46 protein-coding genes (2 of these 46 only partly in view) are annotated in these 56,438 nt (G+C 71.2%); 21 read left to right on the top strand and 25 right to left on the bottom strand.

Going from position 1 to position 56,438, the window contains the following annotated elements; translation table 11 throughout:
* Positions 1-650, bottom strand: partial view of an AraC family transcriptional regulator gene (locus WMF46_RS47385; RefSeq protein ID WP_437983279.1) — the 5' portion only. 214 nt of this gene lie to the left of the window's left edge; 650 of the gene's 864 nt are visible here — the first part of the coding sequence; it begins with the start codon at positions 648-650; its stop codon lies beyond the left edge, outside the window.
* 119 nt (positions 651-769) lie between these two features.
* Between WMF46_RS47385 and WMF46_RS47390 the strand changes: the two genes are divergently transcribed.
* The 3 genes from WMF46_RS47390 to WMF46_RS47400 all read left to right on the top strand — a co-directional run bounded on the left by WMF46_RS47390 (position 770) and on the right by WMF46_RS47400 (position 3,416).
* The gene (locus tag WMF46_RS47390) at positions 770-1,420 is read left to right on the top strand and encodes a glutathione S-transferase family protein (RefSeq protein WP_437988012.1); all 651 of its coding nucleotides are present in this window, start codon (positions 770-772) and stop codon (positions 1,418-1,420) included.
* 124 nt (positions 1,421-1,544) lie between these two features.
* Entirely contained in the window at positions 1,545-2,561 is a 1,017-nt protein-coding gene (locus WMF46_RS47395; protein WP_437983280.1) for an aldo/keto reductase, read from the top strand.
* A 63-nt stretch (positions 2,562-2,624) separates the two neighbouring features.
* A complete protein-coding gene (locus tag WMF46_RS47400; RefSeq protein WP_437988013.1) occupies positions 2,625-3,416 on the top strand; it encodes a helix-turn-helix domain-containing protein in 792 nt (263 codons plus the stop codon).
* Here WMF46_RS47400 and WMF46_RS47405 read toward each other — a convergent pair.
* Positions 3,413-4,366: a zinc-binding dehydrogenase gene (locus tag WMF46_RS47405; RefSeq protein WP_437983281.1), complete on the bottom strand. Its 954-nt coding sequence runs from the start codon at positions 4,364-4,366 to the stop codon at positions 3,413-3,415. The two genes, WMF46_RS47400 and WMF46_RS47405, sit on opposite strands and share 4 nt — an antisense overlap.
* A 186-nt stretch (positions 4,367-4,552) precedes the next feature.
* Between WMF46_RS47405 and WMF46_RS47410 the strand changes: the two genes are divergently transcribed.
* Positions 4,553-5,464, top strand: coding sequence for a LysR family transcriptional regulator (locus WMF46_RS47410; protein WP_437983282.1), 912 nt, complete (start codon positions 4,553-4,555; stop codon positions 5,462-5,464).
* A 91-nt stretch (positions 5,465-5,555) separates the two neighbouring features.
* On the opposite strand, the gene WMF46_RS47415 is transcribed toward WMF46_RS47410, so the two are convergent.
* The 4 genes from WMF46_RS47415 to hisC all read right to left on the bottom strand — a co-directional run bounded on the left by WMF46_RS47415 (position 5,556) and on the right by hisC (position 10,353).
* The gene (locus tag WMF46_RS47415; RefSeq protein WP_437983283.1) at positions 5,556-6,368 is read right to left on the bottom strand and encodes an alpha/beta hydrolase; all 813 of its coding nucleotides are present in this window, start codon (positions 6,366-6,368) and stop codon (positions 5,556-5,558) included.
* Positions 6,369-6,777: 409 nt separating this feature from the next.
* Positions 6,778-7,311, bottom strand: coding sequence for a hypothetical protein (locus WMF46_RS47420; protein WP_437983284.1), 534 nt, complete (start codon positions 7,309-7,311; stop codon positions 6,778-6,780).
* 112 nt (positions 7,312-7,423) lie between these two features.
* Complete coding sequence (locus WMF46_RS47425; RefSeq protein ID WP_437983285.1) at positions 7,424-9,034, bottom strand: DUF4832 domain-containing protein; 1,611 nt, start codon at positions 9,032-9,034, stop codon at positions 7,424-7,426.
* Positions 9,035-9,255: 221 nt separating this feature from the next.
* Positions 9,256-10,353: a histidinol-phosphate transaminase gene (gene hisC, locus WMF46_RS47430; protein WP_437983286.1), complete on the bottom strand. Its 1,098-nt coding sequence runs from the start codon at positions 10,351-10,353 to the stop codon at positions 9,256-9,258.
* A 211-nt stretch (positions 10,354-10,564) separates the two neighbouring features.
* Between hisC and WMF46_RS47435 the strand changes: the two genes are divergently transcribed.
* Both WMF46_RS47435 and WMF46_RS47440 read left to right on the top strand, forming a co-directional pair.
* Entirely contained in the window at positions 10,565-11,122 is a 558-nt protein-coding gene (locus WMF46_RS47435) for a glycine cleavage system protein R (protein WP_231864591.1), read from the top strand.
* A 34-nt stretch (positions 11,123-11,156) separates the two neighbouring features.
* Positions 11,157-12,098, top strand: coding sequence for a hypothetical protein (locus WMF46_RS47440; protein WP_437983287.1), 942 nt, complete (start codon positions 11,157-11,159; stop codon positions 12,096-12,098).
* A gap of 13 nt (positions 12,099-12,111) precedes the next feature.
* Here the strand turns inward: WMF46_RS47440 and WMF46_RS47445 are convergent, their stop codons facing one another.
* Positions 12,112-12,897, bottom strand: a complete 786-nt coding sequence (locus WMF46_RS47445) for an HAD family hydrolase (RefSeq protein WP_437983288.1) — start codon at positions 12,895-12,897, stop codon at positions 12,112-12,114.
* A 215-nt stretch (positions 12,898-13,112) separates the two neighbouring features.
* Between WMF46_RS47445 and WMF46_RS47450 the strand changes: the two genes are divergently transcribed.
* Entirely contained in the window at positions 13,113-13,901 is a 789-nt protein-coding gene (locus tag WMF46_RS47450; RefSeq protein ID WP_437983289.1) for a Uma2 family endonuclease, read from the top strand.
* 54 nt (positions 13,902-13,955) lie between these two features.
* On the opposite strand, the gene WMF46_RS47455 is transcribed toward WMF46_RS47450, so the two are convergent.
* The gene (locus WMF46_RS47455) at positions 13,956-14,645 is read right to left on the bottom strand and encodes an SDR family oxidoreductase (RefSeq protein ID WP_437988014.1); all 690 of its coding nucleotides are present in this window, start codon (positions 14,643-14,645) and stop codon (positions 13,956-13,958) included.
* On the opposite strand from WMF46_RS47455, the gene WMF46_RS47460 reads away from it, so the two are divergent.
* Positions 14,563-15,294: a helix-turn-helix transcriptional regulator gene (locus WMF46_RS47460; protein ID WP_437988015.1), complete on the top strand. Its 732-nt coding sequence runs from the start codon at positions 14,563-14,565 to the stop codon at positions 15,292-15,294. The two genes, WMF46_RS47455 and WMF46_RS47460, sit on opposite strands and share 83 nt — an antisense overlap.
* Positions 15,295-15,392: 98 nt before the next feature.
* Here WMF46_RS47460 and WMF46_RS47465 read toward each other — a convergent pair whose 3' ends face one another.
* The 3 genes from WMF46_RS47465 to WMF46_RS47475 form a co-directional block, all read right to left on the bottom strand.
* The gene (locus tag WMF46_RS47465) at positions 15,393-19,352 is read right to left on the bottom strand and encodes a beta strand repeat-containing protein (RefSeq protein ID WP_437983290.1); all 3,960 of its coding nucleotides are present in this window, start codon (positions 19,350-19,352) and stop codon (positions 15,393-15,395) included.
* Positions 19,349-19,744: a hypothetical protein gene (locus WMF46_RS47470; RefSeq protein ID WP_437983291.1), complete on the bottom strand. Its 396-nt coding sequence runs from the start codon at positions 19,742-19,744 to the stop codon at positions 19,349-19,351. Before WMF46_RS47470 ends, WMF46_RS47465 begins: the two co-directional genes overlap by 4 nt.
* A gap of 247 nt (positions 19,745-19,991) precedes the next feature.
* The gene (locus WMF46_RS47475) at positions 19,992-21,617 is read right to left on the bottom strand and encodes a hypothetical protein (protein WP_437983292.1); all 1,626 of its coding nucleotides are present in this window, start codon (positions 21,615-21,617) and stop codon (positions 19,992-19,994) included.
* 432 nt (positions 21,618-22,049) lie between these two features.
* Here WMF46_RS47475 and WMF46_RS47480 point away from each other — a divergent pair, with 432 nt between their 5' ends.
* Positions 22,050-23,252: an RCC1 domain-containing protein gene (locus WMF46_RS47480; protein WP_437983293.1), complete on the top strand. Its 1,203-nt coding sequence runs from the start codon at positions 22,050-22,052 to the stop codon at positions 23,250-23,252.
* 122 nt (positions 23,253-23,374) lie between these two features.
* Here the strand turns inward: WMF46_RS47480 and WMF46_RS47485 are convergent, their stop codons facing one another.
* Positions 23,375-24,103, bottom strand: a complete 729-nt coding sequence (locus tag WMF46_RS47485) for a helix-turn-helix transcriptional regulator (protein ID WP_437983294.1) — start codon at positions 24,101-24,103, stop codon at positions 23,375-23,377.
* A gap of 85 nt (positions 24,104-24,188) precedes the next feature.
* On the opposite strand from WMF46_RS47485, the gene WMF46_RS47490 reads away from it, so the two are divergent.
* Complete coding sequence (locus WMF46_RS47490) at positions 24,189-24,917, top strand: glutathione S-transferase C-terminal domain-containing protein (protein ID WP_437983295.1); 729 nt, start codon at positions 24,189-24,191, stop codon at positions 24,915-24,917.
* Between the two features lie 64 nt (positions 24,918-24,981).
* Here WMF46_RS47490 and WMF46_RS47495 read toward each other — a convergent pair whose 3' ends face one another.
* Positions 24,982-27,267, bottom strand: a complete 2,286-nt coding sequence (locus tag WMF46_RS47495) for a beta-propeller domain-containing protein (RefSeq protein ID WP_437983296.1) — start codon at positions 27,265-27,267, stop codon at positions 24,982-24,984.
* A gap of 437 nt (positions 27,268-27,704) precedes the next feature.
* Positions 27,705-29,510: a hypothetical protein gene (locus tag WMF46_RS47500; protein ID WP_437983297.1), complete on the bottom strand. Its 1,806-nt coding sequence runs from the start codon at positions 29,508-29,510 to the stop codon at positions 27,705-27,707.
* A 441-nt stretch (positions 29,511-29,951) separates the two neighbouring features.
* Between WMF46_RS47500 and WMF46_RS47505 the strand changes: the two genes are divergently transcribed.
* Positions 29,952-30,794 carry a Uma2 family endonuclease gene (locus WMF46_RS47505; RefSeq protein WP_437983298.1) on the top strand — a complete coding sequence of 281 codons (843 nt, stop codon included), beginning with the start codon at positions 29,952-29,954 and terminating at the stop codon, positions 30,792-30,794.
* Between the two features lie 212 nt (positions 30,795-31,006).
* Here WMF46_RS47505 and WMF46_RS47510 read toward each other — a convergent pair whose 3' ends face one another.
* Positions 31,007-31,648: a mannan-binding protein gene (locus WMF46_RS47510; RefSeq protein ID WP_437983299.1), complete on the bottom strand. Its 642-nt coding sequence runs from the start codon at positions 31,646-31,648 to the stop codon at positions 31,007-31,009.
* A gap of 562 nt (positions 31,649-32,210) precedes the next feature.
* Here WMF46_RS47510 and WMF46_RS47515 point away from each other — a divergent pair.
* Complete coding sequence (locus WMF46_RS47515) at positions 32,211-34,088, top strand: sigma 54-interacting transcriptional regulator (protein WP_437983300.1); 1,878 nt, start codon at positions 32,211-32,213, stop codon at positions 34,086-34,088.
* A 77-nt stretch (positions 34,089-34,165) separates the two neighbouring features.
* Positions 34,166-36,118, top strand: coding sequence for a protein kinase domain-containing protein (locus tag WMF46_RS47520; protein WP_437983301.1), 1,953 nt, complete (start codon positions 34,166-34,168; stop codon positions 36,116-36,118).
* A 31-nt stretch (positions 36,119-36,149) separates the two neighbouring features.
* Here WMF46_RS47520 and WMF46_RS47525 read toward each other — a convergent pair whose 3' ends face one another.
* The 3 genes from WMF46_RS47525 to WMF46_RS47535 form a co-directional block, all read right to left on the bottom strand.
* Positions 36,150-37,244, bottom strand: a complete 1,095-nt coding sequence (locus WMF46_RS47525; protein WP_437983302.1) for a hypothetical protein — start codon at positions 37,242-37,244, stop codon at positions 36,150-36,152.
* A gap of 244 nt (positions 37,245-37,488) precedes the next feature.
* Positions 37,489-38,523: a tetratricopeptide repeat protein gene (locus WMF46_RS47530; RefSeq protein ID WP_437983303.1), complete on the bottom strand. Its 1,035-nt coding sequence runs from the start codon at positions 38,521-38,523 to the stop codon at positions 37,489-37,491.
* The gene (locus WMF46_RS47535; protein ID WP_437983304.1) at positions 38,520-39,689 is read right to left on the bottom strand and encodes a hypothetical protein; all 1,170 of its coding nucleotides are present in this window, start codon (positions 39,687-39,689) and stop codon (positions 38,520-38,522) included. Before WMF46_RS47535 ends, WMF46_RS47530 begins: the two co-directional genes overlap by 4 nt.
* 186 nt (positions 39,690-39,875) lie before the next feature.
* Between WMF46_RS47535 and WMF46_RS47540 the strand changes: the two genes are divergently transcribed.
* Entirely contained in the window at positions 39,876-40,544 is a 669-nt protein-coding gene (locus tag WMF46_RS47540) for a hypothetical protein (protein ID WP_437983305.1), read from the top strand.
* A gap of 18 nt (positions 40,545-40,562) precedes the next feature.
* Here the strand turns inward: WMF46_RS47540 and WMF46_RS47545 are convergent, their stop codons facing one another.
* Entirely contained in the window at positions 40,563-41,408 is an 846-nt protein-coding gene (locus WMF46_RS47545) for a DUF4142 domain-containing protein (protein WP_437983306.1), read from the bottom strand.
* 469 nt (positions 41,409-41,877) lie between these two features.
* Positions 41,878-42,708, bottom strand: a complete 831-nt coding sequence (locus WMF46_RS47550) for a class I SAM-dependent methyltransferase (RefSeq protein ID WP_437983307.1) — start codon at positions 42,706-42,708, stop codon at positions 41,878-41,880.
* A 635-nt stretch (positions 42,709-43,343) separates the two neighbouring features.
* Here WMF46_RS47550 and WMF46_RS47555 point away from each other — a divergent pair.
* Positions 43,344-43,865 (top strand): hypothetical protein, encoded by a 522-nt coding sequence (locus tag WMF46_RS47555; RefSeq protein ID WP_437983308.1) that lies wholly within the window; start codon positions 43,344-43,346, stop codon positions 43,863-43,865.
* Positions 43,866-43,950: 85 nt separating this feature from the next.
* On the opposite strand, the gene WMF46_RS47560 is transcribed toward WMF46_RS47555, so the two are convergent.
* Together WMF46_RS47560 and WMF46_RS47565 are read right to left on the bottom strand one after the other, a co-directional pair.
* Positions 43,951-45,234 (bottom strand): adenylosuccinate synthase, encoded by a 1,284-nt coding sequence (locus tag WMF46_RS47560; protein WP_437983309.1) that lies wholly within the window; start codon positions 45,232-45,234, stop codon positions 43,951-43,953.
* A 112-nt stretch (positions 45,235-45,346) separates the two neighbouring features.
* Entirely contained in the window at positions 45,347-46,771 is a 1,425-nt protein-coding gene (locus WMF46_RS47565) for an ATP phosphoribosyltransferase regulatory subunit (RefSeq protein ID WP_437983310.1), read from the bottom strand.
* A 150-nt stretch (positions 46,772-46,921) separates the two neighbouring features.
* Between WMF46_RS47565 and WMF46_RS47570 the strand changes: the two genes are divergently transcribed.
* Positions 46,922-47,641: an RNA polymerase sigma factor gene (locus WMF46_RS47570; protein WP_437983311.1), complete on the top strand. Its 720-nt coding sequence runs from the start codon at positions 46,922-46,924 to the stop codon at positions 47,639-47,641.
* Between the two features lie 106 nt (positions 47,642-47,747).
* Here WMF46_RS47570 and WMF46_RS47575 read toward each other — a convergent pair whose 3' ends face one another.
* A complete protein-coding gene (locus WMF46_RS47575) occupies positions 47,748-48,443 on the bottom strand; it encodes an HAD family hydrolase (RefSeq protein WP_437983312.1) in 696 nt (231 codons plus the stop codon).
* 219 nt (positions 48,444-48,662) lie between these two features.
* Here WMF46_RS47575 and WMF46_RS47580 point away from each other — a divergent pair, with 219 nt between their 5' ends.
* The 3 genes from WMF46_RS47580 (at position 48,663) to WMF46_RS47590 (ending at position 50,868) form a co-directional block, all read left to right on the top strand.
* Entirely contained in the window at positions 48,663-48,902 is a 240-nt protein-coding gene (locus WMF46_RS47580) for a helix-turn-helix transcriptional regulator (protein WP_437983313.1), read from the top strand.
* Between the two features lie 329 nt (positions 48,903-49,231).
* On the top strand, positions 49,232-49,822 hold the full coding sequence (locus tag WMF46_RS47585) for an RNA polymerase sigma factor (protein WP_437547734.1): 591 nt from the start codon (positions 49,232-49,234) through the stop codon (positions 49,820-49,822).
* Complete coding sequence (locus WMF46_RS47590; RefSeq protein ID WP_437983314.1) at positions 49,819-50,868, top strand: hypothetical protein; 1,050 nt, start codon at positions 49,819-49,821, stop codon at positions 50,866-50,868. The genes WMF46_RS47585 and WMF46_RS47590 overlap by 4 nt, the downstream gene beginning before the upstream one ends.
* A gap of 136 nt (positions 50,869-51,004) precedes the next feature.
* Here WMF46_RS47590 and WMF46_RS47595 read toward each other — a convergent pair whose 3' ends face one another.
* Both WMF46_RS47595 and WMF46_RS47600 read right to left on the bottom strand, forming a co-directional pair.
* Positions 51,005-52,105 (bottom strand): hypothetical protein, encoded by a 1,101-nt coding sequence (locus WMF46_RS47595; RefSeq protein WP_437983315.1) that lies wholly within the window; start codon positions 52,103-52,105, stop codon positions 51,005-51,007.
* 100 nt (positions 52,106-52,205) lie between these two features.
* Complete coding sequence (locus WMF46_RS47600) at positions 52,206-53,045, bottom strand: glycoside hydrolase family 43 protein (protein ID WP_437983316.1); 840 nt, start codon at positions 53,043-53,045, stop codon at positions 52,206-52,208.
* 396 nt (positions 53,046-53,441) lie between these two features.
* On the opposite strand from WMF46_RS47600, the gene WMF46_RS47605 reads away from it, so the two are divergent.
* Positions 53,442-55,190, top strand: a complete 1,749-nt coding sequence (locus WMF46_RS47605; RefSeq protein WP_437983317.1) for an Ig-like domain-containing protein — start codon at positions 53,442-53,444, stop codon at positions 55,188-55,190.
* Between the two features lie 3 nt (positions 55,191-55,193).
* Positions 55,194-56,438 carry the 5' portion of a PKD domain-containing protein gene (locus WMF46_RS47610; RefSeq protein WP_437983318.1) on the top strand. Its footprint extends 1,104 nt past the window's final position, so the window shows 1,245 of its 2,349 coding nt (coding positions 1-1,245); the start codon lies at positions 55,194-55,196; its stop codon lies off the right edge, out of view.

Consider the following 56,438-nt stretch of genomic DNA (forward strand, 5'->3'; position numbering starts at 1 on the left):
GACGCGCTCATCCCGACGCTGCGCGCGAGCTTCGGGATCTCGACCGGCGATCGAAAGTCACGCCGCAGCTGTGCGATCGCGCGCGCGATCGCGCTGGCGTGGCTGTCACGGCGGATCAGGTCGCGCAACATGCTGCCAAACGGCGCTGTCGCGAGCCGGTAGTGGATCTCGCGCGAGACGAGCGGACCAAGCACCGCCGCGTCCGTCCGCGTACCCGCGAGCGCGAGATAGCGATGGAGCGCGTCGACGAGCCTGGCATCGCAGGTGTGGACCGCGAGCGAGCGAGACGGCGCGGCGGAGGGAAGCGAGTCGGCCATTGCCTCGACCAGGTCGCGCAGCGTCTCCAGCTCGACATCGAACAGCAGCACGAGGTACGGGGCCTTCGTGACGCGTGCGATCACCGGAAGGTCGTGGCTGATGAGCAGACACTCGCCAACGCTCATCGGAAACGAATCGGCTCCCAGCACCGTTTCTTTTCGCCCCTGGAGAACAAGGCCCATGACCGGCTCGTAGACCGCCGCTTCGAACGATGTCGGCCGGTGGTGCCGGAGGACGCCGAGGTTCTTCAGCGGTCGCACGTACTGGCTAGCGCGGTCCTTCGGGCGAGGGAGCTGGCTTGCAGCGAGCTCGGCGAGCGCCGCGAGGTTCATGCGGAGAGCGTAGCACCATCACGCCTCTTTGTCCTCGTGAGAGGATCGAGCAAGAAGCAGAGAGCTACCGGCAAGCACCCCGCGACGTGCGGTCGTACATTGGGCTCATGGCGAACAACATGCTGACCGTGCATCACCTCGGGCGTTCCCAGTCGGAGCGGATTGTCTGGCTCTGCGAGGAGCTTGGGCTCGACTATGAGCTGAAACGGTACGAGCGCCGGAAGGACAACAGGATGGCGCCGCCGGAATACAAGGCGCTGCACCCGATGGGGACGGCGCCGATCCTCACCGACGGGCAGCTGGTGCTCGGCGAATCCGGGGCGATAGCTGAGTATCTGATCGCGACCCATGGCGAGGGGCGGCTCGCCGTGCAGCGCGGCCAGCCTGGATTCGCTGACTATCTCTACTGGCTCCACTTCGCCAACGGGACCTTGCAGCCGGCCGTCCTGCGGGTGTGGTCTCTGGAGCGCGTCGATGCGTCCGAGAAGAATGCGGCGCTGCAGGTGGCGAAGGAGCGGTTCGACCTGATCTTCTCCACGGTGGAGAAGCGTCTGGGTGAGGCGCCTTATCTCGCCGGTCCGGAGCTGACGGCGGCGGACATCATGACGGTGTTCTCGCTGACCACCATGCGGCTGTTCAAGCCGTACGATCTCTCGCCGTGGCCGAACATCCTGGCTTATCTGCAGCGTATCGGCGCGCGCCCCGCGTATCGGCGCGCGATGCAGAAGGCGGATCCGGACATGACGCCGTTGCTCGGGGCCACTCCATGAACGAGGGGGCCGTCAGCCGCGGGCTTGATCCACGGGTTTGGTGCCCATTTGGAACGAGAAGCCGGGGTCCACGAATGTCCGTTTCTTCCAATCGGAGGCCGCGGGCGTGTGGCATGAACACCCCATGACCCACCTCGATGCCACGATGGGCCGCTCCCCGCTCCGATCGACTCCGCTGGGCAAGACCGGGCCCAGCGTCTTTCCCGTCGGCCTCGGCTGCATGGCGATGTCCGGCGCCTACGGCCCGGCCGAGGACGCCGAGGGCGTGGCGACGATCCGCCACGCCATCGAGCGAGGGATCACCCTGATCGACACCGGAGACTTCTACGGCAACGGGCACAACGAGCTCCTCATCCGGCGCGCGATCGAGGGGGTGCGCGACAAGGTCCAGCTGTCCGTGAAGTTCGGCGCGATGCGCGGCCCGGACGGCGCCGCGCTGGGCATCGACACCCGCCCGGCGGCCGTGAAGAACTTCGCGGCGTACAGCCTGCATCGGCTGGGCGTGGAGGTCATCGATGTGTACCGCCCCGCGCGCCTCGACCCGCAGGTGCCCATCGAGGACACCGTCGGGGCGATCGCCGACCTCATCAAGGCCGGCTTCGTCCGGCATGTCGGGCTGTCCGAGGTGGGGGTCGAGACGATCCGGCGCGCGAGCAAGGTGCACCCGATCGTGGACCTGCAGATCGAGTATGCGATCGCGACGCGCGGCCCCGAGGCGTCCATCTTCCCCGCGCTCGAAGAGCTCGGGATGAGCGCGACGCTCTACGGGGTCTTTGCGCGGGGGCTGCTCACCGGCAGCAAGCCCTCGGGAAAGGGGGACTTCCGGCAGTACATGCCGCGCTTCGCGGGCGAACAGGCGGCAAAGAACGCGAGCGTCGTCGAGAGGCTCCACGCCTTCGCCGGCGAGCGCGGGATGACGCCGGCTCAGGTCGCGCTCGCGTGGGTGCTGGCGAAGCAGCCCACGCTGGTGCCGATCGTCGGGGCCCGCACGCGAGCCCAGCTCGACGACGCCCTCGTGGCCCTCGACAAGCCGCTGTCGGCGAGCGACGTCGCGGCGCTCGAGAGCATCGTGCCAGCGGACGCGATCGGCGGCACGCGCTACCCCGCCCAGCACATGAAGGCGCTCGACAGCGAGCGGTAGCCGATCGACGCGGCCACCCGCGTCGGCTTGAACGGCCGCACGAGAGGCGTAAGAGTGACCAACATGGCCGCGGCGATGGATCTCCCCACCCTCGCGCTCCCGCGCTTCGTCGAGGACGTCCGTGATGTCGCGGCACCCCCCGGTCGGGTGTTCGACCTCGAGTGGCTTCCCGACGGCAGAACGGGCCTCTTTTTTCGAGCGCTCGAGGGTGGGCGCGAGGGGGACGTGTGGGTCGCGGGCCCCCGGACGCGCGCGGTATTCAAGAGCAAGACCGGCCTCGCGCGGACGGTCATTCTTCGGTTCAAGCCTGGTTGGTCGGCTCCGCTGCTCGGCGTGGCAGCGAGCGAGCTCACGGACCGGATCGTTCCGCTGGAGGACGTGTGGGGCCGCGCGGCGCGCGAGCTCTGCGGTGAGCTACTCGCTGCGAGGAGCCGCGCGGACGTGGTCGACCGCGTCACCCGGGCGCTCGCCCTTCGCGCCGGCCAACCCTTCGAGACGGCACCGGGGCAGCTCGCCCGTCGTGCGGTTCGCTTGCTCGAAGGGGGCGAGGTCCGGGTGGAGAGCGTTGCCGATCGGCTCGGCGTCACAGCGCGGCACCTTCGCCGCGCTTTCATCGAGAACGTTGGCATCGGCCCGAAGGAGTTCGCGCGGACCGTCCGCCTGCAACGCGCGGTGCGAATGGCAGCGACCTCGTGCGACTGGGCGCGCATCGCTGCGGACGCGGGCTATTATGACCAGGCCCACCTCATCGCCGACTTCCGTCAGCTCGTCGGGCTCACACCGGGCGCGTTCTTCAAACGCGCGGGCGGCCGGACGACCAGTTCTCCTTGCATGCAGGCTGATGATCGACCTTAGGCTTTCGCGTTCGGCAGGAGAAGGCACCGCACATTTGGCTCCTCGTTCCAGGCATCGGTCACAGCGCTGAGCGGCAGACTCTTGAACGGTGCACGAAAGCCGGCCGCCGGGGCCGCTGACAGCAGCTCGCCGGCCCCGGCCAGCAGCTCCTTCACGGAAACGCTTCCGATACCGCTGCCGATGAGCTCGAGCCCCGTGCTGCGCAGGATGTCACCTCGGATCGGGATCTCGTCGCCAGCCACGGTACCCAGCTGAACAAAGCGCAAGCGTGGCTCGCCAGCCCTGGACCCACGGTCCTTCGTCGCTGCCCGGAGAACGCGGACGGCCGGCTCACCCCACACGAAGTCGAGCACGACGTCGACGCCTTGATCGAATTGATCCCGCAGTGATCGATCCGCGTCCTCGTCCAAGGCGATTTTCACGTCGGCGTCGAGCCGGTCGAGCTTCACCCTGTCACGACCGACAGCGATCACTCTGCTCGCTCCGAAGTGACGGGCGGTTTGAATCGCCATGCCCCCCGCCGCGCCCGTCGCGCCGTTCACGAGCACCGTGTCGCCCTTCCGGAGGAGCGCCCGGCGTGACAGCGCAATCCAGGAGGCGAGCCCCGCGGTCGCGATCGCTGCGGCCTGCTCATCGGACAGCGCGTCGGGAACCGGCACAATCATGCTGTCCATGGCGAGCGACCTCTCGGCCATCGAGCCGAAGGGCGCCTTCGGGAACAGGAAGTAGACACGCCTCCCCGCAGCGTCTGCGCCGACGCCATCGACGCCTGGGACGAAGCCGCCGCTCTTTCCGCTCGCATAGTGCCTGCCAGAGGCCAGGCCTTTGACGATGGGGCTGAGCGGAGCGGCGTGTACGGTCACCACGGTCTCACCGTCGCCGGGCTCCGGATCACGGAAATCGTCATAGGACGGCGGGACACCGAGCGCATGTACGACTGCCGCCTTCATGCTGAAACCTCCAGGCGATTGTCGAGGTGGCGCCGTGTCGGCGACGACCGAGCCCGTCTCCCCCGAACCCCCGCGATGACGCAGTGCATGTGCGTGCTCCTTGTTCTTCACGGCGAACGCGCCGTCGACACGGAGAAGATGCGCCCGCTCGGCGCATCGATCCACTGCATGATAGACATACCCATCATGCCTGCCATTCATGACTTGGCCTCGGTCGATCTCAACCTCGTGCGGGTGCTCGGCGCGCTCCTCGACGAGCGGCACCTCACGCGCGCGGGCAAGCGGCTCGGCCTCACCCAGTCGGCGACGAGCCATGCGCTCGGCCGGCTCCGGCGCCTCTTCGGTGATCCGCTCTTCGTCCGCACCTCGCGCGGCCTCGCCCCGACCGCGCGCGCCCAGGAGCTGGCGGAGCCGGTGCGCGACGCGATGCGCGCTCTCGATCGCTGCTTCCGCGCCGAGGAGCCGTTCGTGGCCGAGAGCGCCGCCCGCAGCTTCAGCGTCGCCACCGCCGACTACGGCTCCTTCGTGCTCGCGCCGAAGCTCCTCGATCGCCTCGGGCGCGAGGCGCCGAACGTCGATCTCTGGCTCCGCGCGCTCGACGCCTCCTTCGAGGAGCAGCTCGCCCGCGGCGACGCCGACGTGGTGGTGGCCCCGGCGCGCAGCGACGGGCTCCCGGCTGGCGTCCGCTCGCGCCCGCTCTACCGGGAACGCTTCGTCTGCCTCGTGCGCAAGGGGCACCCGCTGGTGAAGAAGGGCATCGATCTCGCCTCCTGGACGTCGATGCGCCACGTCTTCATCGCTCCGCGCGGCACGCCCGGCGGCGTCGTCGACGAGACGCTGGCGCAGCTCGGAAAGCGCCGTCGCGTGGCGCTGGCGGTGCCGCACTTCCTCCTCGCGCCGCACGTGGTCGCCGGCTCCGACCTGGTCGTCACCGTCGGCGCGCGCGTGGCCGAGGCCTTCGCGGAGATCCTCCCCTTGCGCGTGGTCGATCCGCCGGTGAAGCTCCCCGGCTTCGAGGTGCGCATGTACTGGCACGAGCGTCACCACCGCGATCCGGCGCAGCGGTGGTTCCGCGACGCGGTGCGCGGCGCGGCCTAGCCGTCGCCCGTCAGAGCGTGACGCCGAGCGAGGGCTCGCGGCGTCGCCCGCCGGCGGCGCCCGGTGAGCCGAGCGCGCAGGCCGGATCGCGCTATCCCAGGAGATGGAACCGCAGGAACCCCAGGAGGCTCCTGATCGTCTCTCGCGAAGCCCCGCTGTCGTCGAGCAGATCGAACGCGTGCGGCGCCGCGGCGTGGTTCACGAGCGTCACTGGCAGGTTGCGGGCCAGCGCTCCGGCAATGAAGTCATCGATCGTCTCGTTCAGGTGAGGCATCCTGTCCTGTCCTGCCCTGGCGATGAACAGGGGCAGGTCCGGAGGGAGGTCGTCGATCGACTTCCCGGCGCACGGGTTGACGAACCGGAACTGCGCCGCCGCCTCCGCGACGCGGGTGGACGCTCCGAGGTCGAGCATGAAGCCGTAGCAGAGGGCGGCGCACCGGAGCGAGCCGCTCGGTTCCCGCATCAGCGCCGACAGGGCCATGGGGACGTTGCCGGAGCATGCCCACAGGCCGATCCGGCCCTCGTCGATCCCGAGCGAGGCGGCGTTCTGCCGGAGGTGCTCGAGCAGCGCGTGCAGATCGGACGGCTCCCGGTTCGTGTAATTGATACCCACGAGCCCGGACGCGGCCACCAGCCGTCCCCACGACGTGGACTGCCCTATCTCCTTGCGTTTGCAGCCGAACACCGACTCGAACCCCGGATCCGGATAGCCGGACACGAAGACGACGGCAGGCGCCCGCGCCACGGCCACCGCGGTTGGTGGAGCGTAGAGGTCGAAGGTCAGGGCGCCTGCATCGGTCGCCTGGTACTCGATATCTCTGCGGAGGATGACGGCATCCATGCCGGGGATCTCGAGGACCGCCGTCCTCTTCATCATCTTGTCTCGCTCGGATTCTTGGCTCATCGGTGCTTCTCCTTTGCTGTGGTGCCGACCAGCGCCGCTCGATGACAGCGCACCGCGCCGGGATCCTCGGACGCAAGCGCGCACGGCCCGCGTGGGCGGCCGACGAGGCGCACGCTGCCGAGCGATGTGGAGCCCCCCAACAACGACGAAAAGGGTACGACCGGCAATGCGCCAAGGACGCCAAGGAGAGAAATTTAGGTTTCTCTTGGTGTCTCCGGCGTCTTGGCGGTTTTCTTATGCAGGCGCTGTATCAGGCGCGGTCGATCACCGCTGTAGAAACAGAAACGCCAGCCGTGTCTGGGCTGGCGAGGTGCACCCGAAGCTAGCAGCCGGCGGACCCCATGGCAATCCCGGTGGAGTGCGATGCGGGCCGACGTGCCAGCCCAGGGGCTCACGCTGCGCAGGAGCTTCAGCGGTGCGCACGGTAGGCGAGAAGGGCATAGATGATCCCGGCGCCCGCCAGGCCGAACTTCGCCTGCGCGCAGCGGCGCGCGAGCGGAGGCCAGAGCGCTTCGTCGGATCCGCGCAAGATCTCGAGCAGGGCGGCGTTCTCCGTCGCGTCCAGCAGGCCGGCGAGCCATTGCCCCCACGCGAGCGGCGCGCCGAGGCCAGCTCCTGGCAGGCCGCGCTCTTTCAGGGCATCTGCTCCCATCACACAGGCCAGCGCCAGGCCGTTGGCGTAGGCCGTCAAGAAGAGGTAATCGAGTCCCAGGCTGAACGCAGCGCTGGTACGCGCATCCTCATCCCAGGACTCGAGGATGTCGCGGACACGCGCCCTGGTCCCCGCCAGCTCGAACGAGATGATCCCCCACGGAGCGGCCTTCGTCCGTAGGCGCTTGTCGGCGACCGTCAGCGCCGCACCGCTCGCGACCGCGAGGCCCAGCAGCGACCAGAAGAACGGTGTACGTCGATCTGCTGGAATGAACTCGAACGGGTGTCGCATCGTCGGGACCTCTCTCGGGGATCTAGCACGACGAAGCTCAGCGCTTGATGGCCGCCGGATCAACCTGGGCCGCGGGGGCGGCCGCTCGCGCGCGGAGGGGCCGCCTGGCCGGTCACTCGACCACCCGGACCGCAGCGTCGAGCCGATTGACGCCGCTGGCGCCGTCCCACGCGGCGCCGCTCGAGAGCCGGATCGCGTAGCGCGGGTCATCGCGCAGGCGCTCGGATGCGTCGGGCAGCCACAGACCGAGCTGGTACTCGCCCGGCGGCAGATCGGCCGGAATCTGCGCCTCGAGGCACATCTCGCTCTCCTCGCCCGGAGCCCAGCGGCGCGGATCGGCGTCGACCTGGACCACCCGCCGCGCCTCGCCCTGCTGGAGCACGAGATAGACCGGTCGCGGGTTATAGGCCCGGGCGTACCCGTCGTTGAACACGCGCAGCCGGAGGGACAGCGGCTGCCCGCGCGCGATCTGCTCGGGTGACTCGTGCTCCATCACGACGAAGCGGTATCCGAGGCGGCAGGCGATCGTCTCGAAGCAGCCCCCGGATCGCCAGTCATCGAGCACGTCAGGATGATAGTCGGTGTTGATGAAGCTGAAGTGGTGCGCGGACAGCTCGGCGAGCGCCGAGGCGCACTCGCTGCGCGGCGGGTTGCGGCCGCAGGTCTCGCCTCCGACCGGCGTGAACGCCGAGTCCGCGGCGGCATAGGCCTTCTCGCCGGGGAGCTGGTAGGTGCCAACGTCGTCTTCGCTCGCGAGGAAGCAGTCGTTCAGGTGGCCGATCCGCGAGAGCGGCGCTCCGGAGAACGCCGTCTCCTCGGTCAGCGGGCCGCCATACGCCTCGAGCTTGTGCGAGGGGCGGCGCGCGAGGGTCATCCGGCTCGCGGGCAGCGCCCGAAGCAGCGCGTCGAAGATCTGCTCGCGGCTGTCTGGACGGGTGAGATCGTTCGTCGAGGAGTGCCACTCGCCCCAGGCGCCGACGAAGCCGGGGTGCAGCACGGCGATGACGTCGGCGTTCGCCTCCAGGACGGGCTTGAGCTGGTCGATGTGGGACAGCACGCGGCCGAGCGGCGCGTCGTCCTCGCCGATGTCCGTCGCGTAGTAGAAGCGGGGGAGCACCTTGAGCCCCGCCGAGCGCACGGCGGCGAAGCTCTCGTTGAGCTGGTCGATGAGGGGCTGGTCGATGTCCTGCGCGCGGTAATCGTCGATGAGCGCCTGACCGTAGATCAGCGTGTATCCCTCGTCCCGAAGGCCAGCCACGGATCCCAGGCTCCGAAGATCCCTGAAATGGAAGACGCCGCGCTCGGGGTTGAGCACGCCCTGGCACTCGGCATCACCGGAGGGATCCGCGCCCGCCGTGAACAGCCCGGGCGCGTAGGTGCGCCTCACGACGGCGCCGCTCGCGCCGCAGCTGCCGGGCGGGGCGACCGCGCTGCCGGAGCTGCCGCCGGTGCCGCTGCCGGAGCTGCCGCCGTTGGCACCGCTGCCGCCGGTGCCGCTGCCGCCGTTGCCACCGCTGCCGCCGTTGGCACCGCTGCCGCCGTTGCCGGAGCCCTCCGCGGTCGCGCTGGACGTCAGCGAGTCGACCGGGCTGCCGCCGGAGCCAGCACCGCACGCCGTCGCGAGCGCCAGGGAAAGACAGGGGGCGCCGCCGCGAAGCAGGCGCGACAGGACATGGGACGATGACCGGCTGCTCTGGTGATGCTGGTGACGCTTGTGACGCATAAGCAATCTCCTCGCCCGCCGTGAATCGACGAGGCTTTAGGGCCCGACCTGTGGGGCGCGTTGTCCAGTGAATGGTCGAGGGGATTGCAGGGCCGATGCCACCGGCGCGGCCCGCCGGCGCGGGCAGCGCTGAGGTCAGGGGCTGCGCAAGGATCGTACACGTGCGCACGAAGCGGACGGCGCGCGAGGGCGCATAGCCCCATCCGCCACGGCGGCTCAGCTCATGACGCGCTCGCGGCCCCGGCGGCGCGCGAGAGCTCGTCGATCGCGCCAAGCAGCGCGTCGTTCTGCTCCGGCGTGCCCACCGTGATCCGCAGCCTGTCCTGGATGCGCGGCGCGTCCCAGTAGCGCACGAAGATCGCGCGGTCGTAGAGCGCCCGGTACATCGCCTGCGCCGACAGCCCTCCTCCGGGCGGACTCGCCAGGACGAAGTTGCTCTGGCTCGGCGCCACCGTGAACCCCTTTTGCCGGAGCGCCCCCGTGAGCCGGGCGCGCTCGGCGATCACCTTCTCCCAGCTCTTCCTCGCCTCGTCCCGCGCGGACAGCGCCGCGGTGGCCGCGGCCTGCGAGAGGATATCGGTGTTGTAGCTGTCGCGGGCCTTGTCGAGCGTCTCGATGAGCCGCGGGTGCCCGAGCCCGTACCCGAACCTGAGCCCCGCGAGCGAGTACCCCTTGCTCAGGGTCCGCAGCAGAAGCACGTTGTCGAGCCCCCGCGCCGCGTCGAGCAGCGGCGTCGCGTCGAACTCCGCGAAGTCGACGTACGCCTCGTCGATGAGGAGCACGCCGCGGAACGCCCGCGCGACGCGCTCGAGCTTGTCGAGCGGCTCCTGCCGCCCCGACGGCGCGTGCGGGTTGACGAGGAGCGCGAGCCGGCAGCCGTGCTCGTTCAGGCGCTGCGCGAAATCCTCCGGGACCGACCAGTCCTCCGCGAGGGGGACCTGGGTGATCGTCGTGCCGTGGATCTCCGCGAGCACGTCGTAGAGCGAGTAGGTCGGGTACGTCTCGCCGATGCCGCGGCCGCCGGGCTCGCAGAACACCGTCATGGCCATGCGAAGCAGCTCGTCGCCGCCGTTCGTGGCGATCACCTGCTCGGGCGACAGGCCATGGAGCCGCGCCGCGGTCTCGCGGAACTGCTGCGCCCGGGGCGGCGGGTACCGGCGGAGCTGATCGGCCGAGACGTCCCGGATCGCCTCGAGCACGGCGGCCGGCGGCGGGTACGGGTTCTCGTTCGTGTTGAGCTTGACCACGTCGGCCCGCTGCGGCTGCTCACCGGGCGTGTAGGGCGTGAGTCGATGGATGTTGTCGCGTTCGTACAGCATGGGGATGGCCGTCTCTCGCCCACTGGCCCGCCGGAGACAAGCGCCTCGTCGCCGGCATGACGCGCGCGCGGCGCTCGATCCCGCCGCTCTCGGGGGAGCTCGGCCGGAGGACACGGACGGCGTTGCCCGGGCGCTCGTCGTCCGGGACGCGCACCTCGCCGCGCGGGCGGCGAGGTGCGCTGGCTGCGCGGATCGGACTAAGATGCGCCGCATGACGACGACGTCCGAGCCTGAAGTCTTCCTGGTCCTCTCCTGCCTCGGCCCTGATCGGACGGGCATCGTCGCGGAGGTGACCCACTACCTGACGGAGCGCGGCGCCAACGTGGAGGACAGCCGGATGGCGGTGCTCGGCGGCGAGTTCGGCATCCTCCTGCTCGCGTCGGGGCCCCCCGGCGCGATCGAGGCGGTCGAGCGCGAGACGGAGTCGCTCACCCGGGCGACGGGGCTCACGGTGCAGAGCCGCAGGACCAAGAGCCCCGAGTCGCACCGGCGCGCGGCGACCATCCCCTGCGTCATCTCCGTCGACGCGCTCGATCACGAGGGCATCGTGCGCGCGGTGTCGCGCGCGCTCCACGGCGTCGGCGTCAACATCGTCTCGCTCGAGACCTCGGCCTACGAGGCGCCCGTCACCGGCTCGCAGCTCTTCCGGATGGAGGCCCGCGTCGACGTCCCCGCCGGGGTGACCGTCACCCAGCTCCGCAAGGCGATGGATGCGGTCGCGGAGACCGAGAACCTCGACATCGACGTCCGCTCGCTCATCAAGGGCTGACCGCGCCGCGCGAGAACCGGTATCCTAGCCGGCCATGCCCTTCAGCAATCTGAGCTCCCCCCGCAAGGTGCACGGCCTGGACGCGGAGATCCGAGGCGCCGCGGTCCTCGCGAGCCCCGGGCTCGTCGCGATGATCTCGACCGATCCGGTGCGCCTCGGCGTCTGTCCGATCGGCGGCTCCGGCGCGAAGACGACGAACCTGTCGCTGTCCTCGGCGCACGACGTGGCGCTCCTGTCGAAGGACGTCGCCGTGGTGCGGAGCGGCGACGACGCGGTGTGGGCGCTGCTCGGCATCACGCACGGCCCGAAGCTCGATCAGGTCGGCCGGGACGCGCGGCAGCTCGCCACGCGGCCGTCGGGCGAGACGGCGCTCGCGCTCGGCTGGGACGGCAGCGCGACGGAGCTCAAGCTCGACAAGACCGAGGTGAACGGCCGCACGTTCGCGGTGCGCGGCTCCGCGCGGGCGTTCGACCTGACCGAGACCGAGGCGCACGTGGTGATGGACGGCGCGGGGGAGGGCGGCGAGCTCCGCGTCCACCCTGGCGCGACGCCCGAGCCGGGCCCGACGCTCCGCGCCTCGCTGCCGCGCGCGGCCCAGAACCTCGATCGCGTGCGCGGTGGCCCGAAGCTGACGGCGGTGTACAAGCGCGGCGCGAGCGCGCTCTGCGCGGTCGTGAGGTCGTCCGGCAAGCTCGCGGCCAAGATGCTCACGTTCGCCGATCCCGTCGCCGACGTCGCCGTCCTCGAGTCGAGTCTCTTCGCCGCCTTCGCGGACGGCCGCGTCGCGCTGTTCGACGGCGCCGCCATCGAGGCCGCCACCGGCGCGCCGCTCGCGCCGACGGCGAGCGTCACGCTCGGCGCCCGCGGCGAGCCGGCGGTGCTCGCGGTCGCGGGCAAGGGGTCGCCGACGCTGTGGGTCGGGACGAGCGCCGGGGAGATCTGGAGCCTGGCGATCGTCCGCAAGCAGGGCGGCTGAGGGGGCGCCACCCTCACGCCGCGCGCGCCGCGATCCGCCCGTCGACCAGCGCGTCCGGATCGAGCTGGTCGAGCGTCGTCACGACGCGATCCGCCCCCGCGGCCGCCAGCAGCGCCTCGTCGGCGAGCCGCGCCACGCCGATCGAGGTCATCCCGGCCGCCTTCGCGGCCTGCACCCCGGAGGGGGCGTCCTCGATCACGAGGCAGCGCGGCGGCGGGACGCCGAGCGCCCGCGCGGCGGCCAGGAACAGGTCCGGCGCCGGCTTTCCGCGCGCCACCGCGACGCCGCAGAGGTCGGCGTCGAACAGGTCGAGCAGCGTCGTGCCCAGGGAGACCGGCGCGCGGCGGGGGTTCTGGTGCTCGACGAAGGCGTCGACGCGGATCCTGCGGAGGAGCTCGCTGGCGTTCCTGGACGACGACGCCGCCGCGAGGAGCACGCCGCGCGCCTTGAGCTCCAGGATCAGCCGCGTCGCGTCAGGGAATACGACGAACTTCCCCGCCGCGATCTTCCGGAGCAGCACCGCCTGCTTGCGCTCGGCGTAGACCCCGGCGCGCTCCGCCGCGTCGGGCACGCCGAAGTAGTCGAGCGCCGCGCGCGCGCCGCTCTCGCGCGCCTTGCCGGCGACCTCGCTCTGGTAGACGGCCGTCGTGAACCGCTCGGGCGCGTAGCGCGTCTCGGGCGCGATCGCGCGCCACTCGGTCGCCATCAGCGCCTCGAGCGCCTCCTGCCAGGCGCGCTCATGCGGCGAGTCGACAACCACCCCATCCACGTCGAAGAGCACTCCCCCGAGAGAACGCATGCCGCCGACATGGCGCCGGCGCGCCGGATCGGGAGCCCCACGGCGCCTCGGCGACGCGGCGCGCGGTCCGTCGGAGCGCGCCGGCGACAGCCGCCCGCGGCGCTGCGCCGCCCCCCTCCGGCTCCGCCCTACGGCGCGCAACGGCCGACTGCCGCGCGCGGTCGCGCCCGCCTGTGGCTCCCGCCGCTCCGCTCGGGGTGCTACCGTGTGGGCTCGTGCTGCCTGCCCGTTCCGGAGCCGCTCCCCCTGCGACGCGCCTGCCGCGAGCGCTCGTCGTCCGCGACCCGGAGCCCGAGGAGCTCCGCGCGACAATCGACTGGTCGGACTGGTACCTGGACGACGCGGACGGCATCGGCGCGTGGGGCGAGCACGACGAGATCTCCCGCCTGCTCCTCTCCTCGATCGCGCAGCTGGCGCGCGAGCGCGGCTGGACCGACCACCACGCCGGCACGGATCGGTTCTTCGCCTGGGTGCGCGAGGAGCCGCTCGTGCGCGTCTCGCCGGACGTCTACTTCCTCGATCACCGCCCCGCGCCGCCGCTGCCCAAGCAGTGGCAGACCTGGCTGCCCGGACACCGGCCCCCGCGGTTCGCCCTGGAGATCGTGGCGACCGACTGGCAGAAGGCCTACGAGGACGTCCCGCTCAAGTACTGCCAGCTCGGCTGCCCCGAGCTCGCGATCTTCGATCCGCTGGCCGCCACGCACCGGCCGCCGGCTGGGCGCGTGGCGCTCCAGGCCTACCGGCGCGACGCCGACGGCGCGTATGTCCGCGTGTACGCCGGCGCCGGGCGCGTCTGGAGCCCCGCGCTCGACAGCTGGCTCTGCGTGATCGGCAGCGGGGCCGAGTCCCGGCTCCGCCTCACGCGCACCGGCGGCAAGGGCGAGCTCGTGCCCACCCAGGAGGAGGCCGCGGCGATCGAGGCCCGCGCGAGGGAGGCGGCCGAGGCGCGCGTGCGCGAGCTGGAGGCGCGCGTGCGCGAGCTGGAGCAGCTGGATCAGGGGTAACGCATGGCGCGCGTCACGGCGCGGCGAGCGTCTCCGGTCGCGAGGAGGCGCCGGTCACACCTGCTGGGTCGGCATGATGGTGACGTGCGCCAGGTTGACGTGCCGCGGGAGGCCGGCCGTGAAGGCGATCGTGCTCGCCAGATCGTCCGCCGTGAGCCACGTGATCTGCTGCCTCGCCTCGGCGATCCACGCCTTGGCGGCCTCGTCGGTCATGTGACTCTGGAGCTCCGTGTTGACGAACCCAGGCTCGATGACCGAGACACGGATGTGCTTCGGTCCGAGCTCGGCGCGCAGGTTGCGCGAGAGGTGGGTGACGGCGGCCTTGGTGGCGCAGTACACGGCGAACGTCGGAAAGACGCCGTGCGCGCCGATCGACGAGATGTTGATGAGGTCCGACGGGCCGCCCCGCTTCGCGGCCGCGAGCAGCGGATCGATGAACGCGTCGACGACCCGCATCGCGCCGGTGAGGTTGACGTCGATCATCTGCTCGAAATCGGCGATCCGGTGCTCCTCGACGCCGGACGGCAACATGACGCCGGCGTTGTTGATCACGAGGTCGACGGCGCCGAGCTCGGCGGCGATCGACCGCGCGGCGTCGGCGACGGCGGTCCTGTCCCTGGCGTCGACCGCGAGCGCCAGCGCGCGCCCGCCCGCGGCGCGGATGCCCTCGGCCAGCGAATCGAGGCGGTCTTGGCTCGAGCAAGGGCGTGACGTGAACCCGTCGCGCGAGACGCTCGAGGCGATCGCGCGCGTGCTGAAGCTCGACGACGACGAGCGAGGTCACCTGTTCTACCTGGCGCGGCCCGAGCCCGCGCGGGCCGCGGCGCGCCAGGAGAGGGCCGAGCCGGCGGTGGCGCGCGCGCTCGAGGCGATGCGCGTCCCGGCGCTCGTCTTCAGCCCCCGGTTCGACGTGCTCGCGTGGAACGGCGCCGCGCGCCGCCTGCTCGTGGACTTCGGCGACGTCTCTCCGCGAAGGCGCAACCTGCTCTGGATGACCTTCCGCCATGCGGCCTACCGCGCGCGCTACGCGGAGATCGGCGTGATCGAGCGGGAGGTCGTGGCCGCCTTCCGCTTCAGCGCGAGCTCGCACGTGGGAGATCCGGAGTTCGACGCGCTCGTCGCCGAGCTGCTCGAGACGAGCGAGGCGTTCCGGGCGATCTGGGCGCGCCACGAGGTCCGCGCCAAGGTGAGCGGCACGAAGGCCTTCCGCGTCGAGGCCGAGGGCGCGGGTGGCCGCGACGCCGGCGGCGCCGGGCCGCTCGTGCTCGAGTGGCACACGCTCGCCTCGACGACGTCGAGCCGCCAGCAGCTCGTCTACTACACGGCGCGCGCGGCGGGCGGACCCGAGGACGAGCGCCGCCTCGCGGCGCTGTGCGGGGCTGACAGCGGATGAATGGGGCGCGCTGATCCAGCTGCGCCAGCCAGGGAGAGCGTCTTGGGTTCGACTGTTCGAGGCCGCACATCGGCGATCCGCGCGATCGAGCGGGAGAGTCAGATGGCGTCTTCGGTGTAATAGGTGGCCCCCCAGTACCGCACCGGGTACCCGTGCGGGCGGTGCCCGTACTCCGTGGGGTGGTACGGGACGGTCACGAGTGCGTTGTTCATCTGGTCCGGGTCCATGACGCGCACGTCGCCGCCGCGCGTGACACCCACGATGACGACGTAGTGCCCCAGGTCGGCAGCCACGATGTTGACGCCGGGGGCGACCTGCCGCTGGGTGACGCAGACGATGAGGGGCTGTTGATCCCTGACCACTGCGTCCCGGATCTCTTGCAAGGTGGGGATGTTCGAGGCGTCGTCCTGGCCGGAGTAGAGCTTGATATCCGCATGATCGAGCGCATCCTGCACGTTGCGCATCTGATTGTGGTGGAAGCCCAGGTGGTCGCTCAGCGCCCGGTCGTTGCCGAAGTTCATGCGATTCCCCAGGGCGAGCGTGGCGTCGTAGTACGCGTTGACGACCCGGGTGCAGCACGCCCAGCACGAGTTGGCGTACTGCTGCCGGGTGTGGACCGTGATGAGCTCCGTCCCCGTCCCCGTGAGGGGGACGGACGTGGGCGAGGTGGGGGCGTTCGAGGTGATGACCAGCGTGGCAGCCTTGGCGTCGGTCGAGGTCGACTCGAAGACGACGTCGACCGTGCGCGTGTTCCCCACGGCGATCGTCTGGCCCGACGCCTGATCGTTCTGGATCCGGAACTCGCCGGGGTCCGCGCCCTGGAGCTGGATGTTCTGGATCTGGAGGGGTGCGGTGCCGCTGCTCGTGATCGTGAGCGTGGTGGCCGGCGACGGCTGGCCGTGCCGGAACGAGCCGAAGGCGACGTTGCCATGGCTGACGGTGATGGCAGGGATCTCGATGCCCGTCCCGGCGAGCGCGACCGGGGTGGGCGAGGCGGGGGCGTTGGACGGGATGCGGAGCGAGCTCGCCTTGGCCCCCGCCGCGGTGGGGGCGAAGGCCACGTCGATGGTCGCGGAGGCGCCGGGCGGCAGCGTCTGGTTGGAGGCGGCGTCGTGGTCCGTCGAGAAGTGGGCGTGATCGCCGCCATTCAGCGCGATGCCCCCGAGCACGAGGTTGGCCGTGCCCGAGCTGGTGATCGTCACGGTCTGCCCCGGCGAGGCGTGCCCGCGCTCGACGTTGCCGAACTGGAGGTTGGTGGGGTTGACGGTGATGGCTGGGATCTCGATGCCTGTCCCGGCGAGCGCGACCGGAGTGGGCGAGGCGGGGGCGTTGGACGGGATGCGGAGCGAGCTGGCCTTGGCCCCCGCCGCGGTGGGGATGAAGGCCACGTCGATGGTCGCGGAGGCGCCGGGCGGCAGCGTCTGGTTCGAGGCTGCGTCATGGCCCGTCGAGAAGTGGGCGTGATCGCCGCCATTCAGCGCGATGCCCCCGAGCACGAGGTTGGCCGTGCCCGAGCTGGTGATCGTCACGGTCTGCCCCAGCGAGGCGTATCCGCGCTCGACGTTGCCGAACTGGAGGTTGGTGGGGTTGACGGTGATGGCTGGGATCTCGACGCCCGTCCCGGCGAGCGCGACCAGGGTGGGCGAGGCGGGGGCGTTGGACGGGATGCGGAGCGAGCTGGCCTTGGCCCCCGCCGCGGTGGGGATGAAGGCCACGGCGATGGTCGCGGAGGCGCCGGGCGGCAGCGTCTGGTTGGAGGCGGCGTCGTGGTCCGTCGCGAAGTGGGCGTGATCGCCGCCATTCAGCGCGATGCCCCCGAGCACGAGGTTGGCCGTGCCCGAGCTGGTGATCGTCACGGTCTGCCCCGGCGAGGCGTGCCCGCGCTCGACGTTGCCGAACTGGAGGTTGGTGGGGTTGACGGTGATGGCTGGGATCTCGATGCCTGTCCCGGCGAGCGCGACCGGAGTGGGCGAGGCGGGGGCGTTGGACGGGATGCGGAGCGAGCTGGCCTTGGCCCCCGCCGCGGTGGGGATGAAGGCCACGTCGATGGTCGCGGAGGCGCCGGGCGGCAGCGTTTGGTTCGAGGCTGTGTCGTGGGCCGTCGCGAAGTGGGTGTGATCGCCGCCATTCAGCGCGATGCCCCCGAGCACGAGGTTCGCCGTGCCCGAGCTGGTGATCGTCACGGTCTGCCCCAGCGAGGCGTATCCGCGCTCGACGTTGCCGAACTGGAGGTTGGTGGGGTTGACGGTGATGGCAGGGATCTCGATGCCCGTCCCGGCGAGCGCGACCGGGGTGGGCGAGGCGGGGGCGTTGGACGGGATGCGGAGCGAGCTCGCCTTGGCCCCCGCCGCGGTGGGGGCGAAGGCCACGTCGATGGTCGCGGAGGCGCCGGGCGGCAGCGTCTGGTTGGAGGCGGCGTCGTGGTCCGTCGCGAAGTGGGCGTGATCGCCGCCATTCAGCGCGATGCCCCCGAGCACGAGGTTGGCCGTGCCCGAGCTGGTGATCGTCACGGTCTGCCCCGGCGAGGCGTGCCCGCGCTCGACGTTGCCGAACTGGAGGTTGGTGGGGTTGACGGTGATGGCTGGGATCTCGACGCCCGTCCCGGCGAGCGCGACCGGAGTGGGCGAGGCGGGGGCGTTGGACGGGATGCGGAGCGAGCTGACCTTGGCCCCCGCCGCGGTTGGGACGAAGGCCACATGGATGGTCGCGGAGGCGCTGGGCGGCAGCGTTTGGTTCGAGGCTGTGTCGTGGGCCGTCGCGAAGTGGGCGTGATCGCCGCCATGCAGCGCGATGCCCCCGAGCACGAGGTTCGCCGTGCCCGAGCTGGTGATCGTCACGGTTTGCCCCGCTGAGGCGTGCCCGCGCTCGACGTTGCCGAACTGGAGGTTGGTGGGGTTGACGGTGATGGCTGGGATCTCGATGCCTGTCCCGGCGAGCGCGACCGGAGTGGGCGACGCGGGGGCGTTGGACGGGATGCGGAGCGAGCTGGCCTTGGCCCCCGCCGCGGTGGGGATGAAGGCCACGTCGATGGTCGCGGAGGCGCCGGGCGGCAGCGTCTGGTTCGAGGCTGCGTCATGGCCCGTCGCGAAGTGGGCGTGATCGCCGCCATTCAGCGCGATGCCCCCGAGCACGAGGTTCGCCGTGCCCGAGCTGGTGATCGTCACGGTCTGCCCCAGCGAGGCGTATCCGCGCTCGACGTTGCCGAACTGGAGGTTGGTGGGGTTGACGGTGATGGCTGGGACCTCGACGCCCGTCCCGGCGAGCGCGACCGGAGTGGGCGAGGCGGGGGCGTTGGACGGGATGCGGAGCGAGCTGGCCTTGGCCCCCGCCGCGGTGGGGATGAAGGCCACGTCGATGGTCGCGGAGGCGCCGGGCGGCAGCGTCTGGTTCGAGGCTGTGTCGTGGGCCGTCGCGAAGTGGGTGTGATCGCCGCCATTCAGCGCGATGCCCCCGAGCACGAGGTTCGCCGTGCCCGAGCTGGTGATCGTCACGGTCTGCCCCAGCGAGGCGTATCCGCGCTCGACGTTGCCGAACTGGAGGTTGGTGGGGTTGACGGTGATGGCTGGGATCTCGACGCCCGTCCCGGCGAGCGCGACCAGGGTGGGCGACGCGGGGGCGTTGGACGGGATGCGGAGCGAGCTGGCCTTGGCCCCCGCCGCGGTGGGGATGAAGGCCACGGCGATGGTCGCGGAGGCGCCGGGCGGCAGCGTCTGGTTCGAGGCTGCGTCATGGCCCGTCGCGAAGTGGGCGTGATCGCCGCCATTCAGCGCGATGCCCCCGAGCACGAGGTTCGCCGTGCCTGTGCTGGTGATCGTCACGGTTTGCCCCAGCGAGGCGTGCCCGCGCTCGACGTTGCCGAACTGGAGGTTGGTGGGGTTGACGGTGATCCCTGGGACGAGCACCGGCGCGGGCACGGACGAGCAGAAGACGATGGGGCCGCTCCCCGAGCTGGTGGAGCCGGAGAAGGACTGCTGAGCCAGGGAGTTCGCGGTGCTGTATTTCGTCCGCTGCCTCTTCAGCGGCGGCTCCCCGTCGGGGCGCTGAGGGCTGCCGATCATCGCTCGCCTCCGTCCTCGACGCCCGGGAGAGGGGCACAAGCGGCCTCGGGCTCCATCTCGGCGCGGAGGCAGAGAAGATCCGTCTTCTCGCGCGAGCCCAGCGACGCGTCCCCAAGGATCGCGCGAGCCCAGGGGCGGTTCGGGTCCTCGTCGAAGCAGGGGCTGAGACAGATCATGGTGTTGATGTAGCGCACCACGTCGTAATCCAGCGTGATCCCATAGCGGGCCGCGCGGGTGATGCCCTCGTCGATCAAACGACGCGCCCCGGGCTCGCCGAGCGCTTCGTAATCCTCGGGCCAGGCGTGGCGTATGTGGGCGAGGATCCGATCTTTGAAGCGCTCCGCTAGGTCGCGCTGGAAGACGGCTATCTGCTCGGCACGGATGGTGATCATGGTCGCCCCTCTTTCACCTGGAGAGATGGGAGGACAGACCGCGTTGCCTGTCAAGGCGCGGCACGGCGGAGGGGCACCTCGCGCGCGCTTCCGATCCGAAGACGGGACCGTGGCTGGGCCACGCGGCGCCGCTTTCGAGCCTGCCCGAAGCAGAGTGGGTATCGCGCCGCGTCTCCGACGAGCGCGTCGTGTTCCGCGCGACGAGCCGCCTCCCCGTTCAATCCTTGCTTAAACCGCGGTATGGCTTTCACCCCACCTCGACGGTGAACGACCGTCCCACCATCGCCGATCCCGCCGTCCCCGTCGCTCCTCGCGGCCCCACGCGCACGCTCAAGAGCCCCTGGCCTGCCCGCTCCGCGCGCACCCGGAGCTCGATCACGATCGCCGGTTGCGGACGGAGCGCCGCGGAGGCGCCTTTTGACGCCGCGGGCATGAAGCCCGCTTCCAGAACAGCCTCCGGCAGCTCGGCGCGCGCCGCCGCTTCCTCCCGCGTGAACGCGACGACCGCGCTCCCCTCGATGGCCACCGCCAGCGCGCTCACCATCCCATCGGCGAGCGCGGCTCCGCCGATCTCCACGAAGAGCCCGCGCGCCGGTCCGCCGCAATTCTCGACGCGCACCCGCAGCACCGCTTCGGCGCCGACGCGCGCGCGCCACGGTGTCGCGGAGTCCGCGACCGCGCCCAGCGCCGGTGCTCCCTCGGCCCGCTTCGCCGCGGGGGAGGCGGGCGCCGGCGGCTCCACCGGCCGGAAATCAGGCATCTCGATCTCGCTCGCGCGGTAGCGCGCCCCGTGGCGCGTCCAGCGCGAAAGGTGCCAGTTGTGCGGACGCTTGTAACTGTGGTGCGTGCGAGCGGTGAAGTGAGCCGCGCCGTCGGCGCTGGAGCCGGCGTCGATCAGACCTCCTGTATCCTCGCCGAACCGGCTCGCCTCGAGCGCGGGCAGGGTGAGCGACTGAATCTGCTCTTCGCCCAGCGATTGGCTCACCAGCACGGTTCGCTCGTCCCACGCGAGCCCCGGCGAATCCGCGCCCCACGCCAGATCCTTGCCAAACTGGTGACGATGCCCGCGCACCGCGCCGGACGTGTCGACGTAGACAAACTCGGTATGTCGATAATTGGCTACGAGTGTCACGAGCGCGCCCTCCGGCATCGGAAGGACGAAGATGTCGAATTGCTCGCGCTCCGCGGGAGAGCGGACCGCGAGGCGACACGCCAAGGTGCGCGGATCGAGCACCGCGACGAGCCCGCTGTAGGTCGAGGTCACGCCGATGCCGAAGCGGCTTGCCGACAGCCGCACGGTCCCGCGCCAGCAGGCGCCGCCCGCGCCCTGGATCTCGACGCCGAGGAGCCGTGGATCGAAGGGCGGATCTTCGGGCTCGTCGTCGTCTTCCTCATTCGGCTCCTCGGGCCACCTGCTACCCTCCTTGAACAGCGATGAGCGCCACGCGAGCCGGGGCGCCTCGGGAATGGCGATGTCGTCTCCGAGGTCGAGGCGCGCGCCGTCGAGGCGGGCCGCGCGCAGCCGGAGTCGCGCTCCCGATCCGGGCGTTCGATCGACCGCGAGCGCGACCATCGGTCCACCCGGTGACGCGGCGAGCCCGAGGATCTCGCCTGCTTCGCAGGGCGTGAGGGCGCCGCCGTCATCATCGTGTGTCCAGATCGAGGGCGAGCCGCCTTCGCGCAGCACGAGCGCCCGCCGGCCATCGGCATCGAGGACCACGAACGAGACGAGCTCCGGCGGATCCTCGTCGCGCCGCAGCCCCTTCGTGGGAAAACGCAGCACCGTCTGCTTGCGATCCCGGCCCCCGCTCGATCGCGCGATCCCCCAGCGCGTGCAGAGCACGAAGTCGGTTCCGTTGGTCCAGATCGCCATGTGAGGGGCACAAGACGAACAACAACTCTTCGAATCAAGCAAAATCGTCCACGCCCGACGTGGTCGAACTGGGGCGAGCGCCGGCTCACCGTGAGCTGGCGTCTCAATTTCTCGCTGTTCGGGCTGCCGGTGGCACCGGAGGCATGAGCAAGCTTGGACCGAACGTCGAGCCCTCCGCTCGCGTCGACTCGCTGCCGAAGCCTTGCCGCTCGACAGCGCCCGCAGGCTCTGCAGGCGCTCGTCCGGAGGCGTCGTGTCGAAAGGATGCGCTCCCGATGGCGCCTGGCAGTCCGGAGCGCTTGCGTGATCGCTGGTAGCCAGCGGCAGTCCTGGCCGACCGGCATCGCTTTAAGGCATCATTAAGGAGCACCCCCGCTGCCTGCTCCCATAGTTCCTCCGTCCGGCGGACATCTCCGCCGGACGGAGGATCCTATGCCACGATCCATCGTCGCCCCTTTCCTCTATGTCGTTGCTCTCCCCGCCTCCCTCGCCGCCTGCGGCTCTGTCGAGCTCGCCCCGTACGACACCTCGGGCGGCACCGGCGGCGGACCTGCCGTCACGGGGACCGGCGGCGGATCTGCCGTCACGGGGACCGGCGGCGCCGGTGCCAATGGCGAGGACGCTTCCTCGACCAGCTCGACCGGCGCATCTACCGGCCTGGCGCCGGCGCCCTCGTGCTCCGCCGCAGACTGCGCCGTGCGCATCGCAGAGGGCGCACCGAAGTGCGCCGTCTCCGCCTCCGGAAAGGTCTCCTGCTGGTGGGGCGGACCCCTGCTGAACGAGCGCCTGGCCGCCGTCGCCCCGGTCGAGGGCCTCGACGATGTCGTTGCTGCGTCTGGCTCGTCCTTGCATATGTGCTTCCTCCACGCTGATGGGCGCGTCGCCTGCCAGGGCGTGAACTTCGGGCAGCTTGGGCAGGCCGTTCCCCTTGGGAAGCGCAGCGCGGTGCCCGTCGTGCTTCCGGATGTCGAGGGGGTCGTCCAGCTCGCCTCGGGTGAGCACCACATCTGCGGCCTCCTCGGCTCGGGCAACGTCATCTGCTGGGGCAAGTCGACGTACGTGCCGCTGCTCGGCGTCGAGGGCGTCGAGCAGACGGCGGTCCCGGTCACCGTCACCGGCCTCGACGACGCAGTGCAGGTCGTGATCAGCTTCGAGCACACCTGCGCGCTGCGAGCCACCGGAGAGGTGGTGTGCTGGGGCGCGCTCACCACCGGTGGGGCGGCGGCGACGCCCGTGCGCGTCGAGGGCATCGAGGGCGCCGTCGAGATCACGGCCGGCTGGAATCACGACTGCGCCCGCCTCGCATCGGGCAAGGTCCTCTGCTGGGGCAACAACGAGCAGAGTCAGCTGGGCGACGGCACCAGCGAGCCGCGCAGCGAGCCGGTCGAGGTGCTCGGGCTCGACGATGCCATCCAGGTGAGCGCCGGAAGCCGAGAGACCTGCGCGCTCCGGCAGGGCGGCAAGGTCGTCTGCTGGGGGACAACACCGCAGGAGATCGACATCCCGGAAGCCGTTTACGTCTCCGTCGGCGTCGTCGGCGTCATCTACGACGACGCCTGCGCCGCCCTCGCGAGCGGCGAGATCGCCTGCTGGTCCACGCCCGCCGGGCGCGATATCGTCGTGTTCGGGCCGTAGCCTCAGCGCTCCAGCCGACGCATTGAAGCGACCCGACCGCAGGTTGCGGTGCTCTCGGTGGCAAAACAGCCGGAAGATTCGGAAATCGCTATGATTTCTGGCGGGATTGCTGACACGCCGATCTAGCGCGCCTTGGCCGAGGTCGCGCCGGCGCGCTCTCGCAGCTCGCCGCGCGCGCGCATGTGCGCGAGCCACCGCGCGCGGAGGGCGCTCGGCTTCTCGGCGTAGCGCTCGTCGAGGAACCTTGCACCTGTCACGCGGTCCGTGCGGAAGTGGCGGAAGTCCTGGCGGAGCTCGCACCACGCCGCGAGGAGCCGCGTCGACTCGAGATAGCCCACGATCACGGGCCACACGACGCGCTCGCTCTCGCTCCCCGTCTCGTCGCGGTAGCGAAGCGCGATCTTCGTGCCGGCGCGGATCGACGCCCGCACCTCGGCCAGGTTGAGCGTGTCGGGCGCCTGGACCCCCCCGACCGGCGCGCCCGTCGCCGGCTCGAACACGAAGGGCCGCAGCCGCTCGGGGACCGCCGCGGCGATCTTCGCGATGAGGTCCTTCGCCGCCCGCTGCAGGGCGACGTCCCCGCGCTGGGCGACCCACTGCGCGCCGAGGACCGCGACCTCGATCTCGTCGGGCGTCAGCATCAGCGGCGGCATGTCGAAGCCGCGATCGAGCACGTACCCCGTGCCGGCCTCGCCGCGGATCGGGACGCGCTGGGCCAGGAGATCCGCGATGTCGCGGTACACGGTGCGCTTCGACGTCTCGAGCTCCTCGGCCAGGGCCGCCGCCGTGATCGGCGCCCGCTGCCGGCGCAGGATCTGCAGGATCTGGAACAGGCGATCGGCGCGTCGCACGGGGATGCTGACACCAGGTTGTCAGCAGGGCGGGGCTACATCAAGCGCAGTCCACGGCGCACCCACAACCGCTCGGAGATTGCACATGATCACGCTCCACAGCTTCGGCCCCATGTTCGGCCTGCCCGACGCCAGCCCCTACGTCACCAAGACCGAGGTCCAGCTCAAGCTGCTGGGCCTGCCCTACACGAAGGAGCGCGCGCGGCCCGATCAGTCGCCGAAGGGGCAGCTCCCCTTCATCGACGAGGGAGGCGCGCGCATCGCCGACTCGCACTTCATCCGCGAGCACCTCGAGAAGAAGCACGGCAAGGATCTCGACGCGGGCCTCGACGCCCGGCAGCGCGCCGAGGCGTGGGCCATCGAGCGCATGATCGAGAACAGCCTCACGCCGACCATGGTGCACTCCCGCTGGCTCATCCCGGAGAACTTCGCGAAGGGCCCGGCGAATTTCGTCAACGGCGCGCCGGAGGAGGTGCGCCCGAAGCTGCGCGAGGAGCTCGTCGCGCGCGTCCGCGAGGCGCTCCGCGCGGTCGGCCCCGCGCGCCACGCGAACGACGAGGTCGCCGAGCTCGGCGCGCGCTCGCTGGCCGCGCTCTCCGCGCTGCTCGGGGACAAGCCGTACCTCTTCGGAGCGCGCCCGGCGGGCGTCGACGCGACGGCCTTCGCGGCGCTGGCGGGCCTGCTCACGCCGTTCTTCGACTCGCCGCTGCGGCGCAGGGCCGAGGGGTTCGCGAACCTCACCGCGTACACCGCGCGGCTCATGAAGGAGTTCTACCCGGATCACCCGTGGGAGGCGGCGCGGCCGGGCGCCTGAGCGGCGCAGCGCCGCCGGCCCGGACGGGGCGGCGGCGCTGCGGCCGATCGCGGGCTGGTTGGCGCTACTCCTCGGGGGTGGGAGCGGGCGCCGGCGCGGGCTCCGCGACGTCGCCGGCGCTGGCGCACGCGTACCCGACCGAGTCCGGGGTGGGCAGCGGCAGCGACGCCACCGGCGTCGCGAGGTCGTCGAGCGCGTTCACGAGCACGCCGCCCTGGGAGTACGAGTAGACGTAGTCCTCGATGAACAGGCCGCGCTGCACGGCGGCCCCGCCGTAATAGCACCCCGACGGCACGCTGCTGAAGAAGCCGCTGTGGTCGACAGCGCCGAGCCGGCTGAACCCGTCCTCGATATCGACGTTGAACAGCTCCAGCGTGCTCGACATCGCGCCGGTCTGCCCATCGAAGCTCACGAGCGGGAAGGCGAGCACGCCGAGCGCGCCGTAGTACGTGAACGCCTTGTGGTTGTACTCGGCCTCGGAGTGCATGTACTCCGCCCCGTCGAGCGCCTCCTTGTGCAGGAGCGCGGGCGCCGACGCGTTCGTGACGTCGAAGATCTGGAGAGCAAGGCCGGTCACCGTGCCGTCCTCCTCGCCATCCCTGCCGATCGTCAGGAGGTGACCGTCGTCGAGCGGGTGCATGTACTCGCTGAAGCCGGGGATCTTGAGCTCACCCGCGACGGAGGGGGACGCCGGGTCCGCGAGATCGATCACGAACAGCGGATCGACCCGGCGGAACGTCACGACATAGCCGCGATCCCCGACGAACCGGGTCGACTGGATGGTCTCTCCGGGGGCGAGATCGGTGACGGCGCCGATCTGCGCGAGCTCGGTCCCTTGCGCCTCGAGGACGAACACGTTGTTGCTGGTCGTCCACCTGGGCTCCTCCTCCGCCGGCTCTTGCGAGGTCGTCGAGACGCGGAGCTTGCCGTTGTGCTCATCGAGCGAGAACTGGTTGATGATGTGGCCGGGCACCGAGCCTGACGCGACGTACCCGGGCTGGCTCGGGTCGGCGATCAGATCGAACTTGTGCAGATGGGTGAGGTTCGTGCCGACGAAGATCTCGCCGGGCGCCGCCTGCTCCTGCCAGGAGCGCGCGGCGACGTAGAGGGCGTCGTGGCTCGCGTACACGGTGTCGGTCGCGCCGACGATCGAGGTCGACTCCGGCGCCGCGGCGAGGTCGGCGAGGTCGATCGACTCGATCTGCGTCAGGCCGTACGACGTCGTGCCGGCCTCCGGAACATAGAAGTCCGAGCAGCTCGCGTCGAGCAGCGTGACCGCCTCTCCCTGCTTCTCGAAGCGGTACGGCAGCCACGTCGAGAGCGCGGCGTCCTCGATGATCGCCGCGTTCTCGGTGCGGAGCTGCTCGAACGCCGCGGTCCACGCCTCGGCGGTCTCGGGGTACTCGGTCAGGCCTGAGGGCCAGTAGTGGAGCGCCGGGCCGTGGGCGCCGCCGGTCAGCACCGTGCGCACGTTCGGGCCGGTGCGCCGCGCCGAGCTGTAGCCTCCCTCGAAGTAGACCTCCTTGACCACGCTGGGGGCGCCGCCGGCGAGGCTCAGGACGGTGATCTTCGTGAGCGGGGCCCAGACGCCGCCCGAGCCGGGCACGTCGGGCGGCGGCTCATCGACCCCGCCGCCGTCCGGAGGCGGGGGCGCCGGCGCGTCGGCGTCGGGGGGCGTGTCGGCGTCGGGGGGCGCGTCGTCCTCCGACGGCGTGTCGCCGCCGGAAGGTGGCTCGGCGTCATCCGGCGGCAGCGGCCTCGCGTCTCCGCCGTCGGCGGGGGTCCCCGGCGCCTCGCTCGGCCCGCTGGGGTCTCCAGGCGTCGGCGCGACGCCGCCGCCGACCATGGTGTTGATGAGCAGGTAGTCGTAATACCCCGGCCGCGGCGTGACGCCCGCCTGCTCGTAGATCGCGGCCCCGTTGACCGACGAATAGACGACGACCTTGTCGTCTGCCACGAACATCTCGAGGGGCGACCCCTCGATCGCGAGCGAGCTGCCCACCGCGAGCGACGAGGCCGGCCACGCCGTCAGGGTGTAGAAGCTCTGGCCGTGGAGCACGTAGATGTTGTTGCCGTCGGTCTTGATGATATCCGCCTCATCGACGCCGGCGACCTGGGTGTTCGTCTCGGAGTGGGCAGGGTCGGCGCCGCTGCCGCTGTCGTCCCCCGAGGTCTCCTGGCCGGTTCCCCCGTCGTCTGCTGTGGGCGGCACCGGGGCGGGCGTGTCCGTGGGATCCTGGGCCCCTCCAGGGACGCCGACGCTGCCGTTGTCGACGCCGCCGACGGGGGCGCCGCGGGGGTAGCCGTACGCCGAGTAGCTCGCGATCGTGGCGTCGATCTGGGCGTTCATCTTGGCGAGCGCGTCCTGCTTCAGCAGCGCTTCGAGGTCGCCGCAGGACTGAGCCCGGTGGAGCGCCGCCTGCTGAGAGTCGACAGGCTCGCCAGGCGTTGATGCCGTCTCGCATCCGACAGCGAGGAGGCCTGTTGCCAGGAGAAGCCAAAGGGAGGAATGGGTGCGGTGGGTTCGCATGGTGCCTGACGCGTTCGCAAGGCCCGCGCCAGCCGCCCGCTCGCTCGGTTCACCGCGCTTCTCTCGCGCGCCGCTCGGGCAGCGCCGCCGAGAGCACGACATGCAAGCACTGGCCGCAGGCCGCTTGGCACACGTGTGCCAGCCGGGATGGTGGGACTGTTGATTTGCGTCGGTACGGGATGGCGCCGACGTTCATGGGACCCGGGCAGCACACCTTGTGGGGTGAGCGCTCTGAAACGTGTGAGTCTGGCGCTGGATCAGAGGGGGACGGGCGCCGGAGGGATCTTGAACACGTCCCATGCGGGCGTGTGGTTGCTCGTGCCTGGATCCTGGTTCCAGAGGTAGATGGCCGGATACGTGTGCACCGTCGTGCCCTCCACGACCACGCCGGTCACGTAGAGCTGCGAAGCCTTCTTGCTCGGGGTCTTCTGGAGCGTGTAGCCGTCGCGCGACGACGAGAAGATGACCCAGTAATAGGTCTTGCCGTCGACGGTGGTGGCCTCGGGCGACCATTGAGGCCAGCTGTTGTGGATTCCAGGGCTCGTGACGCCGAGGCACGCGGGCGGGTCGTTGGCCGCGAGCCGCGTCGGCGTGCCGCCGGCCGCAGGGATGACGTGAATATCGGAGTTGGGGTTATAGTACATCTCCCCCGGACCAGGCGTCCTGTTGAACGCGATCAGCTGGTCGTCGGGGGCGAACGCCGGGTAGTACTCGTTGAAATTCGCCTCTGCGGCGCCGGGCAGGGGCGTGGCCGCGCCGCCCTGCCTGTTGTTGTAAGGCACGGTGTAGAGATCGCCGGCGCCTGCGGCGAGGCGCCCGTCCTTGCCGGTGTCGGTCGACACGTAGACGATGGTCTGGCCGTTGTTGCTCCAGTCCGGCATCATCGCCCCGCGCGGGTCGCCCTCGCGCTCGATGAAGCCGAAGGCGGTGCCTTCCGCGGCCGCCATCTCGGTCTTGGCCATCGTGGCGTTGGTCCCCTCGGCGTAGGTCGGCGCGGGCGACTCCAGGTCGAACCATGCGAGGCGCGCGTTCGGCATGCTGGTGTGCGACTGGCCATCCCAGACGGTGCCCTTGTCCCGGCCATAGGAGGTGATGAAGATCCGGTCTCCAGGGGAGAAATGCGCGGGCGACATCTTGGGTGGCCCGAGCCAGGCCTGGTTCATGGCCTCCGAGCCGCCGGGCGTCACATAGGCGGGGACCGCTCCCACCGAGTCTTCCTTCACGGACGCGATGGCGAGATCCCACGGCCAGTGGTCCATGAACATGACGGCCTCGCCGTCGGGCGTCGACGAATGGCACCCGATGCACCGCGCCTTGCCGTCGCCCCTCACGTTGCCGTTCTCGTCGCGCCGGCCGCCCTGCTGCACCTGGTCGACCTTCAGCGCGTCGACGACGCCCTCCTCGCCCACGCCGAACCCTGCCAGCCAGGCGTCCGCGGGCCCTTCGCCGATCGCCGCCCAGTACACCATGCTGCCGCCCGCCGGCGCCGGCGCGATGGTGATCGGTCCGGAGGAGCCCACGAGCGGCGCGCCCGGCGCGCTCGTCGACACGGAGCGGATCGTGATGGTGATCGGCTCGCCGCGGACGTGCGCGGCCAGCTTCTCCCACATGTCCTTGGGCATCTTCCATTCTCGGTTCGTCGTGTAGACGACCAGGTCGTTCTTCTCCCTGTCGGCGTGCACGCGGATCTCGAACAGGTCCTGTCCCTGCGGCGCGATCCAGCGGAACCTGGGCCGCAGCCAGTTGTTCGGGTAGAGCGCCCCGATCTCCGGCTCGGCGAGGCACGGGCCGCCTGTCCCGCCGCTGCCCGGGGCGCCGAAGAGCTCGGCCGCGTTCGCCGGCGGCGGCGTCCCGCTGTCGTCGAGCACCGGGGCCGCAGGAAAGTCCTCGCACACCTCGCAGGGAGGCGGCTCCACGGGGCCGCCGCTGCCCACGTCGAAGATGTTCCCCGTTCCGCCGCCGATGTCGTCCGGGATGCCGCCCGAGCCGCCGGTTCCCTGGACCTGCTGCGGGGGCCGATCCGCGCCTGCCGAGCAGGCGATCGCGCAGGCAGAGCCGATCACCAGAGTCCCAATCCGTTGATGCAAGGTTCTCATCCAGGTTCCTCCGTGCGCGCGCTCGAGGCTCGGCGCTCCCGGACCAGCGCACCGTGAGGTGCAGCCGTGATCTCGAGGCCGCGGCCGGCGTTGATCCCGGACGCTTGCGCGACGCGCCCGAACCCGGGCTGACGCGATGGCTACGTGGTCACGGTGCTGCTGGTTCGTCGCGCCGGGCCCCGGGGTGTACCAGCAGCGGATCGCGAGATCGCTCAGCGCGAGGCTGCCGCCGTTGCCGATGATGTGAAGAAAGGTTCGAGCGGGTAGGAGGACATGGACCCTTGTCGCTGTCAAGCGCCCGGCAGGGGCGCGTCGCGTGGCCTTGTTGCCGCGGTTGCGTCCGTTGCGTCGGTTGCGTCCGTTGTCTCTGCTGCCCCGCGGGGCCTGTCGGGGTGCTAGTTTCCTCGCGTGGCATCGCCGAATCGCATCGGGTTCCCGCTCACCCCTCGGCGTCCTCCCCGCGCGCTCGTGCTCCGCGATCTGTCGCCGGAAGAGGCCGGCGCCGCGATCGACTGGTCCGGCTGGCACCTGCCCGATGACGCGGAGCGTCCTGACAAGGCCGAGCGGTCCGAGGTCGTCCGCCTGCTGCTGTCGGTGATCGCGCAGCTCGCGCGCGAGCGTGGCTGGGCCGACTTGTACGCTGGTACCGGGCATCTCTTCGCGTGGGTGCGGGGCGAGCCGCTCGTGCGCGTCCTGCCAGACCTCTACGTCCTCGATCATCGCCCGTCGCCGCCCATCCCGCGGCAGTGGCAGACCTGGCTGCCGGGCCATCGTCCGCCGCGGTTCGCGCTGGAGGTGGTCGCGGGCGACTGGCACCGTATTTACGAGGATGCGCCGGCGAAGTACTGGCAGCTCGGCTGTCCCGAACTCCTGCTCTTCGATCCCGAGGCGGCTGCCGCCCGCGCGCCGCTCGCGGAGGAGCGGGTGCCTCTCCAGCTGTACCGGCGGGACGCGGACGGCACTTACCTGCGGGTCCACGGCAGCGGCGATCCCGTCTGGATCGAGGCGCTCGACGCGCACCTCGTCGTGTTGAAGGACGGCCCGCACCCGACGTTGCGCGTCGCGCGGAGCTCCCGCGCGACGGATCTCGTGCCTGCCGAGGAGGAGGCCCTCCGCTCCGAGGGCGAGGCGCGCGCCCTGGAGCAGCGCGCCCGCGCCGCGGAGCAGCGCGCCCGCGCCGCCGCCGAGGCGCGGGTCCGCGAGCTCGAGGCGCGGGTGCGCGACCTGGAGGCCCGCGTGACCCGGAGGTGAGCGCGGTGCGCTCGCCGGGACCTAAGGAATCCCCTTGGTTTACAGCCATTTTCAGCGGAGAAATTGAACAGGGAGGCGAGGAGACAGGGAGTATTTGAGGATTTTCCTCCCCGTCTCCCTGCCTCCCTGTGAATTTTCCGAAGAGTTCGAGGGGATGCCTCAGCGCCGCGACCCGGCTGCGCCAGCGCGCTCACGAGCGGGTCGCCGTGACGTCAGGGCGTGCAAGCGCAGCCGCAGACGGACATCTGGCCCGCGACGGTCGTGCTCCACTGCCCATTCCAGGCGCGGCCCGTGCCGCAGGCGGCCGGGCACTTGCTGGGGGCGTCGGCGCTGCTCCAGATGGGCCCGGCCTCGAGCGACACCGTGGCCGGCGGGGTGAACGCGCACTCGCAGACGGACATCTGGCCCGGGACGGTCGTCCACCATTGCCCGTTCCACTTCGTCGCGCTGCTGTACGCGGCGCAGGTGTTCGGACACTGCGTCTGAGCGTGGGTGTTGCTCCAGATGGGGCCGGCCTGCACGACGGCGGCGGGGCGCGGGCTGCATTCGCAGACCGACATCGCGCCCGGAACGGTGGTCCACCACTGCCCGTTCCAGTTCATGTTCTGCGGATTGCAGACGTTCGGGCACTTGGTCTGGGCATCGCTGGTGTTCCAGATCGGCCCGGCCTCCAGCGCGAGGTTCTTGGCGACGCACGCGGGGCCGAGCGCCTGCGACGCCTCCTCGACGGTCTCCTCGTCGGAGAACGCCTGCTCGGAGTCGCCTTCGTCCATCGGTACGCTGCAACCCGCGATGAACATGATGCCGAGCGCGCTGGAGGTGAAGAGTCCGGAGAGGATGTGTTTCGTGTTCATGGTCGGCTCCTGGAGTGGGCTGTCTGGTGGATGTCTCGGGCCGCGATGTTCGCCGCCCGTCAGCTTCTGGTTTCGGTTGTTTGCAGCCTGTGTGCCACCAGGGCGCGCTCTCCTCGGAAGCGCCAGGCCCTCTATGTCAGCGGGCAAATGCGAGCGGCATCCGCGCGTTTCCGGGGGCGCGGCGCGCCCGCCGACGGCCGCCTCGGCAAGATCTTGCCCGCGAGAGATCGCCGTCGCGAGTTGCCCGGCAAGAGGTTGCCGGCAAGGATGAGCCGAACGTAACAGCGGTGTCCTTCCGGCGACCGCGGCCTTCGTCCAGATCGTCGCTCCGCCCGGCACGTGAGCCGGCCAGAGCCCTCGGTCCCTGGCTCACCGTGCATGACCCGGCGCGCCGGTGAATGCTTGCGCGCAATGGAAGTGGAAATGGAGACGGATCGGCCGCCTGCTGCGACCTGGCGACACGAGCAGCAGCGGCGCGGCTGAGACTCGTGAGCGGCGAGGTCCGTGGTGGCGCTTGGAGCTCCCGAAGGAGCCTGATATAGAGACCAGCGAGGCGGAGCGCATGCGGTCAGGCAAGTCGGTGCAGGACGACGCGGCGAAGACCTGGACCCTGACGGGGAGGTCGATCTCTGCCATTCAGCAGACCGCGGCGCTGGGCATCGCGCTCGTCTGGCATCACGCCGGAAAGACGGAGAGACGATTGCTCTCGCCCGACACGCCGCTTGTCCTGGGGCGCGCCGCGCCTGCCGCGCTCTGCATCGACGATCGTACCCTGTCGCGGGAGCACGCCCGCTTCCTCCTCTCGCGCGGGCGGGTGTGGGTCGATGACCTGGGATCCAAGAACGGCACGTTCCTCGACGGCCGCCGCGTATCCCGCGCCGGGATCGCGATAGGGGATGAGGTCGTGCTCGGCAGCGTCGCGCTGCGGGTGCAGGCGTTCGGCGCCGGGGGCGAGTCCCTCGATATCGAGGGAGAGGAGAAGCTCTTGCGCCGCGTGGAGGACGAGCTGACGCGCGCCCGACATTTTCGCCGTCCGTTCGCCCTGCTCCACGTGCGCATGAGCGCGGCGGTCACGGCAGAGGGCTGGATCCACGCCGCGCGCGCCTGTCTTCAGCCCGTCCATCGTGTGGCGCTCTACGGCACCTGCGCTGCCCATGTGCTCCTGCCAGAGGCCGGCGCCGAGGAGGCGCGCCGCACCGCGCAGGCCATCGCTGCCTCCTTCGTGGGCAGCGACGCCCGGCTCCTCGTCGGCCTCGCCCTCTACCCGGACGCCGGAAGCACCGCGGACGAGGTCTTCGCGGCCGCGCGCGAGGCTGCCCGCCACGCCTCGCCCGAGCGCCCGGTGGCGTGCGGCCCGGCCGCGACCTCGGTGCTCGCGCGCGAGGAGCCGGAGGAAGGGGGGATCATCGCCGGCCAGCAGATGCGCGAGGTCATCGAGACGGTGAGGCGCGTGGGCGCCTCGCGCATCCCGGTCATCCTTCACGGCGAGACGGGGACCGGCAAGGAGGTCGTCGCGCGGATGATCCACGAGGGCGGCCCGCGCAAGGGGCAGCGCGTGGTGCGCGTCAACTGCGGGGCGATCCCGAAGGACCTCGTGGAGAGCACCTTGTTCGGCCACGAGCGCGGGGCGTTCACCGGCGCGCTGCAGCAGCAGAAGGGCGTGTTCGAGGAGGCCGACGGCGGCACGGTGTTCCTGGACGAGATCGGCGAGCTGCCGCCGCCGGCCCAGGCCGCGCTGCTCCGCGTGCTCGAGTCGGGGTCGTTCAGCCGCGTCGGATCGAGCCGCGAGATCGAGGTCGACGTGCGCGTCGTCGCGGCGACGCACCGGGATCTCGAGGCGATGGCCGCGTCGGGCGCGTTCCGGGCCGATCTGTATTATCGGCTGGGCGGCGTCGTCATCGACATCCCGCCGCTGCGCGATCGAAAGGACGAGATCGAGCCGCTCGCGCGGCATTTCTTGCGCGCGGCCAGCGCGGCCAACGGACGGCGTGTCGAGGGCATCACCCCGGACGCGCTCGCCCTGCTCTGCGCGTACGCGTGGCCTGGCAACGTGCGCGAGCTGCGCAACGTGATCGAACGCGCGGTGGTGGTGACGCCCGGCGCGCTCGTCGGCCTCGAGGATCTGCCCCCGAGGGTGCGCGCGGCGGCGGCGCGCGGCGAGTCCGAGCGCCCCTCGGACCTGGGGACGGACGCGGAGCTCGGCCGCGCTCCGCCCGACGTGGCCGTGTTCGGCCGCACGCCGTCCGCCGCGAAGGAGGCGCCCCCCGAGGGCGGGCAGGTCCGGGGGAAGGTGCAGCAGTATGAGGCCAAGCTGCTCCAGGACATGCTCGAAACCGCGGGCTGGAACCGGACCGAGGCCGCGCGGCGGCTGGGGATCCCGGTGCGCACGCTGTCCTACCGCATGAAGGTCCTGGGTGTGAAGCGGCCCTCTCCTCGCTGATGCAGGGCTGCTGTCGACGGGCCCCCGCGTCTCGAAGCTGAGCAAGCGCGCTGGGAGCTCGCTACACTGCGCCCACCATGCTGAATCGCACGATCGCGCGGAAGTACTCGCTGAGACGAGAGATCGGACGCGGCGGGATGGGCGTCATCTGGGAGGCGTTCGATCAGGTGCTCCGGCGTCCTGTGGCGCTCAAGGTGATGACGCCCGAGCATGTCAGCTCCGACTCGGCGCGACGCCGGTTCGAGCGAGAGGCGACGGCGATCGCTCGGCTCCAGAACGAGCACATCGTCCAGATACACGACTACGGTATCGACGAAGATTGCCCGTACATCGTCATGGAGCTGCTCGAAGGGGAGGACCTCGAGGCCAGGCTCACCCGGGAGCGGCAGCTCTCGCCGTCGGCAATGCTCGCCCTGCTCCGGCAGATCGCCATTGGCCTGCAGGTGGCGAGCTCGGCGGGGATCATCCACCGCGATCTCAAGCCGGCGAATGTCTTCCTGGCGCGGAAGGAGCCAGGAGAGTGCGTGAAGCTCCTGGATTTCGGCGTGGTATGGACGATCTTCGAGTCGGACGACGATCAGCAGGGCTCGTTCGGCAGGGTCGTCGGCACGCCGTCGTACATAAGCCCCGAGCAGGTGCGCGCCGTCGTGCCGGATCACCTGAGCGATCTCTGGTCGCTCGGCGTCATCACCTACAGGGCCCTCACGGGCCGGCTCCCGTTCGCGGCGAGCGGGATCGGGGAGCTGCTCATCAGCGTCTGCACCGATCCGTTCCCGCCGCCGTCGAGCGTCGTGCCCGGACTGCTGCCCGGCTTCGACGGCTTCTTCGAGCACGCGCTGGCGAAGGACCCGGCGCAGCGGTTCCAGTCCGCGGCCGATTTCGTGGCGGCGTTCGCTGCGGTGATCGATGCCAGCCAGGGCCCCGTCAAGATCCTCATCGCCGACGATGAGCCGGACGTGGCGCTCATGATGAAGCTGCTCTTCCGGCAGAAGATCCGCGACCGGGTCTACGAGTTCATCTTCGCGGACAACGGCGAGAACGCCCTCGAGGAGCTCCGGCGCCACCCCGACATCGACGTCGTCGTCACCGATATCAACATGCCCGTGATGGATGGTCTCACGTTGCTTGGACGCGTCCCCGAGGTGAGCCCCTTTGCGAGGACGGTGATGATGTCCGCCTACGGCGACATGGGGAACATCCGGAGCGCGATGAACCAGGGCGCGTTCGATTTCCTGCTCAAGCCGATCCAGCGCGGCGATCTCGAGGCGACAATCGACAAGACCATCAAGCACGTCGCGGAGCTGCGGAGGAACGCCCGCTCGGACGAGGAGAACAAGATCCTCCGGCAGTTCACGAGCGCGGCGTTGATCGAGCGGATCCGGGAGATGGGCCCCGCGATCGCGCTCGCGAGCGAGGCGGTCATGGCCACGGTGGCGTTCATCGACATCTTCCAGTTCACGCCCGTGACCAGGGAGAGGCTCCCCGGCGAGGCCATGCGGCTGCTCCGGGCCAACTTCGAGGTGATCGTCCCGGAGCTCGTCGCCAAGGGGGGGGTCGTCGACAAGTTCCTCGGCGACGCGGTGATGACGGTGTTCCAGGGGCCGGATCACCTGTCGCGGGCGCTCAGCGCGTGCGTGGCCGTCCGCGCGCAGATGGCGGCGGTGGCGCGCCGCGCCGGCGAGGGCTCGCCGTACACGCAGGGGATCTGCATCGGGCTCTCCACGGGGCAGGTCCTCTCCGGCAGCGTCGGATCTCAGGCGTACGGCCGGCTCGACTACACGGTGCTCGGCGAGGTGGTCAACGCCGCCGCGCACCTCGCCAGGGCGTCGCGGCCCGGGGAGATCCTCGTCGAAGCGACGGTCCGCGAGGCCGCGCAGCAGCTCTTCGATTTCGAAGAGGTCGGCGCGCGGAGCCTGCTGCCGGGGGCCCCTCCCGTGAGCGTCTTCAACCTGGTCAAGCGCGCTCCGGTCGACGTCATCGCAGGGGGCGAGCCGACCATCGGAGTCCACTCGACGACCACCATGCGATGAGGTCGCAGCCTGAACGGCTCCGCGCAGCGGGCTACGCCGGCCGCAGGATCTGCCGCACCGAGTCCACGTCCGTGACCCGGTGCAGCACCGGCTGGAGCCCGGCGCCCGGCGCCTCGCCGAAGGCGCCGCTCGCGGCGACGGCGCGGGCGCGCGGGCCGTCGAGCACGAGGAACACGTCCCTCAGGCCCCCGGCGCCCGGCGCGTCGATCACGTCGACGATGCGCGAGCGATCGAGGTGCAGCTCCTCGTCGCCCCGCTGGATGAGCACGCGCCGGTCGGTGATGAGGTACCGCGTCCGCGCCGAGAGCCGCGCGGGGCGCACCACCGACATGTAGAGCATCGCCGCGCCCGCGGCGACGAGCAGCACGATCGTGAGCGAGAGGGACGCGACGAGCGCCACGAAGGAGACGCTCTCCGGATCCATGCCCGCCGCGGTCACGATGCGGATGCTGCGCACGGCGTGCACCGCCGTGACCACCGCGAAGGCGCCGAGGAGCACGCCGAGCAGCACCGAGCCGACGCCGCGCAGGCCGTTCGGGAGCCACTTGTGCCAGCCGTCGGCCGGGTGCGCCGACCAGAGCACCCGCTCGCCCTCGTCGAGGCGCTGCGAGAGCAGGCGGTGACCGTCGCCCGCGGGCGCCGACGGGACCACGCCCCGGAGGATCGCCCAGACGCGATCCGGGGCCACGACCCCGGTCAGCACGATCGACAGCCGCCGCCGGAGGGCGCCGGTCGGCACCGCCCTGACGAGCTCGAGGTCGCCGACGCCGGGGTGCTTCGGGTTCCAGTGGATGCGCGCGTAGCTGATCGACCGCCGCTCGATGGAGCGCCGGAGCTTCCCGCGCTGCACGACGATGTGCCGATCGGTCAGCATGTACTCCAGCTCCGAGCGCCACCAGCGCGGCAGGTAGCTGAACGCCACCGCGAGGCTCGCCATCCAGGCCGCGAAGGCGAGCAGCTGGTTCGGCGACGCGTCGAGCGCCTGGCTCACGACGATGGCGGACGCGGTGCTGATCGCGGAGGTCACGCCGCAGACCGCCGCGCCCACGAGGTAGAGCATCGGCGTCGCGACGACCTTGGGACGTCCGGACCAGAGCACATGCTCATCGAACACCGAGTCACGCATCTCGATGGATCCTCCGTCCGGGGTGAGCTGGCCGGCGCCGCCCCCGCGCGCGAGGGCGACCACGTTAAGGTGAACCCGCCGGCCGGGGTCGTAAAGGGGGCTCTCGCCATCGCGCGCTCTACGCTGTACGACCAGAGCGCCATCGGTAACCACGCGCACGCGCGGCCTTCCTTCGCCGTGCGCCGCCGGAGCGGGCGGAAGCGGCGCGCGGCCGTCCAGGCGATGAAGCGCCCGCCGCCTCGGCTCAGCGCCGCTGCGGCGCCGCGAGCTTGCGCAGGCGCTTCAACGTCTGTTCGGATTCCCTCTCGCACTGCGCCCGCCGCGCCTTCGCCAGCGGCAGCCAGTGATCGTTCCCCGGCGCCCGGGCGATGTAGGACTCCCACGCGGCCACGGCCTGCAGGTAGGCCTCTGCGCGCGCGGCGCCGAGCTCTGCGCTCCGCGCCGCGGCCCAGTGGCCGAGCGCCGCGTACCAGGCCTCGTCGTAGGGAGGCACGTAGAACCAGCCCGCGCCGTTGATCTGCTGGTCGGCCCGGTCGTAGGTCCTCGCGAGCCGGATGTTCTCGATGCCTCCCTCCAGGTCGCCGGATCGGTCGAGCGCCACCGCGAGCCCCCAGAGCGTGGTCACGCCGTAACGGACCATATCGAGCGACCCGAGGGTCGAGAGCGAGGCGCGGTACCCCTCGACCGCCGACGTGATGTCGCCGAGCGCCATGTAGGCCTCGGCCTGGTTGGCCAGCAGCAGCGCCCGCGAGACCGCGTGCGGCTCGAGCACCAGCGCCTCGTCGTACGCCTCGATCTCGTCCGTGTACCTGCCGAGCCGCGCGTAGCAGACCGCCAGCGCGTGCCAGGCGTCGGCCCGGAAAGGCGCCGGCGGCTGGAGCCGCAGGAGCCCCTCGAGCGTCGCGACGGCGCCCTGCACGTCGCCGAGGTGCTCCAGGATGTCGGCGTAGCGCAGCCGCACCGAAGGGGTGCGCGACGTGGCCGCGCCGGCGCGCTCGTACAGGGCGCGCGCCTCGCGCAGCCAGAGCGGGCCGATCTCCTCGACCCGCTCCAGGAGCGGCGAGCGCCGGAGCTGGTCGTACCGCGCGAGGAGCGCGTCCGCCTGGGAGATGAGCTCCTCGCGCTCGTCGGCCGCCGGATCGAGCGCGCGGGACCAGACGGTCGGCGCTGCGTGGAGGGGCCCCGCCGCGAGCGCGAACGCGAGGAGCGCCGCGACGCCCGCCAGGCGCGAGCGCCGCGGCAGGGGCGACCGCCGGGGCGGGAGCGACGGCCGCGTCACCGCGCCCCTCCCGTGGTTGGCCGCGGCGCCGCGCTCCGCTCCTGCGGGGCGCGCGCGGGCCGGTGGCCTCCGCCGCCTGCGCCTCGCCGGAGCGCGTCGAGGCGCGCGCGCGCCGCCGGGGCCCACGGCCCCTGGCCGCCGGCGCCCGACAGGTACGCCTCCCAGCGCGCGATCGCGGCCGCCGTCATGGCCCGCTCCAGCGCGAGCGCCTCGAGGGCGAGCCTGTCCTCCGGGACCGCGAGGTAGTCGACGGTGCGCAGGCGCGCCGCCGCGCTGGCGAGGTCGTCCGCGGTCCGCTCGCGCGCGGCCGCGCCGGCGCTCTGGTTTTCCGCGCGCCCGCGCGCGCCCTCCCCGCGCGGGCGCGCGGCCTCCAGGGGGGTCGCCTCGCCTTCGAGCGCGGCGTCCGCCTGGGCCTTGTCGCCGGAGCGGTCCAGCGCGAGCGCGAGCGACAGCGTGACGTCGCGGGCGAGCTGCGTCTGCGCGCGCAGGCGCGCCTCGCGCAGGTAGGCGATCGCCTCGTCGAGGTCCCTGCGGGCGGCCGCCTCTCCGCGCGCGCCGCCGGGCGGCCTCGCGCTCGCGTCCGCGACGGACGCCGCGCCCGCGGTGGCCATCGACAGGTGCGCCGCCTCGAGCAGCACGAGCGCGCGCTGGTCCGCGGTCCCGAGCAGATCGATCCGCGGGACGAGCGCGCGGTAGATCGCGATCGCCTCGCCGCGCTTGCCGGTGCGGGCGAGCGAGCGCGCGAGGTCGTGCATCGTCTGCGGATCCTCGACGCTGCGGGGATCGACGCTCCGCGCCCGCTCGAAGGCGCGCGCGGCGTCCTCGGGCGAGCCGAGCGCGAGGGCGGCGCGGGCGAGCAGGACCTGCGGCGCGGCGTGCCCCGGGAGGAGCTGGTCGGCGAGGCGCGCCGACGCGCGCGCCGCCTCGGCGTCGCCGCCGAGCTGCGCCTGGCCGCGCGCGAGCAGGTCGCAGTAGCGCGGGAGCTCGGGCGCCCGCGCGCGCTCCCAGACCGTGGGCCCCCGCGCGATGGCCCGGCCGGATCGCGCCGCGCACTCGGGCGGACGCCCCGCGGCCGCCGCGGCGGCGACCAGATCGCCAGCCTGTCCGGCGTGCGCGGCGAGCGGGAGGACGAGCAGGGCCGTGAGCAGCAGCGGGCCGAGGTGCACGGCGAGAGTGTACCAGGGAGGCGCACTGGAGGCTCACGCCGGGGCCGACGGCGCAGGGCTGCGATCCGGTTGATCGGGTGGGCGTTGGTCCGTTATGGTGCCCGAGGTGACAGCGTCGACGGGGGGCGTTCGCGGGTCGTGTATCGCTGGACTCCGCAGCCTTGGAGCCTGAGGAGGATCGACATCATGGGCGAGGTGATTCGCAAGGATGCGCCAGCGGACGACATCATCGGTGACGTGCGCGCGACGCTCCACAGCGCTTCCGCGAAGGGCGGGCCCCTCCGGGAGCTCGCCGAGCAGCGGCTCGTGCCCGTGCTGACGCTCTTCGACGGGGTGGAGGCCCAGCGCAACGCCGCGCGCTCCGAGGCGGAGCCGCTGCTCGCCAAGGTCGAGGCCGAGTCCGCGCGCGCCGACGACGCGCTCGGCAAGGTCGCCGACGACGTCTGGAACGCCGTGGGGCGCCCCTCCGCGGATCCTGCGCTGTCGATCCTGTTCCCGGGCGGCGTGGCCTACTTCGCCGACGACGAGGACGGCGATCTCACGGGGCAGCCGGATCGGCTGGAGGTGCTCGCGCAGCTGCTCGGCTCGGGGATCCACCCGAAGCTCAGCCTGGACAAGGCGCAGGCCGCGGCGGCCGAGGTGAAGTCGGCGGCGGCGGCGGTGCGCTCGACGGTCGAGGCGACCCGGCTGCCGCTGGAGCGGCTGAGCGTGCTCGACCGCATCCGCGTCTCGGTGGCGAAGAGCGCGCACATCGAGCTTGTGCACCTGAAGCGTCTCTACAGGGCGGCTGGCTTCAGCGAGGCGGAGATCCACGCGGTCATCCCGGATCGCGGCCGGGCACGGCGCCGCCTGTAGCGCGCCGCGCCCCTCGGCTCACGGGCGGGGGTACGGGCCGGGCGCGCCGAAGCCCGACGGCACGCTGCGGCCGTAAACCCCGTAGTAGGGGGAGACGGCGGGCGAGTAGGGCCCGTTGGCGCCGAAGTAGACGGGGCCGTAGGAAGGCGCGCTGTTGGCGAAGCCGCCGCCGTAGTTGCCGTAATTGCCGTAGTTGCCGTAGTTGCCGTAGTCGGTGTAGTTCCCGTAGGTGCCGTAATTGCCGTAGTAGGGAACGCCAGGCGGATAGCCGCCCTCCGGAATGTACGGGCTGCCGATGAGCGCGAGCAGCGACGTGGCGAACGAGAGGTTCCGCTTCGTGGCGCTCAGGACCTCCGGGACGAGGTGAGAGAGCCCCGGGTGCAGCTCGGGCCCCACGATGGCCATCTGCTCCTGGAGATGGGCGAGGAACTCCCGGTGTCGATGGATCTGAACATTGACGAACGTCCAGTCGAAGCTGGGCCCCGCGAGCCCCGTGAGCTGCTGCTGAGCCGCCGCGCCCTGCTCGATCAGCGCCAGGCTGATCTCGTTGTCCACCGGCGCCATGCCCATCTGCGTGAGCGCGAGCGCGAGCTGCTGGCTCGCGGCGGTATGATAGTCGAACAGCTGCGCGGCGAGCTCGATGACGTGCGGGTCCGACGCCTTGGCTCGGGCCATCTGCGCGTCGCTGATCTCGGTCGCGTTGAAGGCGGCGAGCACCGCGGCGAGCTGCGGCATGGTGAGGGAGAAGGCCTGTGAGGTGGACTCGACCGCCTCCTCCGAGCTGTCCTCGTCCGCCGCCACCAGAACACCGTCTCCCGCCGCGACGGAGCAAGCGCTGGTCCCCGCGAGCGCGAGGGCTGCCATCCATGCAAAACGAAGAGAGTCGACTCGAATGTTCATAATTCCCCCATGTCATTGACGGAAGCGGGGCCGGCGCTGGAGCGCTCGGCGGTGATGCCTGGCCCGCCCCGTCACGTATCTTGAACTGTTGTTGGGAGACGCAAGCCGCGAGAAGATCAAATAAGCAATTCTCACCAGCGCGCAGGATCGGCTGAATCGTCCGTGCCGCGCGACGGACCGGCGCAGAGGTGCCACCTCTCGACGTCGATGAACGGACGCGGGCACCGCCCGGACCGGCGGCCCTGGAATCCCTGCGTGAGGGCGGGCGGGGGCCGGGAGCGGCGCTGTCGGAGGATCAGCGTGGTGCCGTGTCCTGGCTCGACGGAGAGCGCAGGACGGAGTTTGCCGCTTTGCTGGAGGACGGGCCCGGAGTCGGGATCTCGGTCACTGCCACCTGGCGCCGTCACCTGGCCGCCCGGGCGGGAGAAGGACGTCAGTCGGAGATCCTGGCCGGTTTGCGGGCCAGGACGCCGACGGTGCCATAGTAGACACCCCACGCCGACGGATCGGCCGCGAACCGGGCGTAGCCGGCGAGATCTTCCGCGCTGACCCGCCCTGTCGCGAGGTGCCTGTGCTGGAGCTGGGTGGCTGAGAGGCTCATGATCTCGGACAGCGGGTGACCGCCCGGGCACAGCGGCGCCTCGTTCTCGACGGCCTCGATGGCGAGCCCTCGCGACGTCAGGATCGCGGGCAGGCGCAGGCCGAGGCCGGGGTCCTTGCCGTCGGCCTCGAACATCGCGAGGATCGACCGATTGACCCGATCGAACGCCTCGATATCCGGACCGGAGGCGCCCCTCGCCGCGGTGAAGTCCGGCTCCTCGAGCACCAGGTGGCCGCCGGGCTTCAGCGCTCCGAGCATGGCGTCGAGGAGATCCCGGAAATCCGCGTTGTGGACGAGCACGTAGCGGGCGTGCACCAGATCGAAGCGCGCCGCGTGGAAATTGAGCTGGCGGATGTCGCCCTCGATGATCCGGACGCCCGGCGGCGGAGAAGCGTCCATGAACCCGACATCGAGGTCGACCGCGACCACCTCGCCCTCGAGGCCCACGCGCTCTGCCATCCAGCAGGCGATCGACCCAGCGCCGGCTCCTACCTCGAGACAGCTCCAGCCGGGCCCCATCCCGGACGCCTTGAGAAGGCGCCGGCTGCCGGGGTCGAAGAAGCCCTCGATCCGCCGCAGGCGCTCCAGCTCTCGCGCACGCTCCGAACCCGCAAACACGTAGCTGTTCTCGGCCATAGGAATGGACAGAATAATCGATCCCATGGAGGAAGAGCGAACTTCTCCCTGCTGACTTCGCCCCACCTTCTTCCAGCGACATCGATCTGTCGAGCGGCGCACAGCGGGTGAGCTGTTCGGCCCGGGCTGTAAAGCGCGCTTGTGCTGACGATATGTCCAGACGCCTTCAAGGGAGCGGGAGCGCGCCGTCACCGCCAGGCGAGCAGCCTTGGGCGGAGCCACAAGAGGCCTGGCGCGGCGGGCGCGAGGGCCGCGAGCCCGAGGACCGCGGCGCGAAGGAGGCGCCCTTCCCGCGCGGCTTCTGATGAGCACGCCGCTGCCCTGCCGCCGGAGCTGGTCCAGCGCGGCCCGGGCGCCGTGGCGTGTGGCGCGTGTGGATCGATTCGCTCGCTCCGTGACCGGCTGAGCGCCTGTCATCGAGCGCGCGCCGGCCGGCGTCAGGCGTTGTTCGTGTCCCGAGGGGTCAACGGCTCTCGATCGGGCGCGGCCCGATGCGCCGTTCCGGCGTCGTCTCGATCCCGAGGGCCGGATCCGGCCCCAGCATGTCGAGCGCGGGACGCTACGCCGCCAGGCTCCGGAGGCGGCCTTCGCGCGCACGGGCGCGTCCGCATCGCCGGCGGCTCGGCACGAGCCGCAAACGCAAACGACCTGGGAGACACATCATGCGAAGCATGTTTCTGGTAGTCCTGACCGCGCTGCCGCTCATGGCCTGTGGGGGCAATCAAGGCGGAGAGGCGGCCTCGCCGGCGCCCACACCGGCGGGCGGAGAGACCCCCGGCGCGCCTGGAACCCCAGGAGCGCCCGAGAGCGGAACGCCCGGCGCGGGTACGATGCCTGGAGAGACGGGAGAGCCGGGCGCCCAGGGCGGGCAAGGCACCCAGGGCGGCACGCAGGAGTGGGGCAGCGGCACCCAGCGCAGACCGGGCACCGGCGGCACGAGCGGCGGCACGCCGGGAGGCACGCCGGGCACCGGCGGCACGACGGGCGGCACGCCGAGCACGGGCGGCGCGCCGGGCACGGGCGGCACGCCGGGCAGCGGCACCGGCGGCACGCCGGGGGGAGGGGCTTACGCGCCGGGCGGCGGAACCGGCACGCCGGGCGGGACCACCACGCCGGGCGGCGGCAGCGGCCAGCGGGGCGGCGCGCCCGGCGGCGGAAGCAAGAACGGCGGCTCGGGCCAGTAATTAGCGAAGCTGCACGTCCGGACAACCGTCCCGCTGGACGAGACGGCGGCTCATCGCCCGCTGCGGTGAGCCGAGGTCCCGCCGCTCAGGCGAACGCGTTGCGCCGGACGATGGTCGCCTCGCGGTCCGCGCCGACCGAGACGACGTCGACCGGCACGCCGGTCTCCTTCTCGACCATCTCCACATACTGCCGCGCCGCCGCGGGCAGCTCGGTCATGGAGCGGGCGGCGTCGATCGACTCGCTCCACTCGGCCACCGTCTCGAGCACCGGCTTCGCCGTCGCGATGTCGTCGATCGGGAACTCCCGCGTGCGCCCCGACGGCGTGTCGTAGGCGACGCACACCTTGAGCTCCGGCATGCCGGTCAGCACGTCGAGCTTGGTGAGCGCGATCCCGTCGAGGCCGTTCACCCGCGCCGCGTAGCGCAGCGCCGGCAGGTCCAGCCACCCGGTCCGCCGCGGCCGGCCCGTCACCGAGCCGTACTCGCCGCCGACCGACCGGAGCCGCTCGCCGAGCGGGCCGTTGAGCTCGGTCGGGAACGGCCCCTCGCCCACGCGCGTGCAGTACGCCTTCGCCAGGCCGAGCACGCGGCGGATGCGCGTCGGGCCGACCCCGGCGCCGACGCACGCGCCGCCCGCGATCGCCGACGACGACGTCACGAACGGGAACGTGCCGTGATCGATGTCGAGCAACGTCCCCTGCGCCCCCTCGAGGAGCACGCGCTCGCCGCGGCGGAGCGCGCCGTCGATGAGCTGCGACGTGTCGGCGAGCAGCGGCGTGATGCGCTTCGCCAGCGGCGTGAGCTCGTCGAGGATCGCGTCGAGCGACGGCGGCTCGCCGCCCAGGGCGCGCAGCGTCGGCGTCCACGCCTCGATCGAACGCGACACGAGCTGCGCGAGCCGCTTCATGTCGCGCAGATCGCCGAGCCGCGCCCCGCGCCGCGACGCCTTGTCCTCGTAGCAGGGGCCGATGCCGCGCTTGGTCGTCCCGAGCCGCACGCCGTCGGCCGCCGCCGCCTCGCGGAGCGAGTCGACGAGCGGGTGGAACGGCAAGATCAGGTGCGCGCGATCGGAGACGAACAGCCGCCCCTGCGTCGAGCAGCCCCGCGCCTCCACCGCGTCGATCTCGGAGACGAGCACCCCGGGATCGACCACCATGCCCTGCGCCATCACGCAGCGGGCGTTCGAGCGGAGGATGCCGCTCGGGATGAGCCGAACGATGAGCTTCTCCCCGCCCACCACCAGCGTGTGGCCGGCGTTGGGTCCGCCGGCGTAGCGCACCACGAGGTCGGCGCTCTCCGTATAAAGGTCGACGACCTTGCCCTTGCCCTCGTCGCCCCACTGTGCGCCGACGATCACGATCGCGGTCATTCCGAAGCTCCTCTTGGATCACGTGGCCCGACCTCGGCCCGCTCGTCACTCCGAGCGGCTCCGTCCGGGTCCAGGTTCGCCTTTACCCCAGGCTCGCTTGCCGAGCGAGCGTCTACTTGCCGCCCGGACGTCCTGCCCCCGTCTTCAGCACGATCGCCTGGGCCGCCGCGGCGTCGTCGAGGGCCTCCGGAACGGCGCTCGCGCTCGTCGCGGCCTCGCCGCCGGATGTCGCCTCGACCACAAGCGCCCCGTCCCGCTCCCGCACCAGGTGAGAGAACCGCCAGGACAGCGCGTACCCCTCCGGATCCTGGTCCGGCGCGTGCGTCACGGCCGGGAGGCCCAGCCCCCGCAGCGCCGCCGCGAGCGACGCGGCGCGCTCCGGCCGCACAGCGACGAGCACCCGCAGCGCCGGCTCGTCCGCCGCGCCCGCGACGTCGCGCGCCCAGGCGATCGCGTCGAGGTTCAGCGCGAAGCCGACGGCCGGCATCGGCAAGCCGAAGCGGGACAGCAGCATGTCGTAGCGCCCGCCCGCCGCGATCGCCTCCCCGGGGCCTTCGGCCAGCACATGGAAAATTGCACCCGTATAGTACGCCAGACCGCGGAGCTCGCCGAGGTCGACCCGGAGCGCCGGGCCGAGCTCGGGGCTCACCCTCGCCGCGTCCCAGAGCGCGCGGAGCTCGGCGAGCGGCGCCTCGGCGGGCGTGCCGGTGAGCAGGCGCGTGGCGCGGTCGAAGACCGCGGCGCCGTCCGGGTCAGCCGCGCCGCCGCCCGCGAGGTCCGGCAGCGCGGCGATGGCCGCGACGATGCGGCGCGGGACGTCGGCGGCCTTCGGGCTCGCGAGCACGGCGGCGAGGCGGGAGGCGTCCTTCAGCTCGAGCACCTCCGAGAGCTCGGCCGCGAGCCCCGCCGGGACGGCGTCGAGCAGCGCGCGCGCGATCATCGCGTGGCCGAGGTCCACGACGAAGTGCTCGAGGCCGGCCTCCCGCACCGCGGAGGCGGCGAGGCGGAGGATCTCGAGCTCACCGGCGAGCGTGCCGACGCCGTAGAGCTCGACGCCGGCCTGCGGGATCTGCCGGTGGCGCCGCGCCCGCCCCTGGCGGCGGCGGAGGACCGTGCCCTCGTAGCAGAGGCGGATGGGGCGGGGCGCGTCCGCGAGCCGCGTGGCCACGAGCCGCGCGATCTGCGGGGTCATGTCCGGGCGGAGCGCCGCCACCTCGCCCGACTCGGGCTCGATGAAGCGCAGCACGTCCGCGGCGTCGAGCGTGCCGAGCCCGCGCTCGAGCACCTCGGCGAACTCGAACGCGGGCAGCGAGACCGGCTGGTAGCCGCACAGCACGAAGTGATCGAGCACGCGCTTGGCGAGCGCGCGCCGGCGCCGCGCCTCCTCGGGGAGGAGATCGCGCATCCCGGCGGGCAGCGGGTGGGCCAGCGCACGCGGCGGGGCGGAGGCGGACGGCGCTGGCCGGTCCACCTCGGGCGTCGGAACGTGGCTGTTTCCCCCTCGGGGGGCTTCCCATCGCGGAGCGTCGCTGGACATCGTGGCCCCGCTTATACCGGCTGAGCACGCGGTGCGCACGCGGCGCGCACGTCCGTTGAGCTTGCCGTGGCAAGGGCTTTGCTGGTCGGTGCGCACCACCGGGCCCGTGGACCGGAAGCGCACGCGGCGCCCTCGACGGAGAGATGGCTCATGGCTCTGACCGCCGTTCCGACCGATGTACCGAGCGCCAGCACCAGGCCTGAGACTCCTCCGGCGCCCTGCGGTCTCACCCCGCCCGGCGTGGTCGGGTCGCGCCCTTCGCCCCGCGCCGCGAGCGCGGGCCCGTTAGCCGAGGTCATCTGCCGGGCGAAGGACGGCGATCGGGAGTCGCTCGACGAGCTCACGCGGCTCATCCGCCCGCACGTGGAGCGGCAGCTCGCGCGCTACCCCGTGTCCGACGAGGACCGGCTCGACCTCGTGCAGTCGACGCTGCTGCAGGTGGTGCGGACGATCCGCTCGTTCCGCGGCGACTCGAGCTTCACGACGTGGCTCTTCCGCGTGACGGCGAACGAGGCGCTCATGCTGATGCGGTCGCAGCGACGGCAGCGCGCGCGCATCGTCGAGGGGCTCGACTTCGAGGAGCTCGGCCTCTTGCCGACGATGCGCAGCACGATCGGCGAGGACGACGCCGCGTCCGCGGCGGAGCGGGAGGCGTACGTCCGCGAGGCGCTCTGCGAGCTGCCGGACGACTACCGCGACGTGGTGCTCGCGCACTACCACGAGGACCTCGGCCTCCAGGAGATCGCGCAGAAGCTCGCCGTGAGCGAGAGCGCCGTCCGCTCGCGGCTCCACCGGGCGCGCGTGCGCCTGCGCGCGATCCTCAACGCGACGGCGTTCGGGCGCGAGATCGCCGAGGGCGTCGCGGCCTGAGGGGCGCGCGGGCGGCGACGTCCTGCGCGTGCGGGCGGCGACGTCCTGCGCGTGCGGGGAGGGAGGCTGCGCGCAGATCCGACGCGCACCACCCGGCGGTGTGCAGCTAACGAACGGTGGAGAGCCTGACCGTCGCGTCGCGCCAGCGGCGGAGGACGTCCCAGAGCTCTCCCATGGTACGGAGGAGCACGTCGGGGCGGGCGTCGAGGAGATCGTCTTGCGATCCGAAGCCGCCGAGGACGGCGATCGACCGCGCGCCCGCGCGGCGAGCGCACTCGATGTCCTGGGGGCCGTCGCCGACCATCACCATCTTGTGCGGCGGGACGCCGACGCACGCCGCGAGGTGGAGCAGCGGCGCCGGATCCGGCTTCTTGGCGGCGACGTCGCCGCCCGCGACCACCGCGCGGAAGCGCGCGCCGACCCCGAGCGCGGCGAGCACCGCGTCGGTGGTCGAGCGCGGCTTGTTCGTGCAGACGCAGAGCGCGAGATCGCCGAGGTCCGCGAGCCTCTCGAGCATCTCCTGCGCGCCCGGCATCCAGCGGGTGAAGTCGAGCGGGTGCCGCGCGTAGTAGTCGAGGAAGTAGCGGAGGACGTCCTCGACGCTCTCGGATGTCTCGGGGAGCCTTGCGGCGCGCGCACACAGCGCGCGCGCGCCGTCGCCCACGTACCGGACGATCACCTGCCCGGGCAGCGGGGCCCGGCCCGTCGCCACCAGCGCATGGTTCACCGCCGCCACGATGTCGCCCCGACTGTCGATCAACGTACCGTCCAGGTCGAACACGACCACCGTGGGAGTGAGCATCACCAGAGAGCCTACGCTGGCGCCCTCGCTGACGGAAGGTACGGCGAGCACCCCGATGTCGCATGAACCGGACTTTATGTCCATTAATTGCGACTTTATGTATGAAAAATTTGACATTGGTTCGCCGGTCAGTTACCTGGTTCGAGGTTCCGGCGATCCCTCGAGGGATCGCCAGCACCTCGAACCAGCGCGGCTGCGGAGCGGGCGCCGGAACGCGGCATGGGCAAGGGGCAACCTCGGATCACCAACGTCATCCGCACGCTGAGGTTTCATGCGGGCGAGATGACCCAGGCGGAGCTGGCCGAGAAGGTCGGCGTCACCCGTCAAACCATCGTCGCCATCGAGCAGGGCCGCTACTCGCCCTCCCTCGAGGTCGCCTTCCGCATCGCGGCGGCCTTCGGCGTGCCGCTCGAGCACGTCTTTCAGTGGAAAGGTGACGCGCCGGGCGAGCGGCGTTGAGAACAACGGTGCTTGCCTGTGTCGAGCAAGGGCACGAGAAAGGAAGCGTCGTCGTGACCACGAGCGCCGGCGACGACGAAGGCGCTGCGCGCGCGGTCGTGCTCCACGCGTGAGGCGACGCGCATGCGGCGCGAGGAGCCCACGCCCAGCGCGCTTGTGCGGGTCGACGTGCACCAAGGACCGCAATTTCCGCTGATGCGGCGTTCATGCTGGTTCGAACGCTCGGCGCAGCTCATTCACGAAGTGCCCGCGGTCACCAGGTGCCGCAGCTCCGTGCTGGCCTGTCGATTTCGTGATCGAGTCGCCTCGATCCGGAGATTGCACAAGGCGTGAGCCGTGGTGAAGCGCTGACCCTGATGCAGCTCCCCGCCGCAGTTCCGCCCGACAGCCGGGCGGCGGCCGGGCGCCTCACCGGGCTCGTGATGGAGCATTCGGCGTTCGTCTGGCGCTCGCTGGTGCGGCTCGGCGTGCCGCGCGCCGACGCGGAGGACGCGGCGCAGCAGGTCTTCCTCGTGGCGGCCCGGCGGCTCGGGGACATCGAATCGGGCCGGGAGGCCGCGTTCCTGTTCAGCACGGCGCTGCGGATCGCCTCGCGCGCGCGGAGGACCCAGCAGCGGCGCCGGGAGGTGCTGGAGGACGCGCCCTGCGAGCGCGTCGACCCGGCGCCGGACCCCGAGGAGATGATGGATCGCGCCCGCGCCCGCGCGATGCTCGACGCCATCCTCGACACGATGCCCCTCGAGCAGCGCGCTGTCTTCGTGCTGTTCGAGCTGGAGCAGATGACGACGGCGAACATCGCGGCGCTGCTCGATCTTCCGGCAGGCACGGTCGCGTCTCGCCTCCGCCGGGCGCGCGAGCACTTCCAGGCCGCCGTGAGGCGGATAGAGGCGCGGGCCCATTTCCGAGGTGAATCGCCATGACCGATCCCGAGCGCCTTCTGGACAAGAAGGGGAGTGCTCTGCCAACGACGCTCCTCCGCGCGGCGCTCGACGAGAGTCCGCCGAGCGGCTTGACCCGGCGAATGCTCGTCGCGGTCGGCGTCGGGGCCGCCGTGACGGGGACGGGGGGCGCAGCCACGGCGGGGACTGGGGGCGCGGGCGCGACGGGGGGCGCGGTCGCGACGGGGGGCGCGGGCGCGACAGGGGGCGCGGGCGCGACGGGGGGCGCGACCGTGGCAGGGGGCGCGGGCGCGACGGGGGGCGCGGTCGCGACGGGGGGCGCGACCGTGGCAGGGGGCGCGGGCGCGACAGGGGGCGCGGTCGCGGCAGGGGGCGCGACCGCGGGGGTGGGGGGCGCGGCCGCGATGGGGGGCGCGGCCGCGGCGGGGGCGAGCGCCGCGCTGAAGGTGGCGGGCGTGGCGGGCGGGAGCGGGATCTTGAGCGCGCTCGGGATCGGCGCGCTCGCGGGGGTCCTCACGCTCGGGGTCGCGGAATGGACGCACGTCGACACGCCGATGCCCGCGAGGCGCGCTCAGGAGGCCTCCAGCGCGCCGGCTGCGCTCGCCGCGCCGCGCGCGCCTGGCGCGGCCGAGGCGGAGCTGCACGAGCGCGTCCCGGAGGAGCGAACGGACGACGCTCCGCTCCTGGCCGCGCCCGCCGCCACGGCTCCTGCCGCCACGGCGGTGAACAGCCCGCGCGCACGCGAAAGGAACGCGCCGACGCTGGCCGCCGAGCTGGCGCTGCTCGACACCGCGCGGCGCGCGCTGCGACGCGGCGATCCGGCGGCCGCCCTCGCGCTCCTGGCTCGCCACGCGCGCGAGTTCCCTAGCGCCCAGCTCTCCGACGAGGCCGCCGCGATCCGCGTCGAGGCGCTGGCGCGCAAGGGGGATCGCGCGGGCGCACACGCGGCGGCGCGGCGCTTCCTCGAGGCACACCCGGGCAGCCCTCACGCCGATCGCGTCGAGTCGGCCGCCGGGCTCGACACGAGCAAAGGCGCCGTGCAGCGGAGGAGCGGACCCGCAGATTGATACGAGAAGAGGCCTCGCCATGGCGCGGCGAAAGACCGCGCCCACGCGCGAGCACCCGTCACCCGGCCCTCGCGGTGGGGTGGTCCTCAGCGCTGGCGTCCTCCGCCCAGGAGGGCACCCGACCTTGGTTGGTCCCCTACCGCGGGTTCACGATCGAAATCTGGAACCACTCGCCCACCTTGCCGGAATACTGGGATATGCCTCCGACAACACCGGGCCCGCACAGGTTTCCTTCGGCGCCGTTCGTATCCCGCGGTCCCATGACGTTCCACACCGAGGAGCTGCAGTCCGCTGCGGTCTCGGTCAGATGGAAGTGCGCCAGGCCGCTGCCCGCGCTCCAGTACAAGAAGTTATATTGCGGGTAACAAGAGGCCCCGAAGCAGTCGACGCAGCCAGCCGACCACTGCATGATGTCCTCCTCCCCGTCCACGACCCCTTCCTTTGTCGTGAAATAATAGGTCATCTCGCTGATCTGCTCCTGGCTGAAGCCCACGCTCGCGAGGCTCCACCGCGACGTCCCGCAATCTGCGCATTCTCTGCATTCCAGCACGATGTCGTCCGCGTCTGTCGCATCCGCGAGCACGACAGCAGGCCACATGGCGGGGATGTCATCGCCGAGCGTGTCGGTGAACTGCGCCGCGATGCTCGGCGGCGCGCAGAGGGGCAGCCCCTGACATTCCGGATCGGCGCAATCCGCGAGCCCGTCCACATCGTCATCGTGGCTGTTGCCGCAGGCCGCGTCGGTGTCCTCGCGCGGCGCCGCCGTGTCGTCGACGCCGATGACGATGTCGACGCTCCCCTGACCGACGGAGACGACCTCGTCGTCGGCGCGGAACTGGAACACGACCGTCGATGTCGTGCCTTCGTCGATGAAGACCTGCAGCGGATTCGGCGACGTCAGGACCGCCTGAACGGGCTGGTAACCGGCGCCGGTCCACCGCTCGAGGACCCAGGTTGGCTCGAGATATACGTCATAGTGGCCGACCGGAAGCACCTCCGTGATCACGGGCGCCTCGGTCGAGCCATCGACGAGCCGGTTCGTGGGACCGTGGATGTTGAACCGTGCGTTCGACAGGCGGTACGTCGCGCCCGTGACGCTGGTCCCGACGAGGGCGAGGCTGATCGAGCCGACCTCGGACGCCTGCTCGACGCCGTCCGGCGCCTCCGCTCCACAACCCACCTGCATCGCAAGAGCGGCGAGGACGGAACATACGAAGAGCTGGCGCAAATGTCTCATGATGACTTCATATCAGAAGCGCTCGCCCAGGAGAAGTGAGATCGTCGGACGCGCGATCACGGCCGATCACGGCGAGTCAGCGCTTCGTGCGCTGTGCAAATCACCTGTGTGTCGGGACGATCTTCCGGATCGTCCCGTCGTCGTTGTAGTAGGCGCGATCGACGCACGTGGATCGCCGGTAGCTACCGCCGGTCGGCAGCGCGGCGTTATGGTACGTGAGGTAGCTGGCCCCTTTGAACTCGAAGAGCGACTGGTGAATGGTGCTGCTGTTCGGCACCGGATCCAGGATGACGCCTCGATGTTGCCACGGCCCCTCCGGTGACGTGCTGGTCGCGTAGGAGATGCTCTCCGGGAACCCCGAAGCGTAGGTCAAGTAATAGAGGCCGCCGTGCTTGGACAGATAAGGCGCCTCGGTGTAGCCGGGGATGTTCTTGAGCACGTGGATCTGGGCGCCGCTGATGCTGCGGTTCTGCATCTTCCCGCTGCCGTCGGTCGTGTAGGTCTCACCCTTCAGGTGGATCATGTCGTCCTCGAACTCGACCCAGTACAAGACCCCATTTCCCCAGTACATGTAGGCCCGGCCGTCGTCGTCGACGAGCACCGTCGGATCGAGGTTTCGCCACGAATGGTCCGCCGTGCCGTCGGTGTCGGCCAGGAAGATGAGCGGGATCCCCCGTGCGTCCTTGAACGGCCCTTCCGGCTTGTCCGCGACCGCGACACCGATCGAGATCCCGTAGCCGGACTGGCCGCCCTCCACCGGCGCGTAGAAGTAGAACTTCGGGGTGCCGTCCTCGTCGTCGCGTTCGACCACCTGAGCCGCATTGGCGTTGCCCGTCGAGTCGCCGCCGCGAGCCCAGGAGAACACATTGTAGCGCATCACCGCGCCCTTGTTCTTCCAGTGGATCATGTCGGACGATGTCCAGAGCCGCCAGTCGAACATGCGGTGTCGAGCACCTCCTCATCAGCCTATCCAGCACGACGACCATGGCGACGGTGAGCACCACCACGCCAAGCTGTACCGTTCAGACGTCCAGTAGCCGGCCATCGAATGTGATCGTTCACATTTTTAGCGTCAATCGAAAAACCGCGATCCCTAGCCTGTAGGGTCAAGCTGCCGGATCGCGTCAAAGCACGTGCGGCCGATCGCGCTTGACATCCATAATGTGAACGTTCACATTCGGCGTCGGCTTAACCGATTCATTCTAGGGGGCGCGTCGCGCGTTCGTGTGGCGTTCGTGTGCCCGTGTGCCCGTGCGATCGCGGTGGGGGCTGTCGGCTCCACCTTCCGTTGGGATGGTCACCTATCATGACTCACACGCTACAGAAGAGGTCAGGCATGCGTTCGACGAGGATGGGACTACGTTGGCTCGGCTTTCCTTCGTTGGCCGCCCTGCTCGCGGCGTGTTCCGGCGGGGACCTCAACTCACCGGAAGGAAATGACGGCGGTGGCTCCGGTGACACCACATCCGTGGTGGTGGGCAGCGGCGGCGCAGCCCCGACGCCGGCGGCAGGAGCCACGAGCAGCGGGGCGACGAGCAGTGGCGCCACGAGCAGCGGGGCGACGAGCAGCAGCGCCGCGAGCAGCGGCGCCGCGAGCGGCTCGGGTGGAGGCGCCACGACCGGGAGCACCGGCGCGGGCGGAATCGACCCGGACACGATCACGGCCCCGGAAGGCAAGATCCCGAACATGCCCATGCCGGCGAACAAGATCAACTTGCCGCGCAACAGCTGGCGAGACGGCCTGGTGTCACCGACGCTTGAGGCGGGCCATCACCAGAACCAGCCGATCGTCATCAACGGATACGTTCAGGGCGCCGGCAACGCCGAGATCGTCTTCTACGACATCGCCGATCCGACCAACCCGAAGATGCTCTCGCGCATCCAGAGCCCTGGCTTCGATCCCAGGGGAGGGCCCAAGGGCGTCGGCGAGGCGGAGTCGCACCAGACTTCGGTCGCCCGCTATGGCGACAAGTTCTACCAGGTCACCACCTCGGGCACCGGCGTCGACATCTGGGACGTCACCGACGCCCGCGCGCCTCGTCACGTGAAGCTCGTCAAGCTCGACGGCATCAATTACGGGGACTTCACCGACTCCGTCTGGGGAATGTACTGGCAGGGCAGCGTCATCTACGTCGGCGGCACCAACACGGGCCTGCACATCCTGGACGCCGCGGATCCCGAGGACGTGAAGTTCGTCAAGAAGATCCCGATCTCGCAGTTCGGCGGCGTGAGCGCCGGTCCGCTGTGGGCCGTGGGCAATACGCTGGTCATCACGACGCCCAAGGACAACGGCGGCATCGCGACGATGGACATCAGCGATCCGATGAACCCGGTCGCGCTCGACTTCATCACCCCGAGCAAGAGCTATATCTGCGGTCTGTATGGCAAGCACATCTACGTGCAGTCGCCGCTGCGCGTGTGGGACGTGCTGACCGACCCCACCGACATCGGTTCGGCCAATTCACCCATCGCCACGCTGCCCGACTCGGCGTTCAGGGCCATGGGCTACCCCGCCGGGTCCGAGTACATGAGCTTCTCCGACGGCACTCTGTTCCTCGGTCACCTGCGGCCGGACGCCGGCGTCTCCAAGATCGACGTGCGCGACATCCACAAGATGTCGATCAAGAGCCGGGTCTGGGGGCGGCTCGAGTTCACGAACGGCGACGACCAGTTCTCGATCCCGGTCGGCAGCCTGCTGGTGCTGGCCGACGACGAGCTGCCCTACCGCGGCATGGTCATCGCCGCGCACTCGACCGAGCCGGACACCATTCCCCCGGCGGTCGACACGGTGCTGCCGAAGAACGGGGCGACGGGGCTGTCCAAGAAGTCGCGCGTCGGCCTCAGCCTCACCGACAACGTCGAGATCGCCACGGTTCACCACGGCAGCTTCATCGTAAGGCCGATGGGCGGGCAGCCGTTGAAGGGGAGCTTCGGCCTGTACATGGGCATCGTCAGCTTCGATCCCGACGAGGACCTGATGCCGAACACGACCTACGAGATCGTCCTGCCGAAGGACGGCATGAAGGATCTCGTCGGCAACGGCATCGCGGCTGAGTTCAAGTCGACGTTCACGACCGGTCCCTGAGCCATGCGCTCGCTCCCGAAGCTCCTCGGCCTGCTCGGAGGCATCTGCGCGGCGGCGGCCTGGCCGGCCGAGGCGCGCGCCGTCACGGCCAGCGTCCCCGTGCGCGCGCCCTCGCTCGCCGGCGAGGCCGTCACGTTCGACCTGACGATCGGCGACGCGGTCGGCCCCGTTCAGGTGCGCTGGGACATGGGAGACGAGACGCGCACCGAGTTCATGGTCGACGACGTGCAGCAGGTCCACACCTACGCCGCTCCCGGCCACTACCCGGTGCTCGTGACGGTGAAAGACGATGTCGGGTTCACCAGCGTCGCCTTCGGGCACACGGCGCACCGGCCGCTCGTCACGGGCAGCGCTGCGGGCTCGACCGACCTCGTGTACGATCCGCCGAACGCGAAGGTCTACACGGCCAATTACGAGAACGACAGCGTGAGCGTGCTCGACGCGAGCGCGCTGACCAAGGTCGCGGAGGTGCCGGTGGCGCGCGGCCCGGTCGGGCTCGCGCTCACCGCGCAAGGCACGCTGTGGGTGCTGCACCGGGATGCGCACTCCGTCTCCATCCTCGACACCGCGTCGCTCTCGGTGGAGCGCGAGATCGCGCTGCCGTACGCGTCGCAACCGATGGGCCTCGCGATCAGCCCGACGGGGGACGCCGCGTACGTGACGCTGATGGCGGTCGGCAAGGTGCTGAAGCTGGACGTGGCGAGCGGCGCCGTTGTGGCCGAGCTTTCGCTCGGCGGTACGCCGCGGGGCGTCTCGGTGTCGCACGACGGCTCGCAGATCTACGTCACGCGCTTCCTCTCCGAGGACAGCCACGGCGAGGTGGCGCGCATCGACGCGGCGACCTTCCAGGTGAGCACGCGCTTCGCGCTCGCCGCGGACACCACGACGGAGGACACGGACCAACAAGGGCGCGGCCTGCCGAACTACCTGTTCTCGGTGGGGCTCTCGCCCGACGGCTCGTTCGCGTGGGTGCCGGGCAAGAAGGACAACATCTTTCGTGGTCCATTTCGCGATGGGCTCGACCTCACCGACGACAACACGGTACGTCCGCTCGTGGCGCTGCTGAACCTCGCGGAGGGCGCCGAGGACGTCGCGCGGCGCATCGATCTGGACGATCGCAACCTGCCGAACCAGGTCGTGTTCACGCCGCTCGGCGACTACGCGTTCATCAGCGTCGCCGGCTCGGCCCTGGTGGAGGTCCGCGACGCCTACACGGGCGAGTTCGTGACCGCGCTGAAAGAGACGGGC

Source organism: Sorangium sp. So ce117, from assembly GCF_051524395.1.
GTDB lineage: Bacteria > Myxococcota_A > Polyangia > Polyangiales > Polyangiaceae > Sorangium > Sorangium cellulosum_B.

Excerpts from the sequence above, each read along its gene's own strand:
- WMF46_RS47390 (WP_437988012.1), top strand. The coding sequence starts at position 770 with ATGCTGACCGTGCATCACCTCGGGCGTTCCCAGTCGGAGCGGATTGTC.
- WMF46_RS47395 (WP_437983280.1), top strand. The coding sequence starts at position 1,545 with ATGACCCACCTCGATGCCACGATGGGCCGCTCCCCGCTCCGATCGACT.
- WMF46_RS47400 (WP_437988013.1), top strand. The coding sequence starts at position 2,625 with ATGGCCGCGGCGATGGATCTCCCCACCCTCGCGCTCCCGCGCTTCGTC.
- WMF46_RS47405 (WP_437983281.1), bottom strand. The coding sequence starts at position 4,366 with ATGAAGGCGGCAGTCGTACATGCGCTCGGTGTCCCGCCGTCCTATGAC.
- WMF46_RS47410 (WP_437983282.1), top strand. The coding sequence starts at position 4,553 with ATGCCTGCCATTCATGACTTGGCCTCGGTCGATCTCAACCTCGTGCGG.
- WMF46_RS47415 (WP_437983283.1), bottom strand. The coding sequence starts at position 6,368 with ATGAGCCAAGAATCCGAGCGAGACAAGATGATGAAGAGGACGGCGGTC.
- WMF46_RS47420 (WP_437983284.1), bottom strand. The coding sequence starts at position 7,311 with ATGCGACACCCGTTCGAGTTCATTCCAGCAGATCGACGTACACCGTTC.
- WMF46_RS47425 (WP_437983285.1), bottom strand. The coding sequence starts at position 9,034 with ATGCGTCACAAGCGTCACCAGCATCACCAGAGCAGCCGGTCATCGTCC.
- hisC (WP_437983286.1), bottom strand. The coding sequence starts at position 10,353 with ATGCTGTACGAACGCGACAACATCCATCGACTCACGCCCTACACGCCC.
- WMF46_RS47435 (WP_231864591.1), top strand. The coding sequence starts at position 10,565 with ATGACGACGACGTCCGAGCCTGAAGTCTTCCTGGTCCTCTCCTGCCTC.
- WMF46_RS47440 (WP_437983287.1), top strand. The coding sequence starts at position 11,157 with ATGCCCTTCAGCAATCTGAGCTCCCCCCGCAAGGTGCACGGCCTGGAC.
- WMF46_RS47445 (WP_437983288.1), bottom strand. The coding sequence starts at position 12,897 with ATGCGTTCTCTCGGGGGAGTGCTCTTCGACGTGGATGGGGTGGTTGTC.
- WMF46_RS47460 (WP_437988015.1), top strand. The coding sequence starts at position 14,563 with ATGCCCTCGGCCAGCGAATCGAGGCGGTCTTGGCTCGAGCAAGGGCGT.
- WMF46_RS47465 (WP_437983290.1), bottom strand. The coding sequence starts at position 19,352 with ATGATCGGCAGCCCTCAGCGCCCCGACGGGGAGCCGCCGCTGAAGAGG.
- WMF46_RS47470 (WP_437983291.1), bottom strand. The coding sequence starts at position 19,744 with ATGATCACCATCCGTGCCGAGCAGATAGCCGTCTTCCAGCGCGACCTA.
- WMF46_RS47475 (WP_437983292.1), bottom strand. The coding sequence starts at position 21,617 with ATGGCGATCTGGACCAACGGAACCGACTTCGTGCTCTGCACGCGCTGG.
- WMF46_RS47480 (WP_437983293.1), top strand. The coding sequence starts at position 22,050 with ATGCCACGATCCATCGTCGCCCCTTTCCTCTATGTCGTTGCTCTCCCC.
- WMF46_RS47490 (WP_437983295.1), top strand. The coding sequence starts at position 24,189 with ATGATCACGCTCCACAGCTTCGGCCCCATGTTCGGCCTGCCCGACGCC.
- WMF46_RS47495 (WP_437983296.1), bottom strand. The coding sequence starts at position 27,267 with ATGAACGCCCAGATCGACGCCACGATCGCGAGCTACTCGGCGTACGGC.
- WMF46_RS47510 (WP_437983299.1), bottom strand. The coding sequence starts at position 31,648 with ATGAACACGAAACACATCCTCTCCGGACTCTTCACCTCCAGCGCGCTC.
- WMF46_RS47515 (WP_437983300.1), top strand. The coding sequence starts at position 32,211 with ATGCGGTCAGGCAAGTCGGTGCAGGACGACGCGGCGAAGACCTGGACC.
- WMF46_RS47520 (WP_437983301.1), top strand. The coding sequence starts at position 34,166 with ATGCTGAATCGCACGATCGCGCGGAAGTACTCGCTGAGACGAGAGATC.
- WMF46_RS47525 (WP_437983302.1), bottom strand. The coding sequence starts at position 37,244 with ATGCGTGACTCGGTGTTCGATGAGCATGTGCTCTGGTCCGGACGTCCC.
- WMF46_RS47540 (WP_437983305.1), top strand. The coding sequence starts at position 39,876 with ATGGGCGAGGTGATTCGCAAGGATGCGCCAGCGGACGACATCATCGGT.
- WMF46_RS47545 (WP_437983306.1), bottom strand. The coding sequence starts at position 41,408 with ATGGCAGCCCTCGCGCTCGCGGGGACCAGCGCTTGCTCCGTCGCGGCG.
- WMF46_RS47550 (WP_437983307.1), bottom strand. The coding sequence starts at position 42,708 with ATGGGATCGATTATTCTGTCCATTCCTATGGCCGAGAACAGCTACGTG.
- WMF46_RS47555 (WP_437983308.1), top strand. The coding sequence starts at position 43,344 with ATGCGAAGCATGTTTCTGGTAGTCCTGACCGCGCTGCCGCTCATGGCC.
- WMF46_RS47560 (WP_437983309.1), bottom strand. The coding sequence starts at position 45,234 with ATGACCGCGATCGTGATCGTCGGCGCACAGTGGGGCGACGAGGGCAAG.
- WMF46_RS47565 (WP_437983310.1), bottom strand. The coding sequence starts at position 46,771 with ATGTCCAGCGACGCTCCGCGATGGGAAGCCCCCCGAGGGGGAAACAGC.
- WMF46_RS47570 (WP_437983311.1), top strand. The coding sequence starts at position 46,922 with ATGGCTCTGACCGCCGTTCCGACCGATGTACCGAGCGCCAGCACCAGG.
- WMF46_RS47575 (WP_437983312.1), bottom strand. The coding sequence starts at position 48,443 with ATGCTCACTCCCACGGTGGTCGTGTTCGACCTGGACGGTACGTTGATC.
- WMF46_RS47580 (WP_437983313.1), top strand. The coding sequence starts at position 48,663 with ATGGGCAAGGGGCAACCTCGGATCACCAACGTCATCCGCACGCTGAGG.
- WMF46_RS47590 (WP_437983314.1), top strand. The coding sequence starts at position 49,819 with ATGACCGATCCCGAGCGCCTTCTGGACAAGAAGGGGAGTGCTCTGCCA.
- WMF46_RS47595 (WP_437983315.1), bottom strand. The coding sequence starts at position 52,105 with ATGAGACATTTGCGCCAGCTCTTCGTATGTTCCGTCCTCGCCGCTCTT.
- WMF46_RS47600 (WP_437983316.1), bottom strand. The coding sequence starts at position 53,045 with ATGTTCGACTGGCGGCTCTGGACATCGTCCGACATGATCCACTGGAAG.
- WMF46_RS47605 (WP_437983317.1), top strand. The coding sequence starts at position 53,442 with ATGCGTTCGACGAGGATGGGACTACGTTGGCTCGGCTTTCCTTCGTTG.